Here is a 57,671-nt window from a genome sequence, read left to right on the forward strand (position 1 = left end):
CAGGATTGTCCCATCGCTATGGCGACAAGCTGGCGCTGACTGATGTCGACCTGACCATTCCCGCCGGGGCAACGGTGGCGGTGATCGGCCCGGACGGGGTGGGCAAATCCACCCTGCTGGGGCTGATTGCCGGGGTGCGGCAGGTGCAGCAGGGGCAGGTCGGTGTGTTGGGCGGTGATATGCGCGACGCCGCCCATCGCGACCGCGCTTCCCACCGCATCGCCTATATGCCCCAGGGGCTGGGCCGCAACCTCTACCCCACCTTGTCGGTGGCGGAGAATATCGACTTTTTCGGTCGGCTGTTCGGCCAGTCGGCGGCGGAACGCCGGGCCCGGATCGACCGGTTGTTGCATGCCACGGGCCTGCACCCGTTCCCCGACCGGCCCGCCGGCAAATTGTCGGGCGGCATGAAGCAGAAATTATCGCTCTGCTGTTCGCTGATCCATGATCCTGACCTGCTGATCCTGGACGAGCCGACAACGGGCGTGGACCCCCTGTCGCGCCGGCAATTCTGGGGTTTGATCGACACGATCCAGGCTGAGCGGCCGGGCATGAGTGTCATCGTTGCCACCGCCTATATGGAAGAAGCCGCCCGCTTCCAGTATCTGGTGCTGGTGGATGGCGGGCGGGTGCTGGCGGCGGGCCCGATCCGCGACGTGCTGGAGAAGGCCGGGGCCGCCACGCCGGAGGAGGCCTTCGCCAAACTGGCCGCCGGTGGCGAGGTGGAAACGCTGGTCATGCCGCCGCGCGTGGACCATGCGGGGCCGGATGCCATCGTTGCCGAAGGGCTGACCCGTCGTTTCGGCGCCTTCACCGCCGTGGATAATGTCAGCTTCCGCATTGGGCGGGGGGAGATTTTCGGCTTCCTCGGGTCCAATGGCTGCGGCAAGACGACGACGATGAAGATGTTGACCGGGCTGCTGCCGGCCAGCGAGGGCACGGCCAGCCTGCTGGGCCGCCCCATCGGCAAGGCCGATATGGAGACAAAGCTGCGCGTCGGCTACATGTCGCAGGGCTTCTCGCTGTATGAGGAACTGAGCGTCCGGGCCAACCTGATGCTGCATGCAAGGCTCTACCGGGTGCCGCGCGGGGAGCGTAATGCCCGTGTCGATCAGGCGCTGGACCAGTTCGGTCTGGCGGATGTGCCGGAAGCCCTGCCCGCCGATCTGCCGCTGGGTATCCGCCAGCGCCTGCAACTGGCGGCCGCCTGCCTGCATAAGCCGGATGTGCTGATCCTGGACGAGCCGACATCCGGCGTCGATCCGGTGGCGCGGGACCTGTTCTGGCACCATCTGGCCGACCTGTCGCGACGCGATGGCGTGACGATCTTTGTTTCCACCCATTTCATGAACGAGGCGGAGCGCTGCGACCGTATCTCCCTGATGCATGCGGGCCGCGTCCTGGCCGTTGGGACCCCGGCTGAACTGCGCGCGGCAAAAGGGGAAGGCACGCTGGAAGATGCCTTCATCGCCTATCTGGAAGAGGCATCGCCCAGCGAGGCCAGCACTGCCCCCCCGCCGCTGGAAGTCGATGGAGGGCAGGAGGAGCGCCAGGGGCTGGCGCAGAGCTTCGGTCGCATCTGGGCCTTCGCCCGGCGGGAATTGATGGAGGTGCTGCGCGACCGGGTGCGGCTGGCCTTTGCCCTGTTGGGCCCGCTGATCCTGCTGCTGACCTTCGGTTTCGGCATCACCTTTGATGTTGAGAACCTGCCCTATGCCGTCTATGACCGCGACCAGAGCCTGGAAAGCCGGCAATTGGTGGAGAACCTGTCCGGCTCCCGCTATTTCCAGGAAAAGGCGCCGATTTTCAGCGATGCCGATATTGAACGCCGGCTGCGCAACGGTGAGCTGCGCCTTGTCGTTGCTATCCCGCCTTCCTTCGGACGCGACCTTTTGCGGGGATACCAGCCGGAACTGGCCGTCTATCTGGATGGAGCCATGCCCTTCCGGGCGGAAACGGCGCGCGGATATGTCCAGGGCATCGCCCAGCGCTATGTCCAGGATCTGGCCCGCCGCTCCACCCGGCCGGAGAGCGTATCCGCCTTGCCGCTGATTGAGCCGCGCTTCCGCTATAACCAGTCGTTTGAGAGTACCCACGCCATCCTGCCCGGTGTCATCATGGTGGTGATGATGCTGATCCCGGCCATGCTGACGGCCATCGGCGTGGTGCGGGAGCGGGAGATCGGCTCCATCAGCAATCTCTACGCCTCTCCCGGATCGGTGTCGGAATTTCTGTTGGGCAAGCAGATGCCCTATGTGCTGGTCGGCTTTACCAGTTTCCTGTCACTGATCACGGTCGCCGCCTTCCTGTTCGGGGTGACGGTGAACGGGTCGCTGGCGGCCCTGCTTCTGGGTGCCCTGCTTTATGTGATGGCGGCAACAGGGTTGGGGCTGCTGGTATCCACCTTCGTACGCACACAGGTGGCTGCGATCATTGTCACCGCCATTGTCTGCACCGTGCCGGCGGTGAATTTTTCAGGGTTTCTCTATCCGGCGGCGGCGCTGGAAGGGGGCGCGGCGATCCTGGGTCATGGGTTCCCCTCGCTCTGGTTCCAGAGCATCAGCCTGGGCACCTTCGCCAAGGCGCGGGATTTCGGCGCCTTCCACCTTCAGTTCATTCTGCTGGGTCTGTTCGCTCTGGTCTTCATGATTGCGGCCTCGCTGCTGCTCCGCAAGCAGGAGAAGTGAGATGCGTCGCTGGCTTGCCGCCGTCTTTCATCTGGGGATCAAGGAACTGGCATCCGTCCTGGCGGATAAGGTGCTGATGGTCTTCATCGTCTATTGCTTCACCGTGTCCGTCTATACGGTAGCGACGGGGGTGAAGACCGATGTGTCCTATGCCCGTGTTGCCATTGTCGATGCTGACAGGTCCGCCCTGTCCCATCGCATCCGGGATGCGCTGCTGCCGCCCTATTTCGCCCGCCCGGACCTGATCGATCGGGCACAGGTTGATCCCGCCATGGATGAGGGCACATATGCCTTCGTGCTGGACCTGCCGCCCGATCTGGAGGCCGACCTGCGCCGGGGCCACCAGCCGACCATCCAGTTGAATATTGATGCCACGGCCATGACCATGGCCGGGCTCGGCTCTGCCTATATCCAGGCCATCATCAACCAGGAGGTGGTGGCGGCGCTGAACCCCCAGGCCGTGGACGCGACACCGGTGAAACTGGTGACCCGGACCTATTTCAACCCCAACCTTGAAGGCATGTGGTTCCAGTCGGTGATGGCGGTGATCCAGTACATCACCATCCTGGCCCTGCTGCTGGTGGGCGCGGCGGTGATCCGGGAGCGCGAACATGGCACGATTGAGCATCTGCTGGTGATGCCGGTAGGCGCGTCGGAGATTGCGGCGGCGAAAATCTGGGCCAATGGCCTGGTGATCCTGGTGGCGACGGGCCTGTCGCTTCTGTTCGTCGTCCAGCTCTGGCTGGGGGTGCCGATTGAGGGGTCGATCCTGCTGTTCCTGGCCGGGGTGGCGCTTTACCTGTTCGCCGTCACCTCCATGGCCATCCTGCTGGCTACGGTGACGCGCTCCATGGCGCAGTTTTCCCTGGTGGCCATCCCCGTTTTCCTGGTGTTGAACATGCTGTCGGGCGCGACATCGCCGCTGGAAAGCATGCCGCAGGTGCTGCGATGGCTGATCCAGGTCTCCCCCACCATGCACTTTGTCCAACTGGCCCAGGCCATCCTTTATCGGGGTGCCGGCCTGTCGGCCGTCTGGCCGCAGATGCTGATCCTGTCAGGCCTGGGTGCGGCCTTCCTGGCCGTGGCATTGCCGCAATTCCGCGCCATGCTGGCCCGCAGCCAGTAGGGTGATAGTCGGGTCAGCAGGCCCGTTCCACCAGTTCAACCCTGTGCCCTTCCGGGTCCAGTAATACGGCGCGTTTACCCCACCGTGTCACCCGCGGCGGTGTCAGTATGGCGGTGGTCTCCACCTGCCGGACGACATCCTCGACATGGTCGACGGTAAAGCCGATCCGGGTGCCTGTGGTGGTGTCTGCGTCCTCTTCCAGCGGATAAATCTCCAGCACGGCACCGCCCAGGTCGCAGGCATGATGGCGGGGGCCGGCGCCATGTTGTTCTTCTTCAAACCGCAGTCCCAGACCGGCATAGAAATGGGCCAGCCGTTCCGGCTCCCGCGCCCGCAGGACGACAAGGTTCAGGGCGATCATGCTCATGCAGCACCCTTTTCCCGGACCGGAACGATAGTGGCCTCGAAATCATCGAACCGGACTTTCACCTCCAACTGGCCGCCCATGGCGCTGACATAATCCGCCAGGGTGCTGAGTTTCACGTCGCTACGCTGTTCGGTCCTCGACACAGCGCTTTGCTGCACGCTCAGGCTGGATGCCAGGGCAACCTGTGAAATACCAACCAGATTGCGCAATTCATCAAGATACATCGGGCGCAGCGCTGCATCCCCGGCAGGCACGATTGTCAGAAGTTGTCCGATGCGGGCAATGGCGCGGTCGGCGCTGCGATAGAGTTCATTGGGCTGGTCGCCATAGCCATCGCCCTGGGTGAAAAGGCCAAATCCCCGATCCGGTCGCCAGACCAGTGTGATCAGCCGTTCCGGTTCATGGCTGGCATCGCGGATATCGACCCACCATTCCCCGTCGGGGTTCAGCGGTGCGTCCAGGCTGATCATCGCATCCGGGCACGCATGCAGAACCCCGTCCCGGAGACGGGCCACCTGTTCAGGAACCTTCATTGCCACTCTCTCCTCAGGCGCCTGACCCGCCGCGCTTATAAAAGACGCAGCGTCGGCTCAGGTCCTGTATCTCAATCGACCCATCAAGGCCGACATAGGTGTAATGTCCACGGTTCCGGAAAAGGCGATAGCCTTCCCGGTTACTCTTCCGCTCACTGTCGGGTTGCGGTGGATACATTCTGCCGTCAGCGGGCCACATATCCGGATGATAAGGCAGCCCTGAATGCACATCCTCCACCGCGTTCAATGTCTCTGCGATCAGTGTAAGCGCCGCATGATCGGTGCTTACGGCTGGCGCTTCGTCCAATCGCTGCAAAAACGCCCTCAGGCGGAATTCCTTCGATTGGACCGACATATTCCCTCCATTGAATATTCTCTGCAATGAATATTTTTCAAGGGTTCCGGCGCTGCCGCCTTCCTATGGGGCATACCTGCTGCTTGCATTTATCAAAATAATTAACCAAAAAGGATATTTCGACAACAAAACTGCTTTTATTGAGTGATCTATATTTGTTGATAACAAAAAAGGCGGATAGCGCTGACGCTGTCCGCCTTTTCTAAGAGTTAATTAAAAGCAGGTGTCAGGGCGTTACCACCACGCGCCCGTCGATCTGTCCCTCGCGCAGGCGGTTCAGCACGCCGTTGATATCGTCCAGACCTTCAACGGCGACCGTGGCCTTAACCTTGCCTTCGCCGGCAAACATCAGGGCTTCCGCCAGATCGGCGCGGGTGCCGACGATGGAGCCGCGGATGGTGATACGGTTCAGCACCACGTCGAAGATCGGCACCGGGAAATTGCCCGGCGGCAGGCCAACCAGCGACACCGTGCCATGGCGCCGCGCCATGCCGATGGCTTGACCGAAAGCGGATTGGCTGACGGCCGTGACCAGCACGCCATGGGCGCCGCCGATGGTGCGGCGGATTTCTTCCACCGGGTTCACCTGGGTGGCATTGATGGTCAGGTCGGCCCCCAGGCTGCGGGCGAGATCCAGCTTGCTGTCGGCAACATCAATGGCGGCGACATGCAGCCCCATGGCCTTGGCATATTGCACGGCCACATGGCCCAACCCGCCAATACCGCTGATGGCCACCCACTGGCCGGGCCGGGCTTCTGTTTCCTTCAACCCCTTATAGACCGTGACGCCGGCGCACAGGATCGGCGCGATGTCGGTGAAGGAAACATCCTTGGGCAGATGGCCGACAAAGTTCGGATCGGCCAGCACATATTCTGCATAACCACCATTGACCGAGTAACCGGTATTCTGCTGGGATTCGCACAGCGTTTCCCAGCCCGTCATGCAATGTTCGCAGTGACCGCAGGCGGTATAGAGCCAGGGCACGCCCACCCGGTCGCCTTCGCGCACCTGGGTCACACCTTCGCCGACCGCTGCGACGGTACCCACCCCTTCATGGCCGGGAATGAAAGGCAGCGGCGGCTTCACCGGCCAGTCACCATCGGCCGCGTGCAGATCGGTATGGCAGACGCCGGACGCGGCAATCTTCACCAGGATCTGGCCACGACCAGGACGGGGCAGCGTTACCTCTTCCAGCGACAGCGGCTTGCCATAGGCATGGACGACAGCGGCCTTCATCTTCTGCGGCAGCATGGCTGGCACTCCTCTCCATTGGGAAACGTGCCGGGAATGAACCATGCCTTGGGGACTGGGGCCTTGATCCAGCGCAATTAGGCCAGATTGATCTTGTTAAGATCACAGGCCAGGGGAGGAAAGAAAGGCAACCAGCGCCAGCCCCAGCAACGAGCCCATGGCGGTGAGCATGAAGGGCAGGGTGGCCGGATCTGGGTGTGTGGTCATCGCGATATCCAGGGCTTAATGGAGGGATTAGTATTAATAATCATTCTCATTTCCGCAAGCCAAAACCCGCCTGACCGATGGTGCCACCACCTTTATGTCACCTTTCGCGCCTGCTTTGCCTTAAATGCACCTGGATGCAACCTGATATCTTTATCATGAACAGCGCGACGAAAAGCGGATGCCAAGCGTTAAGGAAAGCAGCCGCATAAAAGGGGATAGGAACTTCGATGTCGGATTTACCGTCCATTCTGGTGATTTTGGCCTTTTTGCTGGCCGTCATCAGTCTGGTACAGCCGGTTGCGCGGTGGCTGCGCCTTTCACAGACGGTGATCCTGGCCCTGGTTGGCATTCTGATCGGTGGCGTTTCGTCCTTCCTGCTGAATACCAACATCACGGACCTGTTCAATTATCCGGCTGAGCTTATTCTCGATTTCCCCATCACGTCGCAGCTTTTCATCTTCGGTTTCCTGCCCATCCTGTTGTTTCAGGCATCCATGACGCTGGATGTGCGCCGATTGCGCGATGATGCCGCGCCGATCCTGGTGATGGCCGTGGTGGCGGTTGTGGTCACAACGGCTGTGGTCGGGCTGGCGCTGGAGCCTTTTGTCAGCGTGCCGCTGGCAGCCTGCCTGATGCTGGGGGCAATTGTCGCCACCACGGACCCGGCAGCCGTGGTCGCTATCTTCCGTGACCTGGGGGCCCCGCCCCGATTGTCCCGGCTGGTGGAAGGCGAAAGCCTGCTGAATGACGCGACCGCCATCGCCATGTTTGCGGCCCTGATGGCGTTCGTCACGTCGGAACGCGACCCTGCTCTGGGCTCCACCCTTCTGGGATTCGTGCGCAGTTTTGGCGGCGGCATCCTGGCCGGCGCCGTCATTGCCCGCCTGTTTGTCAGCCTTCTGCCGCTGGTGCGTGATCTGCGCGCGGCGGAGGTGACGCTGACCCTGGCCTTGCCCTACATCACTTTCGTCCTCTGCGAACGTTATCTTGCCGTATCGGGGGTGGTGGCTGTGGTGGCGGGCGGTCTGGTCATGGGCTCGCTGGCCCGGTCCCGTGTTTCGCCGGAAAACTGGCGCTTCCTGGAAGAGGTATGGGAGCAGCTTGGCTTCTGGGCCAGTTCGCTGATCTTCATCCTGGCGGCCATGCTGGTGCCCAAGCTGGTGACCGGGATCAATCTGTCCGATATCGGTCTGGTGCTGGTCGTTGTGGTGGCCTGTCTGGTCGCGCGCGCGGCCGTTCTGTTCGGCCTGCTGCCCTTCCTGTCCCTGCTGCGGATCGGCCAGCGCATCTCCACACCTTATAAGATGGTGATCCTCTGGGGGGGCTTGCGTGGTGCGGTCACCCTGGCGCTGGCCTTGTCCATTACGGAAAACCGCGCGGTGGCGCCGGAAATCCAGCGTTTCATCGCCATCCTGGCTACCGGTTATGTGCTGTTCACGCTATTGGTGAATGGCACGACGCTGCGTCCCGTCATGCGGCTTTTGAAGCTGGACCAGCTCAGCCCGGTGGATATTGCGCTGCGCAACCGGGTGCTGGCCATCTCCCTTGTTTCCGTCCGGGACGAGGTGGTGAGCCGCGCCCAGGATTACCACCTGTCGGACGAGACGCTGGCCGCCACGATGCGCCCCTATGAGGATCGTATCGCCCTGGTCGCATCCGCCCAGACCGCCGATGAAGGGATTGCCGAGCGCGACCGGCTGAATATCGGTCTGGTAGCGCTGGCCGGCCGGGAGCGGGATGTGCTGCTGGAACATTTCCGCCGCAAGACCGCCTCGCCCCAGGTGCTGGAATCCATGCTCCAGCAGGCTGACCAGATCGTTGAAGCCGCACGCCAGGGCCGCAGCGAATATAATAAGGCGGCCCGTACCTGGCTGGAATTTGACAAATCGCTGCGATTGTCGGTGACGTTGCACCGGCGCTTCCGACTGGAATCCATGCTGGCGCAAAAGCTGGCCGACCGGTTTGAGACGCTGCTGGTCAGCCGGATTGTGCTGGAGGATTTGCGCCGCTTCGCCACCGCAAAGCTGTTGCCCGTGCTGGGGCCCCGCATGACCGCCATCTTGCGGGAGATGCTGGATAACCGGATCGAGGCGACCAGCAGGGCACTGGATGCCCAGCATCTGCAATATCCCGACTATGCCGCAGCTTTGGAGCGGCGCTTCCTGCGCCAATATGCGTTGCGGCTGGAGGAGATGGAATATCGCACCCTGCTGGATGACGGGCTGATCGGGTCGGAACTGTTCCATAATCTGCGCCAGGGCTTGCAGGAGGAACAGGAAGGGGCCATGCGCCGGCCCAAGCTGGATCTGCGCCTGGACCGCCGCACCCTGCTGCAGCAATTCCCCATGTTCTCCACCCTGTCGGAGGCGGAACTGGACAAGATGGCCAAGCTGCTGCGGCCCCGCTTTGCCCCGCCGGGCGAGAAGCTGATCATCAAGGGCGCCCGGGCCGACAGCATGTTCTTCATTGCGTCGGGGGCCGTGGAAATCCTGCTGGATAAGCGGCGCATCCGCCTGGGTCGTGGCGACTTCTTCGGGGAAATGGGGCTGTTGACCCGGCAGCGGCGTAACGCGGACGTTGTGGCCCTGACCCATTGCCATCTGCTGGAACTGGGAGCCACGGCCTTCCATGCCACGCTGGATGCCAATGTGGAGATGAAGGCTAAGATCAGCGCCATCGCCGAAGCGCGGGAGAAGATGAACGCGGCCCCAGCCGCCGACCCGGTATCGCCGCCAGTTGCCGATATTCCGGCGCTTGCGGATGAGACGGAACCGGTCCCCCCGGTGCTGGAAGCGCCGGATAATGTGATCCTGTTGCCCCCGCCACGCCGGGCGGGGGAGTGACCCTGTCTAGGGGGCGCCGCTCGTCCGGAAGGGTTACACCCACGACCTAAGGCGTCCTTTACCTGTGCGCGAACAAGGGCCAAGCTATCCCCCACAAGACGGGTTGCTCTGGCGCCAGTCGTGCCAGAGGCATGACCCCATAAGATCAATGGGAGGAATTGCCGTGCTGCATCAGGCATTGGATAAGCTGAAATCCAGCATCGCCATCCGCGCCACCTATGACAATTTCATTGGTGGTGAATGGGTCGGCCCGGTGAAGGGCCGCTATTTTGATAATATCTCCCCCGTCACCGGCGGGGTGGTGTGCAAGGTCGCCCGTTCCACCGCCGAGGATATCGAACTGGCGCTGGATGCTGCCCACAAGGCGCGGGAGAAATGGGGCCGCACCCCGGTGGCCGAGCGCGCCACGATCCTGAACCGTATTGCCGACCGGATGGAAGAGCGGCTGGATCTGCTGGCGATGGTGGAAACCATCGATAATGGCAAACCGATCCGGGAGACGACAGCGGCGGACATCCCGCTCGCCATCGACCATTTCCGCTATTTCGCTGCCTGCGCGCGCGCGCAGGAAGGCAGCTTGGCGGAGATCGACCATGATACTGTCGCCTATCATTTCCATGAGCCGCTGGGCGTGGTCGGCCAGATCATCCCCTGGAACTTCCCCATCCTGATGGCGGCCTGGAAGCTGGCGCCCGCCCTGGCAGCCGGCAATTGCGTGGTGCTGAAGCCGGCGGAACAGACGCCGATGGGCATCATGGTGCTGATGGACATTATCGGCGACCTGTTGCCGCCGGGCGTACTGAATGTCGTCAATGGCTTTGGCGTGGAAGCGGGCAAGCCGCTGGCCAGCAACAAGCGTATCGCCAAGATCGCCTTTACCGGGGAAACCACCACCGGCCGGCTGATCATGCAGTACGCGTCGGAAAACCTGATCCCGGTGACGCTGGAACTGGGCGGCAAATCCCCCAACATCTTCTTCGCTGATGTGATGGCGGAAGATGATGATTTCCTGGACAAGGCGCTGGAAGGTTTCGCCATGTTCGGGCTGAACCAGGGGGAGGTCTGCACCTGTCCCAGCCGCGCCCTGGTGGATGAGCGCATCTATGACCGTTTCATGGAAAAGGCCATCGCGCGGGTGAAAAAGATCCAGCAGGGCAGCCCACTTGACCCGGCCACGATGATTGGTGCCCAGGCCAGCAATGACCAGTTGGAAAAAATCCTCTCCTATATCGATATCGGCAAGGGGGAGGGGGCCAAGGTGCTGACCGGCGGTGGCCGTGCCGATCTGGGGGGTGAGCTTTCCAGCGGCTTCTATGTCACCCCCACGATCCTGGAAGGCCATAACAAGATGCGCGTCTTCCAGGAGGAGATTTTCGGCCCCGTCCTGGCGGTGACGAAATTCAGCGGCGAGGAGGAGGCGCTCTCCATCGCCAATGACACGCTCTACGGGCTGGGCGCGGGGGTCTGGACCCGGGACGGTGCCCGCGCCTACCGGTTCGGGCGTAATATCCAGGCCGGTCGGGTCTGGACCAACTGCTACCACCTCTACCCGGCCCATGCCGCCTTTGGCGGCTACAAGCAATCCGGCATCGGACGGGAGAACCACAAGATGATGCTGGACCATTACCAGCAGACCAAGAACCTGCTGGTCAGCTACAGCCCGAAGGCGCTGGGCTTTTTCTGACGGCGGGGCTTGCCAGAGCTCAACGGAAGGTTAGCGCCGTCGTTCACGCAAAAGTCCGGATTTTTCTCAAGCACCTACGCTGCTTCCCCCGCGCAAGCGGGGGTCCAGGGGCAAAGGGCCGCAGGTTCTGGTTCTTGCGGCCCCTGGACCCCCGCTTGCGCGGGGAAGGCATTGTTGAGCGAACGGATCAATCAGCGCCTGTTGCCATAGCGTGAATACCGGAAATTGCGCCCCCATCCTCAAAGGTTCCTCCATGGTCCCCCGCGTTCTTTCCACACCGGCAGCCGATGGTTTGATCGACCGGCTGATCGAAATGCATGGCGCGTTGATGTTCCACCAGTCCGGCGGTTGCTGCGACGGGTCGGCACCGATGTGCTATCCGGCGGGGGAATTCAAGGTGGGGGCGCAGGATGTGCTGCTGGGTCATATCAAAGGCTGCCCCGTCTATATCGGGGCGGCGCAGTTTGACTATTGGCAGCACACGCAACTGATCATCGATGCCGTGCCTGGTCGGGGGGCGGGCTTCTCCCTGGAAGCGCCCGAAGGGATGCGCTTCCTCACCCGCTCCCGTGTCTTCAGCGATGAGGAGGCGGAGGCGCTGGCCGCCGCCGGACCTCCCCCGCGCGGCGACGCCGTCTGAACCTTCCCCGGGAGAAGGGAAGGGACAAGCGGCTACCTGGGCCTGGCGCTTTGCGGGGCTGCATGTCCCACAAAACGCCAGGCCCGCACTTCTTACATCTCGGGCGTCGATCAGAAGTCGATGGTGGTCGACAGTTTGAAGGTGCGCGGTGTGCCTTGCAGCAGCGTGGTGCTGAAAGCGTCGTAGGACGAGGCCCAGTAGCGCTTGTTGGCGACATTATCGACATTGAAGCGCAGGGTCATCGCCCGCTCGTTCAACAGCGTGACATAGCGCACGCCCAGGTCGAAGCGGGTCCAGGCCGGGATTTCCAGCGTGTTGGTTGCGTTCACCTTCTGCTCGCCCGTGCGCACGACACGGCCGGTCAGGGTGACATCCGGCAGGAAGGGCAGGTCCCATTCGACATTGGCGTTGGCGGTATAATCCGGCACGCCGATGGCGTCATTGCCTTCATTCACGCCGCTGGCCGTCTTGCGGAACTTCGCCTCGCTGATGGTGGCGCCACCGATCAGGCGCAGACCCTCCGTCACCTCGCCATCCAGGCTGAACTCGATGCCCCGGTTACGCTGTTCCCCGTCCAGGGCGAAGACCAGAGAGCCTGCCGGATTGGCAGCATCGACCGGGCGGGTGAAGGCGCTGGGCTGCTTGGTCTGGTACAGGGCCAGCGAGGCGGTCAGCGCACCGAAATCATATTTCGCGCCAATTTCATACTGGGTGGATTTGTACGGTGCGAACACTTCGCCGGAATTGACCAGACGGGAATCGACCGGCGCCGTCGGCCCCTGGGCCAGACCCTGGATGCGGTTGGCATAGAGGGACAGGCCCTCGACCGGCTTCACCACCACACCGAAGACGGGGCTGTTGGCGCTCTCATCATATTCGCCGGTGAAGCTGCCATCGGCGTAGGAATAGCTGCGCACCCTGATCACCTGATGGCGCACGCCAACGGTGAGCAGCACACGGTCATCAAAGGCGCCGATCGTGTCGGAGACATAGGCGCTGTAAAGGCGGGTGCGCGACAGGGCGAACGGATCGTCCAGATCGCCGCCGGCAAAGGCGGAACCGGGCTGCACCACCGCAGGCGTCGTGTAGAGATTGGTGTCGTAGCTGGTGAAGAAATCATAGGCGTTGCGGTTGACCTGCCAGACGCCGGACACGCCACCATTGACCTCATGGCTCAAGGCACCCGTGGCCAGCTTCATCCGGACACCGGCCTGGGCTGCCTCGTTATTGTCGGTGCGCGGGATGTAGGAACCGCTGCCCCTGGCGGCACCCGTCACCACATCAAGCAGGGTGATGCTGTCATAGACACCCTTTTCCGACCCGTCGCGGGCGCCGACCGCACCGAAGACGGTGATATTCTCGGTCAGGTCATACTCACCCCGGATCTTGCCGAACACGTCGCGCAGGGTGGTGTAATTCCAGGACTGGCCATAATTATGATCGGCCTTGGGGGCGCGGGGGATGCTGGTGGTGGCCAGCGTCACCTTGGGACGCAACTGGTCGACATGCATGCGCTGATAGGCGATATCGGCTGACAGGCGGGCGCGTTCGCCGGTCCAGTCCAGGCCCAGGCCCAGCACATAGGTGTTGCGATATTCATTGTCGATGGCGGCATCGCCCCGGCGGCCGGCGCCATTGATGCGCACGCCGAACTGGCCTTCATCACCAAAGCGGCGGGACACGTCGAAGCTGCCGCCGAAATGTTCCTTGCCGGTGAAATTCAGTGTCGCCCGGGTCAGCGGCTGGTCGCCGGCGCGCTTGGGCATCAGGTTGACGCCACCGCCAATGCCGGACCCGCCGGGGGCGGCACCGTTCAGGAAAGCGCTGGCACCATTCAGCACCTGCACCTGATCATAAAGCTCCGGCGCCACCAACTGACGGGGGGTGAGGCCATACATGCCATCAATGGCGATATCGTCGCCAAACAGCGGGAAGCCGCGCACGATGAACAGTTCCGCCGCATTGCCATAGGCATAGCCGGTGCGGATCGAGGGATCATTCTCCAGCACCTGACCCAGCGTCTGCGGCTGCTGGTTCAAGATCAGGGCGGAGCCGTAGGACTTGATGGCGAAGGGCACGTCCGCCGCCAGCTTGTCGCCCAGCGCGCCGAGATTACCGCCGCGGATCACCTGGGTCTGGTTTGACCGCTTGGCAGTGACAATGATCTCGGAAATATCGCCGCTGCTGGATTGCGCCTGCACCGGCGCACCCGACAAAGCCAGCAGGGCTGCGGCGGAAACGCCGGCGGCAATCAAACGTGTGGACTTCATGTTTCCCTCCGGCCGCAAGGCCGCTTCATCTCAAGTTTGGTTGAAAGCGCAATCGCCTCTCATTGGCGATCATCGTTAGGACGAATTCTTCATGATCGGCGTGACCGCAGCGCCCAGCCCACCGCCAGCACGGGGATGGCCAGGGTGACCCAGGACACCAGATCATAGGCGCCATTGCCGACCAGGGCGGCGATCAGGCCGATGATGCTGACAGCTGCAATCAGGATGGGCGCGAGGAAGATGGCGCCGAGAGACTGGCCACCGCTTTTGACTTTCCGGCTCATTCCGCTGCCCCCGCTGTCACGACGCCACCGGCCTCCACTTCCCGCACCCGCGCGTCCACGCTGGGGACCCGCTTGCCGAGCCAGAGATAAAGGCCACTGCCCAGCACGATGATGGTGAACAGGGTCAGTGCCGCCCACAGGATCTTCAACGGCAGCCCGCCATAATCGCCGAAATGCAGCGGGCGGGAGAGCATGAGCGCCTTCATGTACCAGGGCATGGGCCGCGCTGCCGTCAATTCACCCGTCCGCGCATCCACCAAAGCCGGGGTCAGAAGCTCCTTGGTCAGGGGCGTGGCCCCTTGCAGGAACACGCCGTAATGATGGCGCGTGGAATAGGGGGTGCCGGGAAAGGCGACGAATTGCGGTCGGCTGTCCGGCATCGCGGCCTTGGCGGCATCCACGGCACCTTGCAGGGAAGCAAGATTGCTGGTCACCGCTTCAGACTGGCTATCATAAGTGGTCGTCAGTTCGGCAAGCTGATCACGCTGCCACACGGCCAGGATCGGCGTGTCGAAGGCGTTCAACACCCCGGTCAGGCCAACCACGCTGGCCCATGCCAGCGTCACGATGCCCAGAAGATTATGATAATCCAGCCATTTCAGGCGCTTGCTGCGGCTGGTGCGCACCGTGCCGAAGGGCAGCTTGCGCATGAAGGGGGCGTAAAGCACGACGCCTGATACGATGGCGGCGAAGAACAGGATGCCCATCACGCCCAGGAACAGCATGCCCGGCAGGCCCAGGAACATGTCGGTGTGAAGCTGAAGCAGGAAATGCAGGAAGCCATCCTCCTCAATCACGCCCACCAGTTCCCCGGTGCGCTGATCGAAGGCACGCAGCGTCATGTCCTTGCCGGGTGCATCCGGGCGCGGGGCGGTGGTGACATTGACCACCGGCCGATCCTCATCCCAGCTCATGTAAAGCCCGACTTCACCCGGACGCGAGGCCAGCGCGATGGCCATGATCTCGTCCAGGGATTTCAGCGGGGCGTCTGTTTGCGCCAGAACCTGCTTTTCCTCGGTCAGTTCCTCAATCTCGTCATGGAAGATCAGCGGCAGACCCGTGATGCAGAGCATCAGCAGGAAGGCCGTGCAGATCAGGCTGGTCCATTTATGGACCAGGAACCAGACGCGGATGGTGTGCGAGGTCATCAACTGCCCAATGGTATAATGATTTGCAAATCATTATCAGAATTATGGGCAGCGCAATAAGGGGCGGCAAGGGATGGCCCATTATCGAAAATTTTTGACCCGAATGAAGGTCTGCCTGCGTTATGGCTGCTGCTGTTGCACGGTTGCCGGCCAGTCTTTTCGCGCCAGGGTAGGGCGGGTGCGCAGGCTGTTCGCGGGGATAAGGCTGGTCACCCCGTCCGCCGTGAATCGCAGTTCCGCAGGCTTTATGGCGTGGAGCCTTTCCCCCAGGCCACCGATGCCGCCTTCGCTGACCACCAGATAGGCAAGGCCAGAATCGGTGCAGCGCATCATGCCTTCCACAATGGTGCCCACGGTCTCCCCATTCGGATCGGTGATGGTGGCACCGGCGAGGGCCCCCATCGGATAGAGGGTGGGGACCGGTTCGCGGGCGCTTTTGGTCTTGGCGGCGTGGCCGCCCTCCTCATACCGGGCCTGCCGGCCCAGCCAGCGCCAGATGCCGACCATGTTCACCAGGGTGAGGAAACCATTGGTCCAGAGCAGGTTGGACTGGTCAGTCGCCAGGGCGACGATTGTCCAGGCGACAGACCCGATGGAGAAGACGACAAAACCCCAGCCCGTGACGCGGGCCCCCAGATTGGCGGCTGTCATCATCGCGGCCAGCATGGTGGCAATCGGTGCGACCCACCCGGCTATCGACCCAATATCCATCTTCACGCGCCCCTGCTGTGATGGCAGGCGCATGAAACGATATCCGGCGCCGCCCCATGGGTAACGCCGGGACCGTCAGATGGTTCGCCCGCTCAGAAACCGCCACGCACGTCGAAGATGAAAGGCTGTCCGGGCTCAACGGCCAGATCGCGGCACCGCGCCACCAGACCGGTGCCGCCAAGCTGGGCCAGCCAGCTTGAATAGACCCCTTCCAGCACCAGCCCCAGCCAGCCCGGCGTTGTCGCCGGTGCGTCGGGCAGCATGGCGACCGGATAGGCGCCATGGGTGATGCGCAGGGCCTTGCCTTCATCGGCGAATTCCACCCAGCCCCAGTCCAGCCGCTCCCACATGGCGGCGACGGCCAGATGCAGGTCGGTCAGGCTGTTGCAGACCGGCAGCGGCATGGCCTCGGCCATCCGCGTGCCAATCTGGCGGTAGAAATTCTCCGCCGTGCGCTGGTCGACCCGTGCTTCCAGCTCCCCCGTCAGCAGGGCCAGGAAGGTGCGCCATTGCAGGGCGCAGGATTGGCGCTGTGCATAGTCGCGGTCCAGTGCATGGCTTCGCCCGTCGCCATGGCGCCCCTCTGCGCGCGATACCGGGGCATGCCGATCCGTCATGGTGAACATGGGGCTCAATCTCCAAAGGTGGATTTCAGTCGGATCATGGCGCTGCCTTCCGTCCAGTCGGCTGCCCGGCGGACCTTTACCCCACCGCCCAGGGTGATGCCCGGCGACAATCGGTAATCAATGGACGCGTCCAGATTATACCCGATGCCGGTATCGGTCTGAGCATCGTAATAGGTACGGAAGCGCGGGTCGTTCCAGCGGTCCGGTATCAGCGCCTCCAGCGCCGCCTGTCCCTCCCGGGAGCCGGCAAAGACGGGGGAGGCATCCTCCTTGAAGTGACGCACACCCACCCCGGCACCCAGCTTATAGGAAAGGTCACCGTCCTGGCCGCGATATTCCACCGGTATGGTCAGAGAGTAGAATTGTTGCGGACTGAAATAGCCGCCATGACCGAAGGTGAAGTAGCGCAGGTTACGCTTGTAATCGAGCGTCGTGACATTGACGCCAACTGTCATTTCTGTTTCCGCCTTCTTGATCAGGCGCAGGAAGCCACCGAGGCTGGCCTCCTTCTTGTTATTGCCGGCGACATTGGTGCCGGACAGGTCAGCATAGCTGAAATCGGCATAAAGACCGATGGTGCCAGTATCGTAAACACCGCCGAAGCTGCCGCCGGTGCTGTCCACACCGCCCCATTTACGGCCCGTCACCGGGTCGATCGTGCCGGCATAGCTCAAGATACTGTCCGTCACCGGGCGTTGTTCAGCACTGACACGAAGCTGGAAGCTGTCCGTCAGTTGCGGTTCCCACTGGATACCGCCCTGGGGACGCGAGAGCAGGAAGCCGATCGGCGTGGAGCCGATATCGATGCTGAAATTGTTGCGGCTATAGGCCAGATTCAGGGCCACGCCATCATCCGTCTGCTTCGGCGGCCGAATGGCAGAGCCTTCCCCCTGGAACATGCTGCTGCCGAAGCGGCGATAGGCGTCGGCATCCTGGTCGAAAGACCCCGCTTCCACATGCACCAGGGTGCCGGTAGCGGTCAGCCGGTCATCGCCGAACAAAGGCAGGGAGAAACCACCCCGCATCGTCCCTTCGCTCAGGCGGCTCATGCCCCGCTCGCCGGAGCGGTAACGGGCATCCACCTCGGCGACAAGCTGTGGCGCCAGCGCGGTGCGGATGCTCTGCTGTTCCTGCTCAATCGCCGCCAGCAATTTATCATCCGGCGCATCGGCGTCGCCCACATCGGTGCTGCGGTTGCGGAACGGGTTACCGGAAGCGCGCATGGCGCGGTCAGGCGCAGATGTGCCCAGTTCCGCCAGCCGTTGCTCCCGCGCCCGTTCCAGCGTGGTCAAGGCCGCGCGGGGTGATCCTTCCGCCCGTGTCAGACGGGCCTGTTGCAGGGTCAGGCGGGGATCGGCGGGGTTTTCCCGCCGCACGGCGCTCAACAACGTGTCGGCCCGGTTGGTTTTGCCGGCAGCAATGGCGGCGTCGATGGCGCCCCGGGCGGCGTCGATATTCTCCGGATCGCGGCGCAGTGCCCCTTCAAACAGGCTCAAAGCCTCGCCCGGACGGCCCGCGCTCATGTAAATGCGGGCCAGGGCCTGGGAGACGTTGGCGTCGTCGGGCTTCTCACGGAACAACGGCGCGATGGCGTCATAGGCATCGGCATAGTTTTCCTGCTCCCGCGCGGTATCGGCATCATAGACGGCCAGGGCTGTCCGCAGTCCGTTCAGCGCCTGCCGTTCGGCTGGCGTCAGGTCACTGCGCGTGTCCAACTGGCGCATGATGCCGATGGCTTCGGTCCGGCGTTCGGCCCGCAGCAGCAGCAGTGCATATTGCATCTGGGTGCCGGGACGGGTTTGCGCGCGCTGTAACTCTGGGCGCAGCAGGGCCAGCGCTTCCGGCAGCGCGCCGGTATCGGCCACGGCGGATGCCAGGGTGGCGCGTGTTTCCGGCGTGGTGGCGTGGCCGCGCAGCGCCAGCATCTTCTCCCGCTGCTCTGCCAGTGTCAGGCCCATCTGTCTGATGGCGTCAATCTGATCCCGCAGCCGGGCCTTCTGCAACAATTCCCGCTGTTCTGCCGTCTGCTCGGCGGTGGGGATGCGCTCCAGCAGGTCTGCTGTTTCCTGCCACCGGTCCCGCTCGGAATTGAACAGGGCGGCGGCGTGCAACCCTTCCGGCGTGCCGGATTGAAGGGTGGGGGCCATGATATCGGCGGCCATCCCATCTTCCTGATGCTGCAACAGCAGACGGGCATAATCCAGGCGCAGCCATGGATCATCCGGTGTCAGGGCCAGCGCTTCGGCAAAGCGGCTGCGCGCGCCCATGGCGTCGCCGCTTTTCATCAATCCGGCGGCCTGGGCGCGCAGCATGGACGCCTTCATGCGCGGATACTCCGACACGCGACCGCGCAAGGCCGGGTCCAGCCCGGCGATCATCTGTTCGGCATCATATTCCCGGCCCTGCTGGATGAGGGCGCTGGTCAGGCCGGTCAGCGCATCGCCATTGCGGGGGTCAGAGGCCAGAACCAGACGGTAACTGGCCTCCGCACCGGCAAAATCATTGCTGCGATTCTGGATATCGGCCAGCAGCAGGCGCGCGGCATTGGCTTCGGCCCCCGGCATGGATGCAGCCTTGCGGGCTTCCTCTGCGGCGGCGGTCAGATTGCCGGCATTCATGGTCTGCCGCGCCCCGGTCATGGTCTGCCAGAAGCGGGCACTGTTCAGGGCCGGTTGCCATTTGCCGGCCTGGGCCGGGGCCGCCTTGCCAGCGGTGGAGAGCAGGTCCGCCGCCTCGGCAAAGCGCGATTGCTTGAGGCGCACCAGCCCGATACCGGCGCGGGCTTCCGCATCGGCATTGTTTTCCACAAGGGCGGCGTTGAAATTGCTTTCCGCCCCTGCCAGATCGCCGCGTTCCAGCGCTGCATAGCCACGGGCCCGTGCCGCGCCGACAGTGGGGGCCGGGCGGGAGGATTGGTTGAAGCGGGCGCGCACCTGTTCATCCCCCGGCGCCAGCGCCAGGTAGGTGTCATAGGCCGCCTTATCCGCCTTGCCGGGGTTCAGCCACAGCAAGGCGTCGCGCCAGGCGCGTCGCGCCTCGGCATTCAGGGGGCCCTGGGCCGACATTTTTTCCAGCAGGGCGATGCCCTCCCGCCGTGTCCCTTCCCGATAGGTCAGCACGCGGGCATAGGCCAGTCTGGTTGCCTCATCCGCTGTCTCTGCGGCAGCCAGCCTGCGCAGGGCGGCATGCGCCTCTGCCCATCCGGCATCGGTGCCGGCCAGGGTCTGGTAAAATTCAAGCGCCAGGGTGCCGGATGGCGGTGTTCCCCCGAAACTCTCCCGATATTTGGCGACCGCGCCGGCAAAATCCCGCGAGGAGGCAAGACGTCGTGCCTCAATCAGGGCAGACTGCCGGCTGCCAGCGGTTTTCACCGCATTGGCCGCCTGCTCCACCCGCTGGCTGTCATGGCTCTTCGCTGCCAGCTCACGCAGCAGCGCGTCGGCCTTGGCGCGGTTGCCCCGGTCGGCCTCCAGCTCCGCCAGCCGCGCCAGTGCGTCCGGATTGCCCGGCGACGTGGCCAGCACAGTGTTCAGCGCCTCTTCGGCCAGATCGGTCCGGTCGCGGCGGGCCCAATATTCCGCCTTCTCCAGCAACAGGCTGATGGCATCGGCGGCACCCTGTGCGGGCACCGCCAGCGCCAGCAGGCCAGCCAAGGCCAGGGCAGCGAGGGAGGAGGAGAATTTACTCATCGGACATCTCCTCGCCGGCACCTTGGGCCACCCGCCGGGCCGCCCGCCGTCGGAGCAGGATGATGGTAGGAATAGTGATCAATCCAATAGCCAGCAGACCCAGCAGCAGCACGAGGCCGTGATGCTGACTGGCCATCCATTGCAGCCGGGTCAGCACATCCAGCGAACCGACCCAATAGCGCGGGCCGACCTGGAAGCTGCGCAGGTCGCCGCCATTCAGGATCACCAGATCGCCTTGCACCTTCTTGGCCAGATCTTCCTGCCGCAGGGCGCCGACAAGGCGGGAGAGCATGGCCTCCGACGTGCCGGTGAAGGCCACCACGCTGCGCCCCGCCGTCACCGGGGACTGGAAGCCCATCAGCACGGCCAGATCGCCGCCACGCACCACCAGCGCCCGTTCCGCCTCTTCCGCCGTGCCGTTGCTGCCGCCCACAGGCACCTCGTCCAGCATGGTGTAGAGGCGATAGAGCGGGCTTACTGTGTTCAAGGTGATGGTATCACCGGACTGGCGCAGCGGGGCGTGGGCGCCCCAGCGCTGCAGCAGCGGTTGACGGCTGAAATCGCCAATCACCACCAGATCCTGCCGGGCCAGCATGTCATCGCCGGTCCCGGATGGTCTGATCTGGAACTGGGTTGCCGGATAGCCGGTCGCAGACCCGGTCAGGGCCAGGAAGTCAAGAAACGCCTCGACCTCCCCGGCCTTGGGTTGGTCAGGCAGCACAATCGTCGTTTCCGACAGGTCGGCCAGCCGGGTGAAGGGGAAGCCGGCCGTGGCGACATGGGCCAGATTGGGCATCGGCGTGAAATGCTTCACGTCGGTCAGGTCGATTTCAGTATCGGCATCGATGCCGGTGCGCAGATTGTTGGGCACTGTCGGCTGGCAGGTGCCCCGATCCACGGGATAGAGATTATAATAAAATTCCAGACGGTTGCGCCCATAGAACAGGTAGGGCGGCAGTTGCACCGGCCGGTCGCGGCGCTGGTAATCATCCAGCAGTGAGGTGCGGAACCAGTCGGTCAGCCAGTCTTCCCGCAATTTCAGGCTGGTGATGTAGGTATTGTTCAGCGTCACATCCAGGCGGGATTGCTTCAGGTCCAGCCAAGCACCACCGGGATAGCGGAAGCGCACATCGACCGGCACGCCGCGATTGCGCCAGACAAACAGGTCGGGCGCCATGTTGAAGGACAGGCTGACCGGCGCGGGCTGGAGCCCGTTGCTCTGCAACTGGTCAGGGGGCAGCAATTCACCCAGCCGCACCTTGCGACCGGTCGGCAACCAGCGCGGGGCATCATAGGGCTGGCGCGGCATCAGCAATGGCTGGCGGGCGGCGGCCCGTTCCCCGGACAAGCCCGCCCCGCCCAAGGCCAGCGTCAGGGCTGCGGCGCGCAGTTCCTCATCATTGCGGCCCAGGACCAGCAGCAGCCGTTTGCCCGGCGACATCGGGTTGGGGATGACGGCCAGCGTCGGACCATCAATCGGCCCCAGGTCAAGCCCGGTCGGTTTGCTGGCCGGTGTGGCAACCAATATGGCGTTATCGTCGGGCAGGTCGTCGCTATGGACGGGGAAATGCGCCGGCCGGTAATCGGCCTCCATCCCCAGCCAGGAGGCGACAATACCGGCCGCACGCAGCACCCCCGTGCCCGGCTGTGCGCCCAGGACGAAGGGCAGGGTCAGCGCGCCGACATCCTTGTCATCGAAGAAGGGGCGCGGCAATTGGGCCAGATCCGGCGCCACCGGCAGGCGCTGAAGGCTGAGCCGCAGCGTGGAGGACGGGTTGACTGCCGCCCAGAGCGCGGAATGCAGCGGGTCTTCACAATCCGTCGTGTAATGGCCGACAAATTCCAGCCCCAGGCGATTATCCGCCTGCAACAGCAGCGGGTTGATCGGCAGTTCCAGCACATGCCCGTCAGCCGTATCCGGCCCCAGGGCGACGCTGCCCAGCAACTCGTCGTTCAGCGACACTTTCAGGTGGCTGATATTCTTCATCAAAGAGGGCGAGTTGCCCAGGCGCAGGGTCAAGGCGGCGGCGGTCGCCACCTCGTCCCGGCGGATGGAAAAAGCAATGGAGCGTCGATCCAGCACGCCGCGCATGGTCAGCGCCCCCTCACCACCGGCCAGGGTGCCGAGTTGCAAGGTCTGGTAGCGGGTGGTGATGCTGGGGGCGATGGCCGGTGTGCCGGTGACCGAGGACTCCTGCCCCCGTGCGGGCGGGGCCGGCAGCAATGCGGTGCCCGCGCATAGCAGCGCCAGGATGGCCACCGTTGGCCGCACAATGCGCAACCGGGGCTTTTCCATCGGTGTTTCTGTCATGGGGGGCAATCCGGCCATCGGCATTGCGGCTGGGGCCGCCAAAGAGGGGGGAAGGGAAACAGGCGCCGGCGTGGGGCGGCTGCGCAGCCGTTGCCACCAATGTTTCACCAGCCCGATCGCGCTGATCAGGATGCGATGCAGGGAGCCGATCAGCCCCGTGGTCTGTGTCCGGTCCCAATCCAGCCAGATATCGGCCCGGCCAAAGGTGGCCAGGACCAGCAGGCGCTTTTGCTCCATGCTCAGCTCGTGGAAAGCCACGCGGATGGAATGGGGCTGGTCGCTCACCACATGCGCCGGCAACAGCAGCGGGGCGCCGCGCAATTCCATTTCCAGGACTACGGGGGTGCCGGCGGGCGGCGGCTGGTCCGCCATCTTCATGCGGATGCCGCCCATGGAAATATCCAGGCTGGTTGCTGGATAGGATTTGCCATTGGCCAGATGCAGCATCAGCGGCAATTCCAGGTCGATCCGGACATGGCGGCGGGCCTGCCGCTTCTCGATACCCACAGCCGCTGCAGCGGCCAGGATCATGATGTTGAAGGAGGCCCAGAACATGTTGATCAGCAGGACGCCGACTTCCCCTTTTTCCAGATCGGCCTGAAGATAACGGTTCAGCCCATAGGCGTAGCCGATCAGAAGCAGCAGGATGGTGAGCAGTTGTGGCATCACCGCCCGGCGGTCGAAGAAGCCAAAGCCCAGCAGGCCGCCCTTCTCCGTCACGTTGAACTTCCCCTTGCTGGGGTTCAGAAGGGTGACGATCGTCGGCAGCACCAGCTGGAAAGCCAGCACGGTTTCATAAACCTCGCCCCAGAACAGGCTGCGATATTTCTTCTGGATGCGGTGGTTTGCCGCCACGGCCAGCAGCAGGTGCGGCAGGGCATAACCCAGGACGGTCGCCGCACTGGTGACCATGACATTCACATTCAGCACAAGGTAAGCCAGCGGGGCCGTCAGCACGACGATGCGCGGCAGCGGGAAGAAGAAATGCATCATCGCATTCATGTAACAGGCGCGCTGGACCAGGCTCAGGCCGGGCCCGAACAAGGGGTTGTCCACCCGGAAGATCTGGTGCATCCCGCGTGCCCAGCGGGCGCGCTGCCCCAGATGCGCTGCCAGCGTCTCCGTTGCCAGACCGGCGGCCAGCGGCATGCGCAGATAGGCTGAATGCCAGCCGTGACGGTGCAGGCGCAGCGCTGTATGCGCGTCCTCCGTCACTGTTTCCACGGCAAAACCGCCAATTTCCTCAATGGCGCTACGGCGCAGGATGGCGCAGGAACCGCAGAAGAAAGCGGCGTCCCACAGATCGTTGCCGTCCTGAACCAGGCCATAGAAAAGCAGACCCTCGCCCGACAGGCGCTGGCCGGCGCCCAGATTGCGCTGCAACGGATCGGGCGAATAGAAATGGTGCGGCGTCTGTACCAGGGCCAGACGCGGATCGGTGAGGAACCCGCCCATCGTCATTTGCAGGAAGGCGCGATTGGGTATGTGGTCACAATCGAAGATCACGATGAACTCACCATCGGTCTTCGTCATTGCATGGTTCAGGTTGCCGGCCTTGGCATGTTTATTGTCAGGGCGGATGATGTAACTCACCCCCCATTCCTCAGCGAATTCCTTGAATTCGGTGCGTTTGCCATCATCCAGAAGATGGATGCGCAGCCGGTCCCGCGGCCAGTCCATCGCCTGTGCGGCCCAGACCGTGTTGCGGACGATGTCCAGGCCTTCATTGTAGGTGGGGATCATCACATCCACCACCGGCCAGACGGAAATATCCTCCGGCAGGGGGACGGGCTTGCGGCCCAGGGGCCATGCGGACTGCATATAGCCTAGCACCATGACCACCCAGCCATATAGCTCCGCCAGCAGCAGGCCGATGCTCAACGCGGCTTGCAGGGGGTTGTCAAGCGCCAGGGTTTCCGTGAGACGCCACCAGAGATACCGGGTGCTGACAATCACGGAAACGACCATCAGCAGCACGGTCCAGCGCCGGCCACGGCGGCGCGACAGGACCAGCAGCAGAAGCAGAACGGCCCCGGTCAACACGAACTGGGCCTGCGCGGAAGCGGGCACCGTGATCAGCGGCAGGAGCAGCAGGCAACCGAGAGCGATGACCCAACGCAACTGGTTGGACCTCAGCTTTTCACCCAAACCATAAGCGCCCCTGGAGGGGGCCTTGTTCTGGCGAAGGAAGGCACTATCGGTCATTGCGCTCACATGATGGCTTGGCTGTGCTTACCGCAGACGGCGGAAAAGACTGTTCAGCCCGTCTTCGCCGCTGGCGGGCGACGGGGGCTGCGTGGGAAGAGGACGGGAAATCCGTTGGAACAGATCGGCGATGGGCGGGTCGCTTGCAGCCGGAGAGGGTGGCTGTGGCGGGGGGATGACGGGTGCTGGCTGCACCGGCTTTGCTTCAATGCGAGGTGGCTTCTGTCGGACGGGCCCTGGTTTTGAGTGCGATGCAGCATGCTTTAGGGTTGTAACCTGAGCCGGCGGTGTCGAGACACCTGCTGCCATCGTCGCCTGTGGCAACAGTTGGCGAACCTCAGTAAAAATATCTACGGGCGTATCATGGCGGATATCTGACAACTCAAAGTACGTGAAGTCAGAAATTCCAGATTTCTCCATGAGATATATGATATCTGCTTGTGAGGCACACATGGGAACCGCCATGTTAACGCATTATAACGAGGATCGTAGTCTTCTAAGCGTCAATGATCCGGCAGGTTAACCGGTTCATATGTTGAACGATGCGCCACGATTATTATTAAATATGATCATACAGCGCGTCTATTAAAATTATATAAAAATTCATGATAAATTGCTTCTATGTGCCATGCCCTCACAGGCGTGTAATTTAATTAATTGATTTTTATAGATTTTTTAGCAACGAAGGGGTGATTTCGGGACCTCGCAAACAAGGGGTCCTAAACGTAAGGATACATCGTATTGATGTATCGCCCGCAATTTGGGTGTCGATATTTTATTCGGTGTGCAACCTGAATTTGATATTTTTCCCGCTGAAAAGGGCGCTGTCCTGCGCAGGCGCGAAAGAGGGGCGCGCCATGGCAAAGCTACCACGGGGCAATGGCCTCATGGTTGTCGGGTTTGGGATGAAAGCCCAAGCATGGTCTGCGGGGCGCAGATCAGCGCTGCCGCCCTTCCGCAGATGCCAGTTTGGCCAGCAGCATCAAACTGGCGGAATAATAATCATCCTCCGACCCCGGTATGGCAGCCAGGGCAGTGCTTCCCGGCTCGCGTCCCAGATTGGTGACCTGCAGGGCCAGTTCCGCGACGCTGCGATACCCGTTGCGTTCCTCATAAGGGGCGATGGCATCGGTTTCCAGATCCACCCAGCCGGGGATACCGGTCGACCATAAGGCGCGGTACGGCGCAGCCAGTTCGGCATCCAACAGCCCGGCCCAGGCCAGATAAAGCGGGACGCGGACAGCATCATAGCCAAAGCGGGGCGGGAAACGGGGGTCGGGTGCGACGCTGCCATCGGCGCCGACCAGCAACCAGTCCGGCGGCAAGCCATATTTGCCGAACCGGGCCCGCCGCATCACCTGCAAACCGGTAAGCGACAATTCCTGCCACAGCATCGCGGCATCGGTGTCTCCTGCCGTTTCCGCCAGACGCGCCAAAATCGGATGAGCAGGAAAAACATAATAGGAGGGATTGAGAGTTATGCCTTCCGCCCGGCGGAAACCCTGCACCCCCGGTAACAGAACCGGTGCCATCGGTCCTTCACGCACGACCAGATGGTCCAGGATAGCGCGGCTGAGGGCCAATGCCGCGTCCCTGAACCCGCCATCGTCCCACCGCGCGGCGGCGCGGGCCAGCGCCCAGGCAACAAGGATATCGCCATCGGCGGCATTGTTGCGGTCCGGCACTGGGTTATCCGTGTCTGGCAACCACCGCCAGGCCAGCAGCCCATCTTCCTCGCGGCGTAAATGGGTGCGGGTCCATTCCCATAAGGCCCGGAAGCTTTCCTTGTCGCCGGCGGCTTCAGCGAACAGCATGCCCCAGCCTTGCCCTTCAGAATGGCTGACCCCCTTGTTGCCTGTATCAACCACCCGCCCCGCGACCCGCACGAAGCGCCGGCGATAAATGGCCCAAGCCGCTTCGAAGGGTGACCCTGCTGCGGCATCAACGGGCGCAGCGGCGACCCCGGATGTCGGCGCGATCCCCGCAGCAGCGGCGGTCAGCATCAGGGTACGGCGGGACAAGGGCAGGGACATCACAATCCGTTCTTCAAACAACCTGGCCCTGAAGCTAGGGGGGCAACCATACCGGGTCAAGCCGGATGGCCGTGATCTTTTCCCGGATGCGTGCCCGCATGGCGGTCCGGGTGGAACAGCCACCGACGGATCAGCTTCTCCATTTCCAGCAGCAGCAACAGTGACACGCCGATGCCGACAGCAACCAGCCCGTCAGTGAAAGGCAGCGGCCTTGTGTCGAACAACGCGTTCAGGACCGGCAGATAGGTGAAGGCCAGTTGCAGCACCACGGTGCCAACCACCCCCAGCAGGACCGCCGGTGTGCCCAGCACCCCCCGCCAGGTCAGGGAGGTCATGTGCAGATAGCGCACGGAGAAGAGATAGAACAGTTCCATCACGACCACGGCATTCACCACCAGGGTCCGTGCCTCCTCCACCGGGCGGCCCTGACCCAGCACCCAGTAGAGCGCGATATTGACCCCGCCCAGGAACAGGAAAGAGGTCAGGACGATGCGCCAGACCAGGAAGCCGGAGAGGATGCCCTTATCCTTCGCCCGGGGTTGGCGGCGCATGGCGCCATCCTCCATCGGTTCGAACGCCAGGATAAGGCCCAGGGCCACAGTCGTGACCATGTTCACCCACAGGATCTGAACCGCCGTCATGGGCATCAGCGTGCCCAGCAGCAAGGCCAGGATCATGCACAGCACCTCGCCGCCATTGGTGGGCAGGGTCCAGGCGATCACCTTGCGCACATTGTCGCCCACGGTGCGTCCTTCACGCACCGCTGCGACGATGGAGGCGAAATTATCATCCGCCAGCACCATCTGGGCGGCTTCCTTGGCGGCTTCTGTTCCGCGCTTGCCCATGGCGACACCGACATCGGCTGTCTTCAGGGCCGGGGCATCATTTACCCCGTCTCCTGTCATGGCGATGATGCGGCCACCGCTGCGCAGGGCTTCCACCAGCCGCAGCTTGTCTTCCGGCGTGGTGCGGGCGAACACGTCGCTTTCCTGGGCGCAGCGGGCCAGGGCCGTATCGTCCATGGCGGCCAGTTCCCGGCCGGTCACGACATGGTCGGTCTGTTGCAGGCCCAACTGGGCGGCGATGGCACCGGCCGTGCCGGCATGGTCGCCCGTGATCATCTTCACCGAAATGCCGGCCCGATGGCATTCGGCAATCGCGGCCATCGCCTCTTCCCGTGGCGGGTCGACCAGCCCCACGACCCCCAGCAGGACCAGATCGCCGGCTTCCACGACGGGGAAGGACAGGTCACCGGCGGGATAGGGCACCTGTTTGGCGGCAAAGGCCAGGACGCGCTGGCCGCGACCTGCCAGCCGCTCCACCTCTGTCTGCCAGAAGCCACTGTCCAGGGGCCTTATGCCATCCGGTCCCTGTTGTTGACCGCACATGGTCAACAGCCGTTCCGGTGCCCCCTTTGCAAAGATGATGGCGGCGCCCTGCCGGTCATCATGCAGGGTGGCCATGAAACGGTGGCCGGCATCGAAGGGGATGGCGTCGCGGCGGGGCCATGCCCCTGCTTCCGCTGCCGGGTCCAGCCCGGCTTTCATGGCGAAGGCCAGCAGCGCGCCTTCCATCGGGTCGCCGGCCACGCTCCATTCCCCGTCGGTATGGTGCAGGGCGGCGTCATTGCACAGCATGGCCGCCCGGCTCAGTGCCTCCAGGCATGAATTGTCGGTTGCTGTCACGGCGCCTTCCGGCCCGGCTATATCGCCGATCGGGGCATAGCCGGTCCCGCCGACGCGCCATTCCGCCTCCGGCACGCGGGCCGTTTCCACGATCATCTCGTTGCGGGTCAGGGTGCCGGTCTTGTCGGAACAGATTACATCCACCGATCCCAACGTTTCCACCGCCGCCAGCCGGCGAATGATGGCGTTATGGGCCGCCATCCGCTGCACGCCAATGGCCAGTGTGATGGTCAGCACGGCGGGCAGCCCCTCCGGGATGAAGGCAACCGCGATCCCGACGATCAGCAGAAAGCCTTCGTCCATCGGCATCTGCCGCACGAACAGCGCCACCGCCAGCAGCACTAGCGACAGGCCGATAATGATGAAGGAAAGATGCCGGGCGAACCGGTCGATTTGCAGCAGCAAGGGGCTGCGCATATCGCCGACCGACTGGATCAGGCTGCTGATCCGCCCCAATTCCGTTTGCAGACCGGTAGCGGTCACGATGCCAGTGGCCTGCCCCGCCGTCACCAGGGTGCCGGAAAACGCCATGCAGGCGCGATCAGCCAGGGCGGTATCGGCAGGAAGGGGTTTGACATCCTTTTCCACCGGGACGGATTCCCCCGTCAGGGGGGCCTCATCCACCTTCAGGCCGCTGCCGCGCAGCAGACGCAGATCGGCGGGCACACGGTCACCCGCTTCCAGCAGCACGATATCGCCCGGCACCAGATCGGCCGCCTCCACCGTGATCCGGTGGCCGCCCCGCAGCACGGCGGCGGAGGGCTGCAGCATGTTCCGGATGGCGGCCATGGCGCTTTCCGCCTTGCCCTCCTGGATGAAGCCGACAATTCCGTTGACCAGAACGACAAGGACAATAACGCCCGCATCCACCGGATGCTTCAGCAGGGCGGCAATCACAGCAGCACCCAGCAGCAGCAGGATCAGCAGATTATTGAACTGCTCCAGAAAGCGGCGCAGCGGTCCCCGCTGGGCCGGCGCCGGCAGGCGATTGGGGCCATAGAGGCGGCGCCGATCCTCCACCATTGCTGGCGACAATCCTGCTGTGGCGCTGTCCAGATGATCCAACACCTCCGTGGCCGGTATGGCATGCCACAGCGGATCGGCCTTATCGGCGGGGTTGGGGGAGGGGCGGCTGCTGGTGGGGGGCATGTCGCGTTTCCTTCTCCGTCGGCGGGTCGCGGGGACAATAGGATGCGAGCGGCTTTGCGGACCTTGACCCATGTCAAATAGATGGCCCGGCAAAAGAAGCGGCGACAAACCGATCATCATTTGCCCTTCTATTGACCCATGTCATGGGCACAGAAGGGCCCTTTAACCGATCATGGGAACGCCCGGTGCTCTCCGACTGTTGAAGGGGCAGCGTTGCGGATCCCGTTTTGACGAGAGGCAGGTGATGAGCCAGTCACTTTCCGATCCCTATACCATTCTGGGCGTGGCGCGTGATGCCACGGCTGCCCAGATCAAATCGGCCTATCGCAAACTGGCCAAGAAGCATCACCCCGATCTCAACCCCGGTGATGCGACGGCGGTGGACCGCTTCAAAGATATCACCTTGGCTTACGAGCTTCTCAGCGATGCCGATAAGCGCGCCCGGTTCGACCGGGGGGAGATTGATGCCAGCGGACAGGAACAGGCGCCGCGCGGCTTCTATCGGGATTTCGCCGAAGGGCCGCAGGCCGGCGCCTATCAGCAGGGATTCGGCGGCGGTGCCGGGCTGGATGAGGATCTGCTGGCAGAACTGTTCGGCCGCATGGCGGGCGGCGGACCGGGTGGACGCAGCGGGATGAAACGGCGGGGGGAGGATGTCTCCTATTCCCTGCGGGTGGAATTCCTGGATGCGGCAGTGGGTGCCAAGCGGCGCCTGACCCTGCCGGATGGGCGTGTGCTGGATGTCACCATCCCGCCCGGCAGCCGGGACCGGCAGACGCTGCGTCTGAAGGGCCAGGGCGGGCCGGGCCTGAACGGGGCGCCCGCCGGCGATGCCTATATCGAGCTGCATGTGCAGCCCCACGCCTTCTTCACCCGCAAGGACCAGGATATCCATCTGGACCTGCCGGTGACACTGACCGAGGCGGTTTTGGGCGCCAAGGTGGCCGTGCCCACGGTCAGCGGCCCGGTCATGCTGACCATTCCGCCCCGGTCGAACAGTGGCACGATGCTGCGGTTGAAGGGCAAGGGTGTGCCTGACCGTGCCGGCGGCCCGGCGGGTGACCAATATGTGAAATTGCGCATCGTGCTGCCCGAGGGCGGTGACGAGGCGCTGGCCCGGTTCCTGGAGAACTGGGAGGCCAAGGATTATGACGTGCGACGCAAGGCGGGGATGGAACCATGAGACGGCTGGAGGATGTGGCCGGGCTGTGCGGCGTGGCCCCGGCGGAACTGGCAATCTGGGTGGAGCAGCATTGGCTGCTGCCCCTGGCGGACGAGGAGGGGCTGAGCTTCTCCGACACCGATCTGGCGCGGGCGCGCCTGATCGTGGACCTGCGGGAGACAATGGGCGTGGATGCGGAAGCGGTGCCCGTCGTGCTGTCGCTGCTGGATCAGGTCCATCGCCTGCGCCGCCGGGTAAAGCTGCTGGCGGGTGCCATGCTGGAACTGCCGGAGGACAGCCGTGCCCAGCTTTGCCAGCGCCTGCTGGCGGCGGAAAGCCGGGATAGCGACCCTGGCATCTAGCATCGCCTGCCAAGGACGATATACCAGTTTCACAACAATCCTTTATGATCACCACGTCCTTTGGCTGACGAGCCGGAGGGCCAAGGATAAGCACGTATCGGGCAGGGGCGCCGTTGCATGGATGAGGTAGGGTTGTTGAGCCGGATGGCCGTGGCGTTGGCCATCGGCCTGCTGGTGGGGTTGGAGCGCGGCTGGAAATTGCGTGAGGCGGCGGCGGGCGCGCGGGCGGCGGGCCTGCGCACCTTTGCCCTGTCCGGTCTGCTGGGGGGCGTCGCCGGCTTGGTGGCGCAGATAACGACGCCCTGGGTGGTTGGTTTCGCCCTGCTGGCCCATGCACTGGCTTTCATCGCCTTCCATCTTATGGAAGCCCGGACAGATAGCGATGTCAGCGCCACCGGCACGGTGGCCGGTATCCTCACCTTCCTTCTGGGGACCTATGCCGTGCTGGGGGAAGTGCGCGTGGCTGTTGCCGTGGCGGTCGCCATGACCATGCTTCTGGCGCTGCGCGACCCGCTGCATCGCTGGCTGCGCGACCTGAAATGGGAGGAAATCCGGGCCGTTCTGGTGCTGCTGGCCATGTCTTTCCTGCTGCTGCCGGTGTTGCCCAACCGCACGGTGGACCCGTGGGAAGCGGTGAACCCGACGGAAATCTGGATGCTGGCGATCCTGATCGCGGCCATTTCCTTCGGCGGCTATGTCGCCATCCGCCTGTTTGGTGACCGGCTGGGCATCATCCTGGCGGCCCTGGCGGGGGGGCTGGCCTCTTCCACCGCCACAACGCTGACACTGGCCCGGTTCGGCCGTACCCATCCGGGGATGGAACCGCTGCTGTCCGCCGGCATCCTGGTGGCGGGCTGTGTCATGGTGGTGCGCGTCGCGTTGCTGGCCATCCTGTTGAACCCGACACTGGCAGGTGCCCTGGCTGTTCCGGCGGCGGTGATGACCCTGGTAATGGTGGTCGCTTCCCTTGTGCTGCTGTTCCTCTGGGGCCGCAGCGGGCAGGGGCAGCAGGCGACCCTGGCCCCTTCCAACCCGCTGGAACTGGCGACGGCGCTGAAGCTGGCCGCGTTCATCGCTATTGTCATGCTGGCGGCTGGCGCTGCCAAAACCTATATCGGGGAACAGGCGGTGCTGGGTGTTGCCGCCATTTCCGGCATCGCCGATGTCGATGCCGTCACCATCTCCATGGCGCGGCTGGGGGGTTCTGCCATCGGCCTGCAGACGGCACTGACGGCGATCGGCATTGCTGTGGGCGTCAATACCATTTCCAAGGCGATCATGGCGGGTACGGTTGGCGGCATCCGCATTGCCCGGCAGGTGGGGCTGGCCAGCGTCCTTGCCCTGGCGGCGGGGGGCCTGGCCCTGACATTCGGCCCCTGACAGGGCCTGCACCCCGCTTGATACAGGTCAAGGCGGGACATGGTGATACAGGCCTAGGCTTGCGGCTGAAATAACAGCGCAGGCAATCATTATGTCGCGGAACGAAAAGGGGGGATTGCGGCTGAAGCGGATCGGGATCGAGACGGGGCGCGAGAATGTCGCCTTCCTGTCGCGGGCCTGTACCCTCTATCGCGCCGCCGAGTTTGAGAGCATCGCCAAGGTGGAGGTGGTGGCCGATGGTCATCGCATCCTGGCCGCCCTGGATCTGGTGGATGATCCGGCCATCCTGGCGGCGGATGCGCTGGGCCTGTCGGCGGGTGCTTTCCAGCGCTTTGGTCTGGCCGAAGGCACGCGGGTCCGCCTGGACCATCCCCATCCGCCGCACAGCCGCGATGCGCTGCATGCCAAGATCGAAGGGCGGGAGTTGGATGCGGCCCAATTCGCTGCCATCATCGCCGATATCGCCGCCCACCGGTACGCCAAGGTGGAGGTGGCGGCCTTCCTGGTCGCCTGCGGCGGCTTCATGACCACGGCGGAGACGCTGCACCTGACCCGCGCCATGGCGGCGGCGGGGGAGCGGCTGTCCTGGGACGCCGATCTGGTGGTGGATAAACATTGTATCGGCGGCATTCCCGGCAACCGTACCTCCATGATCGTGGTGCCCATCGTGGCGGCCCACGGGCTACCGATGCCCAAGACATCCTCCCGCGCCATCACGTCGCCTGCCGGCACCGCCGATACGATGGAAGTGCTGGCCAATGTGGAGGTGGACCTGCCCCGCATGCGGGAAATTGTGCGCGAGGCCGGCGGCTGTCTGGTCTGGGGCGGGCATGTCAACCTGTCGCCGGCGGATGATGTGCTGATCTCGGTCGAGCGGCCGTTGAATATCGACACGCGCGAACAGATGGTGGCCTCCATCCTGTCCAAGAAGCTGGCCGCCGGTTCCACCCATCTGGTGATCGACATGCCGGTGGGGCCCAGCGCCAAGGTCCGCAGCGCCAACGATGCGCTGCGCCTGCGCAAGCTGTTTGAATATGTCGGCGATGCCATCGGGTTGAACCTGCGGGTCACGATCAGCGATGGCACCCAGCCCGTGGGCCGGGGCATCGGTCCGGTGCTGGAGGCGCGCGATGTGATGGCGGTGCTGGAAAACCGGCCCGAGGCGCCCGCGGACCTGCGCGAACGCAGCCTGGCCCTGGCTGGCCGCATCCTGGAATTTGACCCCCGCCTGAGGGGTGGGGCCGGCATGGCACGGGCGCAGGAATTGCTGGAGAACGGATCGGCCCTGGCCGCCATGCAGCGGATCATGGCCTTGCAGGGCAAGCCGCCGCGTGATGCCACGCTGGGGCGGCTTTTCCAGGATGTGGTGGCCGACCATGATGGCACGGTCACCGCCATCGACTGCTACCGCATCTCCCGCATTGCGCGGCTGGCCGGTGCCCCGTTCGACCCTGGTGCCGGGATTGATCTGTTGAAGAAGGTGGGGGATTTCGCCCAGGCGGGCGAACCGCTCTACCGTATCCATGCCGCCACGGAGGTGGATTTCCGCTTTGCCTGCGGGTTGGCGGCGGAAAATGACGGCTATCATCTGGGGCCGGTCACGGCCCGGCTGGAGGGTTTGTGATGTCTGTCGATCCGACCATCACCTTTCATGGCGCTGCGGGCGGCGTCACCGGTTCCTGCTTCCTGGTCCGTTACGAAGGCGGCAGCCTGCTGGTCGATTGCGGCCTGTTCCAGGGCAGCAAGACGGTGCAGGAACTGAATTACCGGGACTTTCCCTTCGATGTCTCGGTGCCGCAGGCGCTGGTGCTGACCCATGCCCATATCGACCATAGCGGCCTGATCCCCAAGCTTTACCGCCACGGGTTCCAGGGGCCGGTCATTGCGACCAGGGGCACGGCTGACCTGCTGACCTTCATGCTGCCCGATAGCGGCCATATCCAGGAAACGGAGGTGCGGCGGCTGAATTTCCGCAACCGGCAGCGCGGCCGTGCCCAGGTGCAGCCGATCTATACCCGCGCTGACGCGGAACGGGTGCTGGACCGGATCAGGCCAGTGGATCGCGATGTCTGGGTGGATGTGCTGCCGGGTGTGCGTGCCCGCTTCTGGGATGCCGGCCATATACTGGGCTCCGCCTCGGTGGAACTGGAACTGCCGGGGGCGGACGGGCCGGTAATCATCCTGTTTTCCGGCGATCTGGGCCCCGGTGACAAGCCGTTCCACCCCCCACCGGCCGGGCCGCACCGGCCCGACTGGCTGGTGGTGGAATCCACCTATGGCGGGCGTGACCGGCCGGTGGTTGATGCCGTCCTGCGCCGGCAGATGCTGGCGACGGAACTGCAGGAGGCTTTCCGCCGGGGCGGGCCAGTGATCATCCCGGCCTTTGCGGTGGAGCGGACGCAGGAACTGCTCTACGACCTTGACCTGCTGTTTGACGAGGGGGCGCTGCCCACCACCCAGGTCTTCCTGGACAGCCCGCTGGCGGTGAATGTCACCCGCGTCTTTGACCGGAACCTGCCCGATATCAACCAGCCCGGCACACCGCCGCCCTTCAGCCGCCGCAACCTGCATATGATTGAGGATGTGGAGGGCAGCAAGCGGCTGAACCGCCTGACCGGCAATGTCATCATCATCGCGGCCAGCGGCATGTGCGAGGCCGGGCGCATCCGCCATCATCTGAAAAACAACCTCTGGCGCCAGTCCGCCACCGTGCTGTTGGTGGGCTATCAGGCGCCGGCCACGCTGGGCCGGCTGCTGCAGGAAGGGGTGGCCAATGTCCGTATCCACGGGGAAGAGGTGGCGGTACAGGCAACCATCCGCACCCTGGACGCCTATTCCGGCCATGCCGACCGGGGCGGCCTGATGCGCTGGACCCTGGACCGGCTGCCCGTGTCCGGCGGGATTTTCGTCGTGCATGGGGAGGACCAGGAGCGGGTGGCCCTGCGCTCCTCTCTCATGGAGGCCGGGATCGACGGGGCCAAGATCCATATTCCGGACCTGGACCAGAGCTGGGCACTGACAGACCGGGGCGCCCGGACCACGGGGACGGAAAAAGCGCCGCCGCCGCGATTGCCGCGTGCGGCCCAGTCCACGCCTGACTGGCACAATAGCTATGCCGCGACGGTCCTGTCCCTGGCTGACAAGCTGCGTTCCGCCGGTTCCGATACGGATCGCGCGGCTCTGCTGGAAAGGGTGCGCAAGGCGCTTTCCGGGGCATGATGTCAGGGGGAGAAGGGTGCGCGTGGTTGGTAATGTCTACCGGCCGCGCCGCCTTTGCCAAGGCCTCCGACCGGGAGGGCGTTGATCAACCATCGTCGGTCAATTCACCGGAACTGGTGCTGGCATTGGTACGGGTGCCATTATCTTCGCCCAAAGTATCATAGGCGGCCAAATCACCCAGAGCGCCATATGCGGTCGTGAAGGCATCGACAAAATTGTCGAAGGTGCTGCCGTTATTGTTTTTCATCCCAGGCAGCACATTGGAAATGTCGCCGACGCTGCCGCCCCGTGTGTCCTTGCCCGTCTTATTGACAAATTTCAGGGTCTTGCCGGGATAGTGGGCCTTCAAGGCGGCGTTGAAGGCCTTCAATACGTGGTGGCAGATGCTGCATGGCCTTTTGGTGCCGATGATGGTGAAGGTACTCTGTGCGCAATCTCCGGCTTTGAGCCTTTTGGCGATCTGAAGCAGAAGGCTCTGTTCAGCATGCAGGTTTCCGGCCAGTATCGCTGTGTTGGCATTGCCGTGGGCGAATGTTTCGTGTCGTGTGCTGTCCCGATAGACTGTGAAGCCGGTGTTATTATTCTTGGCGGTCTTTGGTAAAAGATCATCCAGACGGCCATTGTCTACCAGCGCGCCATTCCCGCCAGCCGCGAACGAGTAATTCCCGGCGATATAGAGCTTATCGCCAATATAGGAGGATTGAACCTCCATCAGGTCGGCGCTGCGCGCCTTGCCCTTGCTGAACACGGTCTTTGATATGTCGTGCAGTGAATATCCCCAGGGGTTGTCCTGCCAGTCAATCGCCGCCCGCTGGATGGTCCGAAAGGGCCCGGCGGCCCTTATATGGTTGCACGCTCCCCCCATCGCAAACCGGGTGGGGGGCGGTGGCGGAGGCTTCAGGGGTGATGCGGCGGCACGCGGCGCTTCCTTGCGCTGGATGTGGGTGTGCCCCGGCGGTACAGGGCGACCGGGGGGTGGCACCGTGACCGTTGCCCCGAAGCGTGTGGCCGGCGGCGCGATACGCTGCGCCGGATGGCCAGTTTCCTGCTTTGCCTGCGCTGGCAGCTTCGGCCCGAACTTGGTGGGCGGCGGTGGGGGGCGCTTGGCCATTTCTACCCTCGTGCGCTGATCCTGCTCACCATACATCTATAAGGCGCGTTTTTCATAGGCTGCCCTGGGACGACATGCCGGCTGCCATCGACAGCCATTCGGCGAAGGCGGTCAAGGCCGGGCGGGGCGGCTTTGCCCGCGGCCAGGTCAGCCAATAACGCCCTTGGCTGATGCTGGTGGCGAAGGGCTGGACCAGCCTTCCCGCTTCCAACTCCCGGCTGAACATCATGACCGGGGCCAGGGCGACGCCATGGCCCTGCAGCGCTGCTTCCACCATGATCCAGGAACTGTCGAAGACAGGCCCCCGGATGGGCGGGCAATCGCAGCCCGCTGCCGCAAACCATCCCGGCCATTCATCCGCCCGGTAGGAACGGAGCAGACGCTCCCCCGCCAGATCGGCCGGGCGGGCCAGTCGCGCCGCCAGGGCAGGGGGGCAGAGCGGGGCCATCGGCGCTTCAAACAGGGGGACCGCTTCCATGCCGTGCCATGCGCCATCCCCGAACCGGATGGCGCCGTCCAGCCCTTCTGCCGCGACATCGACCCGGTTATTATTGGTCATGATCCGCAGATCGATGAACGGGTAAGCCTCCTGGAAATCCCCCAGGCGTGGCAGCAGCCAGCCGGCGGCGAAGGTGCCGACCACGCCGATGGACAGCACTTCTGTCACCCGCTCCCCTTCAAACCGGTGCAGCAGGCGGCCGATCCGGTCGAAGCTGTCCCGCACCCCCGGCAAAAGGGCCAGCCCTTCGTCCGTCAGGGCCAGCCCGCGCGGCAGGCGGCGGAAAAGCTGGGCGCCCAGCCGCGCTTCCAGCCCTTTGACCTGATGGCTGACAGCCGCCTGGGTCACGCACAGTTCAATCGCCGCCTTGGTGAAGGAGAGATGGCGGGCCGACGCCTCGAAGGCGCGCAGGGCGTTCAGCGGCAAATGGGGGCGGGTCATGTTTCGGGCACCGTGGCATTGGGGGTTGGGGTGACGAATAGCAGCTTCATCCCGCTGCCGCGCTGTTCAGTCACACGGAGGGATAGGTGTTGGGACATTTTGAGATAATTTTCACATTGTAGAACAACATCCCACATTTTATGGTCTGTCCAATATTTGCCACGGCCAACGGCCGGGCATCCCCAGGGGAGGAATAAAATGGATTTCACGCTTAGCCGTCGCGGCTTCATCAAGCAGGCGGCCCTGGCCGGCACGGTGCTCGGGGCGGGCGGGATTGTCTCCGCTTCGGCCCAGACGGCGACCCCTTCTGTTGCCGCCATCGACAATGCCCGCATCGTCTGGCTGGACGGTGCTGCCCCGGCATCACATGAAGGCATCACCTGGGGCGTGCCCTGGCCGCGCGGCGCGATGGCGCGTGATACCCGTTTCTCCCTGACCGGGGAAGGAAACAAGGGCTTGCCGGTGCAAAGCTGGGTCACCGCCCGCTGGCCCGATGGCAGCATCAAATGGACGGCCCATGCCATCCCCGCTGGCCAGACGGGGGGTGCTGAACTGAATGTGGAGGAGGGCAAGCCGGCCACCGTCGCCAGCCCGATCACGCTGCGCCAGACCGGCGACGTGATCGAGGTGGTGAATGGCCCCCTGTCCTGGCGTATCGGCCGGTCCGGTGCCGCCATCATCCAGTCCGCCAGCCATAATGGGCGGGAGACGATGCGCGAGGTGGCGCTGGTGGCGACCAGCCAGGACCGCGCCGATGGCGATGATGGCCAGCCGCTGGCCCTGTCCCGCTTCACCAGCGAAATCACCAAAACAATGGTGGAGCAGGAAGGCCCGATCCGTGCCGTGGTGAAGGTGGAAGGCCGCCACCAGGGCCAGGGGCGTGACTGGCTGCCTTTCAGCCTGCGGCTTTATTTTTATGCCGGATCAGAAGCGGTCCACGTGGTGCACAGCTTCATCTATGATGGCGATCCGGCTAAGGATTTCATTCGCGGGCTGGGGCTGAGCGGCCTTGTGCCGATGCAGGATGCGCCGCAGGATCGCCATGTCCGCTTCGCCGGCGCCCATGATGGCGTGTGGGGGGAAGCAGTGCGCCCGCTGACCGGCCTGCGCCGCGATGCCGGCAAAGGGGCCCGCGATGCCCAGGTTGCCGGCCTGAAAACGCCGGATCAGGCAGCCCTGCCCGAGGCTGTGCAGCGGGGCCTGAAATATATCCCGGAATGGGGCGATTTCACCCTGTCCCAGCCCAATGCCGACGGTTTTGCCATCACCAAGCGGACCAAGCCCGGTCATGGCTGGATTGAGGTGGATACGGCGACGCGGGCGCGGGGTTTGGGCTATGTCGGCGGCGTGTCGGGCGGTGTCGCCTTCGGTATGAAGGATTTCTGGCAGCTCTGCCCGGTTCGGCTGGATATCCGGGATGCCCATACCGATCAGGCCGGTTTCACCGTCTGGTACCATTCCCCCGATGCGCCGGCCATGGATGTGCGCTTCTATCATGACGGCCTGGGCATGGACGACCATGTGGCCGAAAATGAAGGGCTGGACATCACCTACGAGGATTATGAGAAGGGCTGGGGCACGGCGACCGGCGTTGCCCGCACGACGGAATTTACCCTGTGGGCGCTGGGCGCCACGCCGTCGCGCCAGCATTTCAATGATATGGCGACGGCTGTTGCCCTGCCGCCGCGCTTGGTGCCGACGCCGGCCCGTTTCCACGCCGCTGGTGTGTTTGGCGATTGGTCGCTGATCAACCGCGCCACCCCGGGGCGCCGCGCGATCGAAGACCAGAATGATTTCCTGCTGGCCTTCTATCGTGACCAGATCGAACAGCGCCGCTGGTACGGCTTCTGGCATTACGGCGACATCATGCACACCTATGATGCCGACCGTCATGTCTGGCGCTATGACATTGGCGGTTTTGCCTGGGACAATAGCGAACTCTCCCCCGATCTCTGGCTCTGGTATTCCTTCCTGCGGTCGGGCCGGGCGGATGTGTTCCGCATGGCAGAGGCGATGACCCGCCATACCGGTGAGGTCGATGTCTATCATCTGGGCCCCTATAAGGGCTTGGGCACCCGCCACGGTGTGCAGCATTGGGCCGACAGTTCCAAGCAGCCGCGCGTTTCCAACGCAGCATATCGCCGCATCTATTATTACCTGACCGCCGATGATCGGGTTGGCGACCTGATGCGCGACCTGAATGACAGCGACCAGCGGCTGGAAACCATCATCATCGGGCGCAAGGTCGGCGCCCGCCGGCCGGAATCCCTGCCGCCCGGCGGTACCGGTGCGGTCACGGCGGAGGAAAACCTACCCCCCGGCCGCACGGCCATGTCGTTCGGCACCGTCTGGGGGTCGCTGGCGGCGGCCTGGCTGACGGAATGGGAGCGCACGGGTGACACCAAATGGCGCGACCGGCTGGTGGCGGGGATGGAAAGCATCGCCGCCCTGCCCAAGCAATGGTTTGCCGGTGGTGCGACTTACGATCTGGCGTCTGGCCGGTTTGTGTCCGGTGGGGATACGGTTTCCATCAGCCACCTGAATTCCGTGTTCGGGGTGGTGGAAATCCATTCCGAACTGTTCCAGCTTCTGGATGTGCCGGCTTATAAGAAGGCATGGTTGGATTATTGCCGCGCCTATAACGCCTCGGCCGACGAATTCCGCGCCATTACCGGGGCCGCCGCCAAGGGCCGCAACCTGAAGGAAGGCCATTCCCGCCTGACCGCCTATGCCGCCCATCATCTGGGTGACAAGCAACTGGCAGCGCGCGCCTGGGCGGAGTTCTTCGGCGGGGAGGCCGGGCTGGGTATGGGCATTGCCGCCCGTGCCCGCCGGATTGAAGGGCCTTCGGTGCTGAAGCCGGTGGACGAGGCACCGCGCGTTTCCACCAACGGCACGGCGCAATGGGGTCTGGCGGCGATCCAGAATCTGGCGCTCGCCGGCGATGCGCTGGAAGAAGCCTATGCCAAGGCTGTGAAGTAACAGTCGTATTATACCATTCCGCCGAAGGCTTCCCCTTGGTCAACCCTTCGGCGGCTTCAAGCGCCGGCGCCTGCATCCGTTGGCTTGGCTTACGCGGCACAAGCCGCGCGGCGGCAGTCGCCGCCGATACCACGCCGCTATGAAGCAAGCTCATGGCGGAGTGATATTGGGAGAATGGCCGGTGCCGTGACGGCGGCGCCGGCCTTTTTTCATGTCTGATGATATAAATTTTTCTAAGGTTTCGTCCGATTTAACACAGTTTGTTTCTATATCCCCCACCCCCTAGGCTTGCCGGTATCAACCACGGGGGACATGATGATCACACGACGGAAATTGCTGGGAAATGTTGGGTACGGCGTTGCGGCTGGTACCCTTGCTGCTTCCTTCCCGACCCTGCCGGCCTTTGCCGGGACGGGTCTTTCCGGCCTTGATGCCATGAAGGCAGATATTGCGGCGCTGGAGAAGAAGGCCGGCGGGCGGCTGGGCGTCGCTTTGCTGGACACCGCCACCGGTGCCGCCATGGATTGGCGGGGCGGGGAGCGGTTTGCCATGTGCAGCACGTTCAAGTTCCTGGCCTCTTCCTTCATCCTGTCGCGGGTCGATGCGGGCAAGGAGCGGCTGGACCGGGCGGTGCCGGTGACCAAGGCGGATCTGGTTCCCTGGTCGCCGCTGAGCGAACCGCATATTGGCGGTACGATGACGATGGCGGCGCTTTGCGAAGCGGCCATGATCCAGAGCGATAATATGGCGGCCAATCTGCTGCTGGACCAGTCCGGCGGCCCGGCGGCCTTGACCGCCTATCTGCGGCACCTGGGCGACCAGACGACAAGGCTGGACCGCAAAGAGCCGAAGATGAACAATGTGCCGGAGAACGATCCGCGCGACACGACGACCCCCTTATCCATGCTGGGCCTGATGCGGACGATCCTGCTGGGCGACGCCCTGTCCGCCGCATCGCGGGAGCGGCTGACCGGTTGGATGATCAATAACAAGACCGGCGACACCCGATTGCGCGCCGGCCTGCCGGGCGGATGGCGCATTGGCGATAAGACGGGCGGCAGCGACGAGGCGTCGAACGACATTGCCATCCTTTGGCCGCCCGGTGGCGGCGGGCCGCTGCTGCTCGCGTCCTATTACATCAATGGCAAGGTGCCCACGGCGCAGCGCAATGCCGTGCATGCCGATGTGGCACGGCTGGTTGCCGGTGCTTGGGCCGGGTGATCCGGCTCACAAACGGATGCGCAGGCCGCCAAACCATTGCCGGCCAGGGGCGATATTGGTCAGCCCGTCGCTGCGCCTGCCAGTCTGGATTTCCCGGTCGGCAACGTTTTCCACCGTGCCATAGAAGGACAGGGTGTCATCCACCTGCCAGCCGGCATACAGGTCAGCCACGGCATATCCGCCCAAGGTTTCCAGGTTGCGGCTATCCTCATATTGCTGGCCGGCGGCGCGCATCTGTGCCCTGAGCGTCAGGGGCTTCAAAGGGGTCCAGGTAACATCGACCGTGCCCTGATGGCGGGGGGATTGGCCAACCTCCCGCCCCTCCAGGCCCACAATCCCGCCAGCACCCAAAATCTTGCTGTCGCTATGAAGATAGGAGAGGCCAAGGCGCAGCGTCTCTGTCGCCTGGAACGCCATCTCCAGTTCCGCCCCCTGGACACGCACCCGGTCCAGGCCCCGGCGTTGGGCCAGACTGCCACCAGCGGGCACGAAAATGCCCAGCTCCGTATTCTGGCCAGGGCTGGTCTGGATCACGACATTATCAACCGCGTTTCTCAGCCGGACATGGAACAGGGTGGCGTTGAGGCTGAACCGGCTGCCCGGTGTCAGCCTCAGGCCGGCTTCCATCCCCCGCATCCGTTCCGGTTCCAAACCGGCATTTGCTTCCGTTATGTCGTTGCCAACCCGGAATGGTCTGTAAAGCTCATTCAAGGTGGGCAGGCGGAAGCCGGTATAGGCGGCGGCGCGCAGGCCCAGCAGGGGATTGGCCTGCCAGTCAACGCCGACACGGCCATTGGCGACGGTGCCGTCGCGGGTGGCGAACCGATCATCCCGGCTTGTGACCCCGCCGATGGCGCCTTCTGTCCGGTGCCCATCACTGTTGCGCCACGCATCCAGGCGCGCGCCGCCGGTCAGGGTCAGCCCCTCAATCCCGGTCCAGGCATGCTCGATGAACAGGCCGGCCAGATCCTGTTCCCCGCCAGCCTCGCGGATGCGGGTGAAGCGGGTGGCCTGCCAGGTGAAATATTCCTTCGTCCTGCCTTCGGTATGGCGGATATCGGCGCCAATATCGGTCTCATGCCCGGCGGCGGGCTGGAAGGTCACCTGAACGATGCCGCCGCTGGCCTTGGCCGGCACATCATACTGGTCCAGGGATGGGGTTTCCGTCGTCCGGGCCGCATTGACGCTGGAGAAGGTGGAATTGAACTGCCAATCGCGATGGTAGAGGATCGCTTCCCAGTCGATCCGGCCCTGGCCCATCAGCCGCAGGCTGCCTTCCATCGCTTCCGTGCCATTGCCGGTATAGGGTGTGCCATTGCCCCGGCTTTCCTTGAAGCCGGATAGTTTGGCTGTGGCCGTGACATCGCCCATGGTCGTGGAAAGGGTGCCGTCCACGTTATAGGCGTTACTGTCGGCCCGGATATCAATGGGGCCACGCCGGCCCGGCTCCACCACCCGCACACCGTTGGTGGTGAAGGCACTGGCGGAAAGGCCGACATGCCAGCCGCCGCTGCTGCCGCCGACATTGGCCTGACCCAGCCAGGTGCCGTCGCTGCCGCCGCCCATCTCCATTTCCAGCCCGTCGCGCTGGCTGGTTTCAATGCGGATGGTGCCGGCCAGGGCGCTGTTGCCCCAGGGGCCGGCCCCGCCGCCCCGGGTGATCACCACGCGGTCAGCATTGGCCGTGGGCAGCCGGCTCCAATAAACCCAGCCGCCGAACGGATCGTTCACCGGCACGCCATCCACCAGAACCAGGGTGCGGCCGGCCCCGTTGGGGCCGATGCCGCGCAGGGAGACGCCCTGCGTCGTCGGGTTGGCGGTGCGGGATCCTGACCGGCGGAACAGGCCAAAGCCCGGCACGGCGCGCAACGCCTCGTCCAGCCGGCGCTGGGGCGCGGTATCCAGGTTCAACCGGTCCAGCACGGTGGGACCATAGGCCCGCTCATAGGCCGGCATGCCGCTGCGCCGGGCGGTGACGACGATTTCGGCCACCTGGGTGTCAGATGACGGGGGAACCGGGCCTGTGCCCTGGGCCTGGGCGGGCAGGGCCAGCAAGCTGGTGAGGGGCAGGGCGAGCAGAAAGGGCAGGGGACGCCGCGTCGATGGGACGGGACAGGTCATCGGCGGGGTGGCTCCGTGGCAACGGGAAGGAGGGGGCTCCCAGGGAAACGCCGGCGGGCCGGGCTTGTTCAGTGCCCGGCCATTGAAGCGATGAGACCTTACCGTTCCTTCACATAAGGCCGACCGCTGGCCTTGGGCGGGATGGCCTTGCCGACGAATCCCGCCAGCAGCAGCACGGTCAGCAGATAAGGCAGCGCTTCGATCAACTGCACCGGCACCTCGCCAATGCCCGGCATCACCACACCCTGCAGGCGGGTTTGCAATGCGTCGGCGGCGGCGAACAGCAGGCAGGCAGCCAAGGTGGGCACCGGTTTCCACTTGCCCAGGATCAAGGCCGCCAGCGCCAGATAGCCCTTGCCGGCGGTCATATTGTTCTGGAAGCCCGCCCCTTGCGCGGTGGAGAGATAGGCACCGGCGATGCCACACAGCAGGCCGGCGATCAGCACCGCCTGATAGCGCAGGGCCGGTACGGAAATGCCAGCCGTATCCACGGCAGCCGGGTTTTCCCCCACGGCCCGCAGCCGCAGGCCGAAGCGGGTGCGATAGGCTATCCACCCCGTCACCGGCACCAGCACCAGCGCCAGATAAACCAGGACATTATGGCCGCTGATCAGTTCATAATACAGGGAGCCCAGCACAGGCACGTTGCGCAGCGTCTCGGCCAAAGGCAGGGTCACTTCGCCGAAACGCGCAGCGGCGGGCAGGTTGGGCGTGCGCCCGCCCATCTCAAACCAGGCATTGCCCAGGACGGCGGTCAGACCCATGGCGACGATGTTCAGGGCCACACCAGATACGACCTGATTGCCACGATGGGTGATGCAGGCAAAACCATGCAGCAGGGCCATGGCCAGCGATGCACCGATGGCCGCCAGCAGGCCCGCCAGGGCAGAGCCGGTGAAGGCGGCGGTGGTGGCAGCGGCGAACGCCGCCATCAGCATCTTGCCTTCAAGCCCGATATCCACCACGCCCGCGCGTTCGGAATAGAACCCGGCCAGCGCTGCCAGCAACAGGGGGGCGGCCAGCCGCAGGGTGCTGTCCAGCAGGGAAAGCAGCCAGAAATAGCTTTCCATGGTCTCAGGCCCCCGCCGGCTTGGTCGTTGCGGTCGGTTTGGTGGCGAAGAAGCGCACCAGGGCTGGGCGGAACATATGTTCCAGCGCACCGGCAAACAGGATCACCACACCCTGGATCACCACCACCAGCTCACGGCTGATGGATGGATAGTCGAAAATCAGTTCCGTTCCGCCCTGATACAGCATCCCGAACAGGATGGCCGCGGGCACGATGCCCGCCGGATGGTTGCGGCCCATCAGGGCGACGGCGATGCCGGTAAAGCCCATGCCGGCCGGGAAATTCAGCAGCAGCCGGTGCTGCACGCCATGGATCTCGTTGACGCCCAGCAGGCCGGCCAGCGCCCCCGACAAGGCCATGGCCAGGATGATCACCTTTTTCGGGTCGATGCCGGCATAGCGGGCGGCATTCTCGTTCGCCCCCACGGTGCGCAGGGCAAAGCCCCAGCGCGTATGCCAGATGAAGGCCCAGACCAGCACGCAGGTGGCCAACGCCAGGAACAGGGAGAAATTCAACGGCGAGGGGTTCATCTGGATGCCGACGGCCGCCGCCATGTCCTGCACCAGCGGCAGGAAGGTGGCGGGGGCGAATTGCTCGCTTTCCGGCGACATCTGGCCCGGCCGGATCAGCACATTCACCATCAGGTACACCATCAGCGAGGACGCGATGAAATTGAACATGATGGTGGTGATCACGACATGGCTGCCGCGATAGGCCTGGAGATAACCTGGAATGGCCCCCCACATCGCGCCGAAGGCAGCGCCCCCCAGCACGGACAAAGGCAACACCAGATACCATGGCATGTCGCCCACAGCCAGGCACACCAGACCGACACCCAGCCCGCCCAGATAGGCCTGCCCCTCGCCCCCGATATTGAACAGCCCGCCATGGAAGGCGACGGCGACGGCAAGGGCGGTGAAGATCAGGCTGGTGGCGTAATAAAGCGTGTAGCCCAGCCCCTCACTGGTGCCGAGCGCGCCCTGTACCATGGTCCACATCGCCCCCAGCGGGTCTTCACCGATGGCGAGGATGACAAGCGCGGAGACGACCAGCGCCAGCACGACATTGATGACGGGCAGCAGCACCCCCGTCGCCCACCAGGGCAGATTATCCGGTCCGGTTCCCGCGCTCATCTCACTGTTCCTCACCGGATACGCTGCCGGTCGCTGTTTCGGCGACGCCGGCCATCATGCTGCCGATACGGCCTTCCGTGGCCTCAGCGGCTGACAATTCGCCCACGATCTCCCCGTCGCACATCACCAGGATGCGGTCGGAAAGGGCCATGATCTCATCCAGTTCGGCAGAGACCAGCAGGATCGCCTTGCCCCGGTCGCGCAGGGCCACAAGCTGCTTATGGATGAAGGCGATGGCGCCAATATCCACGCCGCGCGTCGGCTGGCCGACCAGCAGGATATCGGGGTCGCGCTCCATCTCCCGGGCCATGACCAGCTTCTGCTGATTACCGCCGGAAAAGAGAGAGGTGCGCAGCGCCGGATCGCGGGGGCGCACATCAAACCGTTCCATCAGTTCCGCCGTCTTGGCGGTGACGCGCTTCCAGTCCAGGCGCCACTTGCGGGCCAGACCCTTTTCCTCATGATAGCCCAGGATGGCGCTTTGGGCGGCGGGGAATTCCTTCACCACGGCCAGCTTCAAGCGGTCCTCAGGCACATGGGCCACGCCGCGCCGGCGGGCATCGGCCGGGTCATAGGTGCCGCCCGGTTCCAGAGCGGTGCCCTTGATCGTCACGCGACCGCTGGCGAAGGGGCGCATGCCCGACAGGACTTCCAGCAATTCCGACTGTCCATTGCCGGCCACACCGGCCACGCCAACAATTTCCCCCGCCCGCACGGTGAGGCAGGCATTTTTCAAGGTGGTGACGCCGCGGGCATCCACCACATTCACGCCGTCTGCCGCCAGCAGCACCGGGCCTGGCTGCGGCGGGGCCTTTTCCACGTCCAGATTGGCCTTACGGCCCACCATGGCATCGGCCAATTCCTGGCGGCTGGTGGCGGCCGTGGCGAATTCCGCCACCACGGCGCCGCGACGCAGCACCGACACATGGTCGGTGATGGCCATGATTTCCTTCAGCTTGTGCGTGATCAGCACCACGGTGCGGCCTTCTGCCCGCAACCGCTCCAGGATGCGGAAAAGCTGCTCCACCTCCGGTGGGGACAGCACGGCGGTCGGCTCGTCCAGGATCAGCACATCGGCGCCGCGATACAGCGCCTTCAGGATTTCAACGCGCTGCTGCACGCCCACGGGCAGATCGGCAACCAGGGCATCCAGGGGCACTTCCAGGCCGAAGGTGCGCTCCAGTTCCTCCACCTCGCGCCGGGCGCGGGCCACGGCGGGGGCCAGCAGCGGGCCGCCTTCATGGCCCAGCAGCAGATTTTCCAGAACGGTGAAGGTTTCCACCAGCATGAAATGCTGATGCACCATGCCGATGCCAAGCCCGATCGCATCCTGCGACCCCTTGATCTCCACCTCCCGGCCGCGCACCAGGATCTGCCCGCTATCGGCGTGGTAGAAACCGTACAGGATGCTCATCAAGGTGGATTTGCCGGCCCCATTCTCCCCCACCAGCCCATGGATGGAGGCGGGGGCAAAACGCAGGGTGACGTCCTTGTTGGCATGGACGGGGCCAAACCGCTTGTCGATGCCGACAAGCTCCACCGCCCATTGATGGGCGGATTTCGGGGGGGAATGCGGGGCCGGCGTGACGGTCACTGCGTGCATCCGTTGCGATGGGTTGTCACGATGGGCATCAATAATTGCAATTGCCGGCGTCGCTGTAATTCACGACGCGGCGGGTACCGGCCTTGATCTCGTCCGATGCCTTGGTCACGGCGGCAAGCATTTCCGGCGTGATCAGGGGGCGGTTATTCTCATCCAGTGCCCAGCCCACCCCTTCCTCTGTCAGTCCCAGGCGCTGATGGCCGGGCTTCCAGGTGCCGTCCATGACGCCTTTGAAGGCGTTATAGGCGGCCACATCCACGCGCTTGATCATGCTGGTCAGCACATGGCCGGGGAACAGGTGGTTCTGGTTGCTGTCCACGCCAATGCCCTGCTTGCCGGCATCGGCGGCGGCCTGCAGCACGCCCAGGCCCGTCTGGCCGGCGGCGGCGAAAATCACATCCGCACCCCGGTCCATCTGGCTTTTTGCCAGTTCGCTGCCGCGCGTGGGATCGGCCCAGGCGGCAGGCGTGGAACCCGCCATGTTGGAGATGATTTTGGCATCCGGGCGGGTGGCCTTCACCCCCTGCTCATACCCGCAGACGAAGCGGCGGATCAGGGGGATATCCATGCCGCCGACGAACCCGACCGTGCCGGTCTTCGATGCCAGCGCCGCCAGTACACCGACCAGATAGGAGCCTTCATGCTCGGCGAATTCCACCGACTGGACATTGGGCAGATCGACGAACCCGTCAATCAGGGTGAAGCGGACCTCGGGATATTCCTTGGCCACCTTCTCCACCGACGGCGCCATGGAAAAGCCGACGGCCACGATCACCTTGGCGTTGCGGGCGGCCAGACGGCGCAGGAACTGCTCGCGCTGCGCCTCGTTCGTGATCTCGAACCAGCGGAAATTGACGCCGGTGTCGGCCTTGAACCGCTCCGCGCCCTGATTGGCCCCTTCATTGAAGGATTTGTCGAATCGACCGCCCATATCGAAGACGATAGCGGGGGCAAATGTCTTCTCGGATTCGGCGCCTGTGGCTCCTGCAACAACGGATAGGGACAAGGCGGCCGCGCAAGCGGCACGGCGAAAAAAATTCATCGGCACCGTTCCGAAAGAAGGCTGTATGCGCCCGTATCCCCAGGATCGGGGCGCCATCGACATACCAGCCGCACAAGCTAGCCAGTTCGCCGGGCGGGGGCAAGATATGGCGGATATTTTATTGCCCGCGTGGCTTTTGCGCATGCCATCCGCCCGCACGCTATCGGAACGAGCGAGGCGCGCTGTCGCAGGCGCTGTCAAATAACTGTAGCATCATCAGTCTATAAGCGGCACCAACCATACCTTATCGCCCCTGGCCCGGCCCCTGTCGGAACCAGCCTATCGGAGCTTCCATCCCATGTCCGTCGACAGCATCACCTTTGAAGAGTTCGAAGCGGTCCAGAATCGCGCGAGCAGCCCGGAGAATGAACCGACCTTCGGTGAGGTGGTGCAGCAGCGGCTGGGTCGGCGCGACATCCTGCGCGGTATCCTGGGCACGTCCGCCATCGCCGCTTTCGGCCCGGCCATTCCGTTGCCGGCCGGGATGGGCGATGCCGCGGCCCAGGCCGCCGCCCGCCCGCTGCCCAAGGATAAGGATGGTTTCAGCTTCGTCTTTGATGAGTTGGCGCGGGGTGTGGATGAAACCCACCATGTGGCAGCCGGCCATAATGCCGATGTGCTGATCCGCTGGGGCGACCCGCTGTTCGCCAACGCCCCGGCCTTCGATCCGCAGAAGCAGACGCCCCAGTCCCAGCTTCAGCAGTTCGGCTATAATTGCGATTACACCGCCTTCATGCCCCTGCCGCTGGGATCGAAAACGGCGGATCATGGCCTGCTCTGGGTCAATCATGAATATACGATCGCGGATATGATGTTCCCCGGCCTGGTGCCGGAAGGCCAGGACCGGTCTGTGCCCGAAGCCATCACCAAGGATATGGTCGAGATCGAGATGGCAGCCCATGGCGGCTCCATCGTCGAGATCAAGCGCGGTAAGGACGGCAAATGGGCCTATGTGCGCGACAGCAAATATAACCGCCGTATCAATGCCGTGAACACGGAGATGGAATTCACCGGTCCGGCCGCCGGCCATGCACGGATGAAGACCAAGGACGATCCCGCCGGCCGCAAGGTCATTGGCATGCTGAATAACTGCGCTGGTGGCTTCACCCCCTGGGGCACGGTCCTGTCGGGGGAAGAGAATATCGACGGCTATTTCATGGGCACCGTCGATCAGTCCCACCCGGAGCAGCGCAATTACGACCGGATGACGGTGCCGTCGCCCTGGTACCAGTGGGGGCGGTTCCATGACCGGTTCAACATCAACAAGGATCCCTATGCGGCCAATCGCTATGGCTGGATCGTGGAGATCGACCCCTATGACCCGACCAGCACGCCGCGCAAGCTGACGGCGCTTGGCCGTTTCAAGCATGAGGGGGCCGGTGTCCATGTGAACAAGGATGGCCGCGTCGTCGTCTATATGGGCGACGACCAGAAGTTCGAGCATGTGTACCGCTTTGTCTCCAAGGGCAAATTCAACCCGGCCGACCGCAAGGCCAATATGAAGCTGCTGGATGAGGGCACGCTTTCCGTTGCCCGCTTCGACGCGGATGGTTCGGTCCACTGGCTGCCGCTGGTCCATGGCAAGGGGCCGCTGACGGCGGCGAACGGCTTCAAGGACCAGGGCGACGTGATGATCTCCGCCCGGCTGGCGGCCACGCATCTGGGGGCCACGCGCATGGACCGGCCCGAGGATGTGGAGGTCAATCCCCGCACCGGCCTTGTCTATATCATGCTGACCAACAATGATGACCGCGCGCCGGAATCGCCGCTGCATCCGGCCCAGGCCCAGGTCAATGCCGCCAACCCGCGCGCCGGCAATAGCTGGGGCCATATTGTGGAAATGGCGCCGCCGGGTGGTGACCATACGGCTGACAGCTTCAAGTGGGAAATCCTGCTGAAGGCCGGTAACCCGGCCAAGCCGGAGACGGCGGCCAGCTTCAACCCGGCCACGACTGAAAATGGCTGGTTTGCCTGCCCGGATAATTGCGCCTTTGACAGCATGGGCCGCCTGTGGGTGGGCACCGACCAGGGCAACAAGTGGCAATGGACCAGCGGCGATGCCGATGGCATCTGGGCGGTGGAAACCGAAGGCCCGCTGCGCGGCACGGCGCGGATGTTCTTCCGTGTGCCGATCGGGGCGGAAATGACCGGACCCAGCTTCACCCCCGATGATGGCGCCTTGTTCCTGTCCGTGCAGCATCCCGGCGTGGACGGGGTGGAGAAGGTGACCAAAAGCGGCGGTCGCGGCACTTTCGCCGATCCCGGCACCCGCTGGCCGGACTTCAAGCCCGACATGCCGCCCCGTCCGTCGGTGGTGGTGGTGACGCGCAAGGGTGGCGGGCCCATCGGGGTGTGACAAAAGGTCAGTAACAATCGCTTGTCACCGCCTGTCGGGAATGGCACATGCGGTGACGGGGTGGTTGCTGCCACTCTTGCTTGACATATTCGCACTGATTTCCGGGGCTTCGCTCAACCCTTGTCCTTTCGCCAGAAATGGGCAGGCGGGCGAAGCCTTTGCTGTTGGACGCTAGGCCATGAAGACGATCCTGCCTGCCCCGCTCGCCCTGACCCGGCGCCAGTTGTTGAAAGCCTCCGGCGCTGTGGCCGCCACGGCCCTTGCGGTGCCGTCCATGGTCCGGCCCGCCTTCGGGCAGATGAATTTCGTCGATTATCCTTTCCAGCTTGGTATCGCCGCCGGCGATCCCTGGCCCGACGGTTTCGTCATCTGGACCCGGCTGGCGCCGCGCCCGCTGGATCCGGACTATGGCATGTCCAAGGATATCATCCCGGTGGATTGGGAGGTTGCGACCGATATCCGGTTCAAGGATGTGGTGGCCAAGGGCACGGCCAAGGCCCATCCGGAACTGGGCCATGCGGTGCATGTGGAACTGGCGGGGCTGCAGCCCGGACGTCCCTATCACTACCGGTTCCGCTGCGGCGGGCACAGTTCTGCTATCGGGCGGGCCCGCACAGCGCCGGTTGCCGGCGCGCCCTTATCGCGTCTGCGCTTTGGTGTTGCGGGTTGCCAGAATTACGACCATGGCTATTTCACCGCCTTTGAATATCTGGCGAAGGAAGACCTGGATTTCGTCTTCCATTATGGCGACTACATTTATGAGAGTGGCTATCGGCCCCTCTATTTCAGCCGCTTCTCGGAGGAAATGGAGCCGACCGTCCGCAGCTTGCAGCAGGCCGAGCCCTATTCACTGGACGAATATCGCCGCCGCTATGCTGGCTACAAGATGGACCCGGACCTTCAGCGCGCCCACATGGCGGCGGCCTGGATTACCGTTTGGGACGATCACGAAGTCGTCGATAATTGGGCGAGCGATTATGACAAGGGCGGTACGCCGGCGGAAATCTTCCGTCTGCGCCGTGCCGCCGCCGCCCAGGCCTATTATGAGCATATGCCGCTGCGTCGCAGTTCGATCCCCAACGGCCCCGATATCCAGCTTTACCGGCGCTTCGCGTTCGGCGACCTGCTGGATATGCATGTGCTGGATACGCGCCAGTATCGCAGCGACCAGCCTTGCAAGGACGGCTTCCGCCCCGCCTGCCCGGAGGTGGATGATCCCAGCCTGACCGTGCTGGGCGATACGCAGGAAAAATGGCTGTTCGACAATATCGCCTCCTCCTCTGCGCGGTGGAGCAGTCTGGCCCAGCAGGTGATGCTGATGCCGTGTGACCGGGAGCCGGGGCCGGCTGATATCCGCAATCTGGATACCTGGGACCCCTACCGCGTGGCCCGCGCCCGGCTGCTGCGCCATCTGCATGATGTCGGCCGCCGCAACACCGTGGTGCTGACCGGCGATGAGCATCAGAATTTTGCCGGTGATGTGAAGCTGGAGCCGTTCAACCAGGATAGTCCCGTCGTTGCTACGGAGTTTGTTACCACCTCGATCAGTTCTGGTGGTGATGGCGGGGTGGAGCGGCCAATCGCCAAGGGCATGCTGGAAGAGAACCCGCATATCAAGCTGATCAACGACCAGCGCGGTTATGCCATCTGCGATGTCACGGCCAAACGGTGGGAGATCGACTTCAAGGTTCTGGACCGGGTGTCCACCAAGGGCGGCACCCTGTCCAGCCGCGCCCGCTTTGCCGTGGAGCCGGGCCGCCCCGGCGTGCGCAAAGCCTGATTTGGCTGGGTCAAAGGGGCGGCCCGCCAGACCGCCCCTTTGAAGATGTTCAATGCCGCAGGTCGGACCGGACCGGTGTATCCGTCTCGATCGGGCGCTGCAGGATCAGCCCGTACCAGCCCAGCCCGCGATAGGTTTCATATCCAGGCGTCAGGGCATAGGCGACGATGGTGCCATCTTCCGCCTGATAATAGCCCATATCCCGATGGCCGGGCTTCAACGGGTAATGGCCCAGGGTGAACATGGCTTCGTCGGACGCGGCGATGATGCGGAACTTGCTGTCCACGATCAGGCATTTGGTCCGGTCTTCCTGCTTTTCCTCATCCGTCAGCCGGACGGATTTGACCACGGTGCCCGCCTGTGGTGCCCAGTCGAAAAAGATGCCCAGCACGCCCAGCGGTCGCCCGTTTTCCTCGCCCCCCGCCCGGATGGCGGTGGCGTAGGTGGCGACCGGCTGCCCGTTCAGCAGGGTGTTGGACGCGACGTCGGCGACGGCGAACTCACTGCCCGACCGGGTGGCCATGGCATCGCGGAACCAGCTTTCCTGGGCCACCGACTGGCCCCGCGCCCGGTATTGGTCGGGCCGGCCATTGGCGATCACCCGGCCTTGCGCATCCGCGATCCAGATATCCAGATAGACGGTATAGGATTTCAAGATCACACCGGCGCGGGCGGCGGCATGATCAGCCGTGGCGGCGCCGGGATTCTCCAGCGCCTGCACCATGGCGCTGTCCGTTGCCCACCAGCGCACATCGCAGGACCGTTCGTAGAGATTGCGGTCGATGATGTCGATCATGTTCAGCGCCAGATCGGCCAGCCTTTGTCCGCGCATGGAGCCGACAAGATCCTGGCCCAACTGATGCAGCCGGTTGGCACTGCCGACGATCTGGTCGCGCATGCCCTGGGCGGCGGTATCGATTTCAGCGGAGATCGACTGCACTTCCGCGGCCACAACACCGAAACCGGCGCCATGGATGCCGGCCCGCGCCGCCTCGATCTTGGCGTTCAGCGCCAGGATCTTGGTCCGGCGGGTAATGTCACCGATGGCGCTTGTGCGCTGGGCAGAAACCTCCGCTACTTCCCTGGCCAGGGCGATGATGGTCTCAGGGGATGTATCCAGGTCGTTGCCCGCTGTGGGCAGCGTATTGGCCGCGATGATGGGTCGGTTCGGCATCAAAAACCTGTATGTCCATGAATTGCGTTATTGGTTGACGTTCGTCTTTCTTATCTAATCTATCCAACACATCTTACGTCTCTTTTCAATGGATGCAGTTAAACGGCTTTTAAGAAAAGCCTCTCTTTCTGGCGGTGCAATATTTGGTGAAGGTGTTCATGGTTACTTCTGTCTGCCTGGTGGGCATTAACTTGCGCGATCTGCCCAAAAATAAGGCGTGGTAAGATTGCGAATCCGGTTGTCCCGGCGGTGCCCATCATTGTCGCAGCGCACATGGGCTTGAGTATGGCGCATTAAGTTTGTAATGCGGGTGGGGCGGTAACGGGATTTATCCGTTCTGCCCATGATCCAGGGAGAATCGCCGATGCCGACTATCTTCGTCGCCCGTAGCGCCAATATCTGCCAGTGGGCCTCCGATGTCGGGCTGGGCAAGAACATCTTCAAGGTCGGATTATGCGACGGTGATCCCGCCGCTCTGGTCGCTGCCGGCTGGGCAGGCGAAACTGATTGGAAGCTGTTGCGCCAACAGGCGGATGTCGATCTGGACGAGGCGGTGATGCTGGAGCGGCTGACGAAGCGGCAAAAGCAGGTGGACCCCATCTACTATCCCCGCATCAAGGGGGAGACGGGCCTGTTCAAGGTAACGGACGCCGACGTGCAGCGGCATATCATACTGGCGCGTGCCTTGGCGGATGAGAGTGAGAAGGCGCCGATCCGGCTGAAAGCCGTGGATTATGCGAATTATCTGATCGCTAATGCTACGCGCTAGGGCTTTCAGCTCAAGGCTGCTCCTCCGCTATGGCGAAAGGGGGAGGGGGCACTTTCCCGCTTGCATCACGCTATCGCGGCATGATTTGTGATGCCCAGATCGTTGGGGGTGGGTGTGGCCAAGGTGGTACTTCGTTCTCTGTTTCTCGGGGCTTTGTTGATGCTGGCGGCCTGCACGGCCCCGCCGCCGCACCATCCCGCCCCGGATGCCGAACTGGTATTCTGGGAAAGCATCCGCAACAGCGACAACCCGGCTGAATTCCAGGCCTATCTGAATGCCTTCCCCCATGGCCGGTTCACCGAACTGGCGCGGCTGCGCCTGCAGGCTATCGTGCCCCCGGTGGCGACAGCACCCGTACAGGAGCCGCCAGCCAAAAAGCCAGCGCCCCAGCGTCCCAGCACGCCCCAGACCAAGTCGAACATCCCGCCCGCTGCCCAACAGGGGGAGCCGCAGATTGTCGATAAGCCGCAGCCGCCAGTGATGTGGGCGAAGGTGGAGGATGTGACCGGTACGGCCGGCCCCGGCCTGCGCAGTCAGGTGATGGATTGCTGGACCCCGCCGCCCCTGCCCCGCGGGGTTGGCACTATGCGGGCGGAGATCGGCCTTTATTTCGATGATGGCGGCCGTATCCGGGGTGCGGCCTTCCTGGGGGGCAACAAGGATATGACGGAGCCCTCTTTTGCCGCCTTTGTGCAGAGCGCGCTTGCGGCCCCGATGAGCCCCGGCTGCCGCGACATCACCATTCCCCAGCAGCCGGCAGGACAGGAAGCGGGGGAGCGGCGCGGCGTGGTGCTGCTGTTCGGGCTGGACAGCCCCCCCTGATCCGGCCCTGGTGCCGTCAGATATTCTCGCCTTGCCGGATGCGCAGATAATCCTGCACCCGGGCATCGCGCCAATCCATATCGCGCCTTCGTCCGGTTTCCGCCATCGCATCGCAGGCGGCAATGGCGGCACGCCGGCCGGTTTCCGGATCGGCTGCCATCAGATCCGCCGGTACCCGTTCTTGTAATTGCGCCCATATCGCGGGCGGCGGGACCGGGGCCGTTTCCAGCCAGCGACGGGCGCTGCGGAAACCATCGCGCATCAGCAGTTCGATCATGTAATCGGTGGCTGATTGCAGGACCGGGTAGGTGCCGGGGATGAAGGAGATGAAAGGCAGGATCGGCGCCAGGCTGGGTGTGGCGACATTGGCATAGATCGTAGCGCCCCAGTAAATCGCGGCGATTTCTGCAAAATGCGCGGCATCGCGGATGGCTTCCAGCCCCGCTTGCTCAAGGGGCAGAATTTCCACCTTCGGCTTGGTCACGGTGACCGTGTCGTTGGACGCATCGACATAGAGACTGCCGAACTGCATCGCATTCTGGAAATAGCGTCCCCGCAGGGCACCCCAGATGGTGCGGACGACCCCACCTTCCTTCAGAAACGCGATGATCGCCTTTTCAACCGGGTGGGTTGGCGCGCGCAGTCTGTCGATCAGGACGGCCACCACGGCATTGTTGATCTCCAGGCATCGGCCCAGCGGATAGGGTTTGCCCAGCATTGGCGCCAGGGCAGACGCCAGTTGCCTGTCTACCGCCAGCCTTAAACCCATCATGTAATCAAACAGGTCCTGTTGAATCGGGACCAGATGCCGTTCCGTCAAATCAATCAACCGGGCATCAAGCGGGACAGGTTGTTGCGGCAGAACGGGCAAAGCGGACACAGTTGCATACTCCGGTAACGGCGCGGCCTACGATAAGGAGGCCGGAGACGGGCTGCAATGCTTCGTATGAAAAGTCGGAAGAACAGCATTGCAATAATAATAATCGTTATCATTAACCAGCAAAATCAATTTATCATTATAAATCAATGCGTTAGGGTGATTTTGGATTTATCGGTATTGTTTCTGAAAACATTGTTAGTAGGAATTGTTCGCAATACAGTGCAGCCGATTCCGGCAAAGGCGGGGCAGTACCCGTCAATAAGGGTGCCGATGCCGGGAGCGAACAAGAACAGAAGGCGGGCTCGCTGGTAGCGGCCGCCTTCAAGGGAAGGTCCCTGACGAGATGGACGAGAGAGCAAATCAAATGGTACGCGGCCGGTTGGCCCTGATGGCCGCCCTGTCTGCCGGTGTGGTATCGGCCATGGCGACCCCGGCGGCGATGGCGCAACAGACGACTGCTGGCAATACCGGGGGGGCAACGGTGCTGCCGGCATTGCGGGTTGACGGCCAGGGCCTGTCGAACGGCAACAAGCCGGAACGGGCTGCCTCCCCGAAATATACCTCCAACCTGCGGGATACGCCGCAGACCATCACCGTGGTGCCGGAAGCGGTCATCCGGGAACAGAATCTGCTGACGCTGCGTGACATCCTGTCCACCGTGCCGGGCATCACGTTCGGTGCTGGTGAAGGCGGCGGCGGGTATGGTGACAGCATCAACCTGCGCGGCTACAGCGCCAATT

The 57,671-nt window shown here is 63.7% G+C and carries 38 protein-coding genes (2 of these 38 running past the window's edge); 17 read left to right on the forward strand and 21 right to left on the reverse strand.

Going from position 1 to position 57,671, the window contains the following annotated elements:
* Together rbbA and G473_RS0108180 are read left to right on the forward strand one after the other, a co-directional pair.
* On the forward strand, nt 1–2,687 hold the 3' portion of the coding sequence (rbbA, locus tag G473_RS0108175; protein WP_029012699.1) for a ribosome-associated ATPase/putative transporter RbbA. The gene continues 25 nt to the left of window position 1, outside the view; 2,687 of the gene's 2,712 nt are visible here — the last part of the coding sequence; its start codon lies beyond the left edge, outside the window; it ends in the stop codon at nt 2,685–2,687.
* A gap of 1 nt (nt 2,688) precedes the next feature.
* Nucleotides 2,689–3,813: an ABC transporter permease gene (locus tag G473_RS0108180; RefSeq protein WP_029012700.1), complete on the forward strand. Its 1,125-nt coding sequence runs from the start codon at nt 2,689–2,691 to the stop codon at nt 3,811–3,813.
* A 13-nt stretch (nt 3,814–3,826) separates the two neighbouring features.
* On the opposite strand, the gene G473_RS0108185 is transcribed toward G473_RS0108180, so the two are convergent.
* The 3 genes from G473_RS0108185 to adhP form a co-directional block, all read right to left on the reverse strand.
* Nucleotides 3,827–4,180: a VOC family protein gene (locus G473_RS0108185; protein WP_210163253.1), complete on the reverse strand. Its 354-nt coding sequence runs from the start codon at nt 4,178–4,180 to the stop codon at nt 3,827–3,829.
* A complete protein-coding gene (locus G473_RS30245; protein WP_051330028.1) occupies nt 4,177–4,713 on the reverse strand; it encodes a helix-turn-helix domain-containing protein in 537 nt (178 codons plus the stop codon). Before G473_RS30245 ends, G473_RS0108185 begins: the two co-directional genes overlap by 4 nt.
* A 581-nt stretch (nt 4,714–5,294) precedes the next feature.
* Nucleotides 5,295–6,320, reverse strand: coding sequence for an alcohol dehydrogenase AdhP (adhP, locus tag G473_RS0108200; protein WP_051330029.1), 1,026 nt, complete (start codon nt 6,318–6,320; stop codon nt 5,295–5,297).
* Between the two features lie 434 nt (nt 6,321–6,754).
* Between adhP and G473_RS25810 the strand changes: the two genes are divergently transcribed.
* The 3 genes from G473_RS25810 (at nt 6,755) to G473_RS0108220 (ending at nt 11,694) form a co-directional block, all read left to right on the forward strand.
* The gene (locus tag G473_RS25810) at nt 6,755–9,370 is read left to right on the forward strand and encodes a cation:proton antiporter (RefSeq protein ID WP_051330030.1); all 2,616 of its coding nucleotides are present in this window, start codon (nt 6,755–6,757) and stop codon (nt 9,368–9,370) included.
* Nucleotides 9,371–9,533: 163 nt separating this feature from the next.
* Nucleotides 9,534–11,054, forward strand: coding sequence for an aldehyde dehydrogenase (gene adh / locus G473_RS0108215; protein WP_029012704.1), 1,521 nt, complete (start codon nt 9,534–9,536; stop codon nt 11,052–11,054).
* Between the two features lie 253 nt (nt 11,055–11,307).
* Nucleotides 11,308–11,694: a DUF779 domain-containing protein gene (locus G473_RS0108220; protein WP_029012705.1), complete on the forward strand. Its 387-nt coding sequence runs from the start codon at nt 11,308–11,310 to the stop codon at nt 11,692–11,694.
* A 110-nt stretch (nt 11,695–11,804) separates the two neighbouring features.
* Here G473_RS0108220 and G473_RS0108225 read toward each other — a convergent pair whose 3' ends face one another.
* From G473_RS0108225 to G473_RS25825, 9 genes are all read right to left on the reverse strand, one after another.
* Nucleotides 11,805–13,964, reverse strand: coding sequence for a TonB-dependent receptor (locus G473_RS0108225; RefSeq protein ID WP_029012706.1), 2,160 nt, complete (start codon nt 13,962–13,964; stop codon nt 11,805–11,807).
* An 89-nt stretch (nt 13,965–14,053) separates the two neighbouring features.
* Nucleotides 14,054–14,248 carry a hypothetical protein gene (locus G473_RS0108230; protein WP_029012707.1) on the reverse strand — a complete coding sequence of 65 codons (195 nt, stop codon included), beginning with the start codon at nt 14,246–14,248 and terminating at the stop codon, nt 14,054–14,056.
* Nucleotides 14,245–15,396 (reverse strand): PepSY-associated TM helix domain-containing protein, encoded by a 1,152-nt coding sequence (locus G473_RS0108235; RefSeq protein WP_029012708.1) that lies wholly within the window; start codon nt 15,394–15,396, stop codon nt 14,245–14,247. Before G473_RS0108235 ends, G473_RS0108230 begins: the two co-directional genes overlap by 4 nt.
* A gap of 120 nt (nt 15,397–15,516) precedes the next feature.
* A complete protein-coding gene (locus G473_RS25815; RefSeq protein WP_084437775.1) occupies nt 15,517–16,140 on the reverse strand; it encodes a photosystem reaction center subunit H in 624 nt (207 codons plus the stop codon).
* Nucleotides 16,141–16,199: 59 nt separating this feature from the next.
* Complete coding sequence (gene bcsD / locus G473_RS29140) at nt 16,200–16,733, reverse strand: cellulose biosynthesis protein BcsD (RefSeq protein ID WP_051330031.1); 534 nt, start codon at nt 16,731–16,733, stop codon at nt 16,200–16,202.
* Nucleotides 16,734–16,738: 5 nt separating this feature from the next.
* Entirely contained in the window at nt 16,739–20,422 is a 3,684-nt protein-coding gene (locus tag G473_RS0108250; protein WP_029012709.1) for a cellulose biosynthesis protein BcsC, read from the reverse strand.
* Nucleotides 20,415–24,938: a UDP-forming cellulose synthase catalytic subunit gene (gene bcsA, locus G473_RS0108255; RefSeq protein WP_051330032.1), complete on the reverse strand. Its 4,524-nt coding sequence runs from the start codon at nt 24,936–24,938 to the stop codon at nt 20,415–20,417. Before bcsA ends, G473_RS0108250 begins: the two co-directional genes overlap by 8 nt.
* 938 nt (nt 24,939–25,876) lie before the next feature.
* A complete protein-coding gene (locus tag G473_RS0108260; RefSeq protein ID WP_029012711.1) occupies nt 25,877–26,971 on the reverse strand; it encodes a family 8 glycosyl hydrolase in 1,095 nt (364 codons plus the stop codon).
* 56 nt (nt 26,972–27,027) lie between these two features.
* Nucleotides 27,028–29,805, reverse strand: coding sequence for an HAD-IC family P-type ATPase (locus G473_RS25825; protein ID WP_051330033.1), 2,778 nt, complete (start codon nt 29,803–29,805; stop codon nt 27,028–27,030).
* Between the two features lie 244 nt (nt 29,806–30,049).
* Here G473_RS25825 and G473_RS0108270 point away from each other — a divergent pair, with 244 nt between their 5' ends.
* The 5 genes from G473_RS0108270 (at nt 30,050) to G473_RS0108290 (ending at nt 35,928) form a co-directional block, all read left to right on the forward strand.
* A complete protein-coding gene (locus tag G473_RS0108270) occupies nt 30,050–30,988 on the forward strand; it encodes a DnaJ C-terminal domain-containing protein (RefSeq protein ID WP_029012712.1) in 939 nt (312 codons plus the stop codon).
* Nucleotides 30,985–31,329, forward strand: a complete 345-nt coding sequence (locus G473_RS0108275) for a chaperone modulator CbpM (protein ID WP_035706051.1) — start codon at nt 30,985–30,987, stop codon at nt 31,327–31,329. The genes G473_RS0108270 and G473_RS0108275 overlap by 4 nt, the downstream gene beginning before the upstream one ends.
* A gap of 117 nt (nt 31,330–31,446) precedes the next feature.
* Nucleotides 31,447–32,709 (forward strand): MgtC/SapB family protein, encoded by a 1,263-nt coding sequence (locus G473_RS0108280; protein WP_029012714.1) that lies wholly within the window; start codon nt 31,447–31,449, stop codon nt 32,707–32,709.
* Between the two features lie 91 nt (nt 32,710–32,800).
* Nucleotides 32,801–34,333 carry a thymidine phosphorylase family protein gene (locus tag G473_RS0108285; RefSeq protein ID WP_029012715.1) on the forward strand — a complete coding sequence of 511 codons (1,533 nt, stop codon included), beginning with the start codon at nt 32,801–32,803 and terminating at the stop codon, nt 34,331–34,333.
* The gene (locus G473_RS0108290) at nt 34,333–35,928 is read left to right on the forward strand and encodes an MBL fold metallo-hydrolase (RefSeq protein WP_029012716.1); all 1,596 of its coding nucleotides are present in this window, start codon (nt 34,333–34,335) and stop codon (nt 35,926–35,928) included. The genes G473_RS0108285 and G473_RS0108290 overlap by 1 nt, the downstream gene beginning before the upstream one ends.
* Nucleotides 35,929–36,013: 85 nt before the next feature.
* Here G473_RS0108290 and G473_RS0108295 read toward each other — a convergent pair whose 3' ends face one another.
* Complete coding sequence (locus tag G473_RS0108295; protein WP_154667317.1) at nt 36,014–37,039, reverse strand: hypothetical protein; 1,026 nt, start codon at nt 37,037–37,039, stop codon at nt 36,014–36,016.
* A 52-nt stretch (nt 37,040–37,091) separates the two neighbouring features.
* Nucleotides 37,092–37,979, reverse strand: a complete 888-nt coding sequence (locus tag G473_RS0108300) for a LysR family transcriptional regulator (RefSeq protein WP_029012718.1) — start codon at nt 37,977–37,979, stop codon at nt 37,092–37,094.
* 198 nt (nt 37,980–38,177) lie between these two features.
* Between G473_RS0108300 and G473_RS0108305 the strand changes: the two genes are divergently transcribed.
* Together G473_RS0108305 and bla are read left to right on the forward strand one after the other, a co-directional pair.
* On the forward strand, nt 38,178–40,961 hold the full coding sequence (locus G473_RS0108305; protein ID WP_029012719.1) for an exo-rhamnogalacturonan lyase family protein: 2,784 nt from the start codon (nt 38,178–38,180) through the stop codon (nt 40,959–40,961).
* A gap of 312 nt (nt 40,962–41,273) precedes the next feature.
* A complete protein-coding gene (gene bla, locus G473_RS0108310; protein WP_210163255.1) occupies nt 41,274–42,182 on the forward strand; it encodes a class A beta-lactamase in 909 nt (302 codons plus the stop codon).
* A 6-nt stretch (nt 42,183–42,188) separates the two neighbouring features.
* Here the strand turns inward: bla and G473_RS25830 are convergent, their stop codons facing one another.
* From G473_RS25830 to G473_RS0108335, 5 genes are all read right to left on the reverse strand, one after another.
* Nucleotides 42,189–44,303 (reverse strand): TonB-dependent receptor, encoded by a 2,115-nt coding sequence (locus tag G473_RS25830; RefSeq protein ID WP_051330034.1) that lies wholly within the window; start codon nt 44,301–44,303, stop codon nt 42,189–42,191.
* 98 nt (nt 44,304–44,401) lie between these two features.
* Complete coding sequence (locus G473_RS0108320) at nt 44,402–45,373, reverse strand: ABC transporter permease (RefSeq protein ID WP_029012721.1); 972 nt, start codon at nt 45,371–45,373, stop codon at nt 44,402–44,404.
* A gap of 4 nt (nt 45,374–45,377) precedes the next feature.
* Nucleotides 45,378–46,505 carry an ABC transporter permease gene (locus tag G473_RS0108325; RefSeq protein ID WP_035706053.1) on the reverse strand — a complete coding sequence of 376 codons (1,128 nt, stop codon included), beginning with the start codon at nt 46,503–46,505 and terminating at the stop codon, nt 45,378–45,380.
* Nucleotide 46,506: 1 nt separating this feature from the next.
* Nucleotides 46,507–48,099: an ABC transporter ATP-binding protein gene (locus tag G473_RS0108330; RefSeq protein WP_245580012.1), complete on the reverse strand. Its 1,593-nt coding sequence runs from the start codon at nt 48,097–48,099 to the stop codon at nt 46,507–46,509.
* Nucleotides 48,100–48,136: 37 nt separating this feature from the next.
* The gene (locus G473_RS0108335) at nt 48,137–49,150 is read right to left on the reverse strand and encodes a BMP family lipoprotein (protein WP_029012724.1); all 1,014 of its coding nucleotides are present in this window, start codon (nt 49,148–49,150) and stop codon (nt 48,137–48,139) included.
* Between the two features lie 298 nt (nt 49,151–49,448).
* On the opposite strand from G473_RS0108335, the gene G473_RS0108340 reads away from it, so the two are divergent.
* Nucleotides 49,449–51,506, forward strand: a complete 2,058-nt coding sequence (locus G473_RS0108340) for a PhoX family protein (protein ID WP_029012725.1) — start codon at nt 49,449–49,451, stop codon at nt 51,504–51,506.
* Nucleotides 51,507–51,684: 178 nt separating this feature from the next.
* Entirely contained in the window at nt 51,685–53,286 is a 1,602-nt protein-coding gene (locus G473_RS0108345; RefSeq protein ID WP_029012726.1) for an alkaline phosphatase D family protein, read from the forward strand.
* Nucleotides 53,287–53,335: 49 nt separating this feature from the next.
* Here the strand turns inward: G473_RS0108345 and G473_RS0108350 are convergent, their stop codons facing one another.
* A complete protein-coding gene (locus tag G473_RS0108350) occupies nt 53,336–54,460 on the reverse strand; it encodes a methyl-accepting chemotaxis protein (protein WP_084437776.1) in 1,125 nt (374 codons plus the stop codon).
* Nucleotides 54,461–54,824: 364 nt separating this feature from the next.
* Here G473_RS0108350 and G473_RS0108355 point away from each other — a divergent pair, with 364 nt between their 5' ends.
* Nucleotides 54,825–55,229, forward strand: a complete 405-nt coding sequence (locus tag G473_RS0108355) for a hypothetical protein (protein WP_029012728.1) — start codon at nt 54,825–54,827, stop codon at nt 55,227–55,229.
* A 90-nt stretch (nt 55,230–55,319) separates the two neighbouring features.
* Nucleotides 55,320–56,051 carry a hypothetical protein gene (locus G473_RS0108360; RefSeq protein WP_154667318.1) on the forward strand — a complete coding sequence of 244 codons (732 nt, stop codon included), beginning with the start codon at nt 55,320–55,322 and terminating at the stop codon, nt 56,049–56,051.
* A gap of 16 nt (nt 56,052–56,067) precedes the next feature.
* Here G473_RS0108360 and G473_RS0108365 read toward each other — a convergent pair whose 3' ends face one another.
* Entirely contained in the window at nt 56,068–56,931 is an 864-nt protein-coding gene (locus G473_RS0108365) for a hypothetical protein (protein WP_029012730.1), read from the reverse strand.
* 364 nt (nt 56,932–57,295) lie between these two features.
* Here G473_RS0108365 and G473_RS0108370 point away from each other — a divergent pair, with 364 nt between their 5' ends.
* Nucleotides 57,296–57,671, forward strand: partial view of a TonB-dependent receptor gene (locus G473_RS0108370; protein WP_029012731.1) — the beginning only. 1,913 nt of this gene lie beyond the right edge of the window; only the first 376 of its 2,289 coding nucleotides appear in the window; the start codon lies at nt 57,296–57,298; its stop codon lies off the right edge, out of view.

The organism is Niveispirillum irakense DSM 11586 (genome assembly GCF_000429645.1).
Lineage (GTDB): Bacteria > Pseudomonadota > Alphaproteobacteria > Azospirillales > Azospirillaceae > Niveispirillum > Niveispirillum irakense.

Excerpts from the sequence above, each read along its gene's own strand:
- G473_RS30245 (WP_051330028.1), bottom strand. The coding sequence starts at position 4,713 with ATGAAGGTTCCTGAACAGGTGGCCCGTCTCCGGGACGGGGTTCTGCAT.
- bcsD (WP_051330031.1), bottom strand. The coding sequence starts at position 16,733 with ATGTTCACCATGACGGATCGGCATGCCCCGGTATCGCGCGCAGAGGGG.
- G473_RS0108270 (WP_029012712.1), top strand. The coding sequence starts at position 30,050 with ATGAGCCAGTCACTTTCCGATCCCTATACCATTCTGGGCGTGGCGCGT.
- G473_RS0108250 (WP_029012709.1), bottom strand. The coding sequence starts at position 20,422 with ATGAGTAAATTCTCCTCCTCCCTCGCTGCCCTGGCCTTGGCTGGCCTG.
- G473_RS0108185 (WP_210163253.1), bottom strand. The coding sequence starts at position 4,180 with ATGAGCATGATCGCCCTGAACCTTGTCGTCCTGCGGGCGCGGGAGCCG.
- G473_RS25815 (WP_084437775.1), bottom strand. The coding sequence starts at position 16,140 with ATGCGCCTGCCATCACAGCAGGGGCGCGTGAAGATGGATATTGGGTCG.
- G473_RS0108335 (WP_029012724.1), bottom strand. The coding sequence starts at position 49,150 with ATGAATTTTTTTCGCCGTGCCGCTTGCGCGGCCGCCTTGTCCCTATCC.
- G473_RS0108260 (WP_029012711.1), bottom strand. The coding sequence starts at position 26,971 with ATGTCCCTGCCCTTGTCCCGCCGTACCCTGATGCTGACCGCCGCTGCT.
- G473_RS0108325 (WP_035706053.1), bottom strand. The coding sequence starts at position 46,505 with ATGAGCGCGGGAACCGGACCGGATAATCTGCCCTGGTGGGCGACGGGG.
- G473_RS0108345 (WP_029012726.1), top strand. The coding sequence starts at position 51,685 with ATGAAGACGATCCTGCCTGCCCCGCTCGCCCTGACCCGGCGCCAGTTG.
- bla (WP_210163255.1), top strand. The coding sequence starts at position 41,274 with ATGATGATCACACGACGGAAATTGCTGGGAAATGTTGGGTACGGCGTT.
- G473_RS25830 (WP_051330034.1), bottom strand. The coding sequence starts at position 44,303 with ATGACCTGTCCCGTCCCATCGACGCGGCGTCCCCTGCCCTTTCTGCTC.
- G473_RS0108220 (WP_029012705.1), top strand. The coding sequence starts at position 11,308 with ATGGTCCCCCGCGTTCTTTCCACACCGGCAGCCGATGGTTTGATCGAC.
- G473_RS0108300 (WP_029012718.1), bottom strand. The coding sequence starts at position 37,979 with ATGACCCGCCCCCATTTGCCGCTGAACGCCCTGCGCGCCTTCGAGGCG.
- G473_RS0108295 (WP_154667317.1), bottom strand. The coding sequence starts at position 37,039 with ATGGCCAAGCGCCCCCCACCGCCGCCCACCAAGTTCGGGCCGAAGCTG.
- G473_RS0108280 (WP_029012714.1), top strand. The coding sequence starts at position 31,447 with ATGGATGAGGTAGGGTTGTTGAGCCGGATGGCCGTGGCGTTGGCCATC.
- G473_RS0108355 (WP_029012728.1), top strand. The coding sequence starts at position 54,825 with ATGCCGACTATCTTCGTCGCCCGTAGCGCCAATATCTGCCAGTGGGCC.
- G473_RS25825 (WP_051330033.1), bottom strand. The coding sequence starts at position 29,805 with ATGCCCCCCACCAGCAGCCGCCCCTCCCCCAACCCCGCCGATAAGGCC.
- G473_RS0108285 (WP_029012715.1), top strand. The coding sequence starts at position 32,801 with ATGTCGCGGAACGAAAAGGGGGGATTGCGGCTGAAGCGGATCGGGATC.
- G473_RS0108275 (WP_035706051.1), top strand. The coding sequence starts at position 30,985 with ATGAGACGGCTGGAGGATGTGGCCGGGCTGTGCGGCGTGGCCCCGGCG.
- G473_RS0108235 (WP_029012708.1), bottom strand. The coding sequence starts at position 15,396 with ATGACCTCGCACACCATCCGCGTCTGGTTCCTGGTCCATAAATGGACC.
- G473_RS0108305 (WP_029012719.1), top strand. The coding sequence starts at position 38,178 with ATGGATTTCACGCTTAGCCGTCGCGGCTTCATCAAGCAGGCGGCCCTG.
- G473_RS0108340 (WP_029012725.1), top strand. The coding sequence starts at position 49,449 with ATGTCCGTCGACAGCATCACCTTTGAAGAGTTCGAAGCGGTCCAGAAT.
- G473_RS25810 (WP_051330030.1), top strand. The coding sequence starts at position 6,755 with ATGTCGGATTTACCGTCCATTCTGGTGATTTTGGCCTTTTTGCTGGCC.
- G473_RS0108350 (WP_084437776.1), bottom strand. The coding sequence starts at position 54,460 with ATGCCGAACCGACCCATCATCGCGGCCAATACGCTGCCCACAGCGGGC.
- G473_RS0108360 (WP_154667318.1), top strand. The coding sequence starts at position 55,320 with ATGCCCAGATCGTTGGGGGTGGGTGTGGCCAAGGTGGTACTTCGTTCT.
- adhP (WP_051330029.1), bottom strand. The coding sequence starts at position 6,320 with ATGCTGCCGCAGAAGATGAAGGCCGCTGTCGTCCATGCCTATGGCAAG.
- G473_RS0108225 (WP_029012706.1), bottom strand. The coding sequence starts at position 13,964 with ATGAAGTCCACACGTTTGATTGCCGCCGGCGTTTCCGCCGCAGCCCTG.
- G473_RS0108320 (WP_029012721.1), bottom strand. The coding sequence starts at position 45,373 with ATGGAAAGCTATTTCTGGCTGCTTTCCCTGCTGGACAGCACCCTGCGG.
- G473_RS0108230 (WP_029012707.1), bottom strand. The coding sequence starts at position 14,248 with ATGAGCCGGAAAGTCAAAAGCGGTGGCCAGTCTCTCGGCGCCATCTTC.
- G473_RS0108180 (WP_029012700.1), top strand. The coding sequence starts at position 2,689 with ATGCGTCGCTGGCTTGCCGCCGTCTTTCATCTGGGGATCAAGGAACTG.
- bcsA (WP_051330032.1), bottom strand. The coding sequence starts at position 24,938 with ATGACCGATAGTGCCTTCCTTCGCCAGAACAAGGCCCCCTCCAGGGGC.
- G473_RS0108290 (WP_029012716.1), top strand. The coding sequence starts at position 34,333 with ATGTCTGTCGATCCGACCATCACCTTTCATGGCGCTGCGGGCGGCGTC.